The organism is Sphingomonas sp. R-74633, from assembly GCF_013416555.1.
Lineage (GTDB): Bacteria > Pseudomonadota > Alphaproteobacteria > Sphingomonadales > Sphingomonadaceae > Sphingomonas.
Genome location: NZ_JACCFG010000005.1, coordinates 338,620 through 390,801 on the forward strand (window position 1 = coordinate 338,620; position 52,182 = coordinate 390,801).

At 66.7% G+C, this 52,182-nt stretch carries 71 protein-coding genes (2 of these 71 cut by a window edge); 45 read left to right on the top strand and 26 right to left on the bottom strand.

The window, feature by feature from the left end; translation table 11 throughout:
• From HZY97_RS17680 to HZY97_RS17695, 4 genes are all read left to right on the top strand, one after another.
• Positions 1-660: the 3' portion of a dienelactone hydrolase family protein gene (locus HZY97_RS17680; RefSeq protein WP_180146900.1), read on the top strand. It extends 66 nt beyond the left edge of the window; only the last 660 of its 726 coding nucleotides appear in the window; its start codon lies off the left edge, out of view; the stop codon is at positions 658-660.
• A gap of 65 nt (positions 661-725) precedes the next feature.
• On the top strand, positions 726-1,148 hold the full coding sequence (locus HZY97_RS17685) for a contact-dependent growth inhibition system immunity protein (RefSeq protein ID WP_180146903.1): 423 nt from the start codon (positions 726-728) through the stop codon (positions 1,146-1,148).
• Positions 1,149-1,336: 188 nt separating this feature from the next.
• On the top strand, positions 1,337-2,335 hold the full coding sequence (locus HZY97_RS17690) for a sigma factor-like helix-turn-helix DNA-binding protein (protein ID WP_180146906.1): 999 nt from the start codon (positions 1,337-1,339) through the stop codon (positions 2,333-2,335).
• Between the two features lie 89 nt (positions 2,336-2,424).
• On the top strand, positions 2,425-3,273 hold the full coding sequence (locus HZY97_RS17695; protein WP_180146909.1) for a hypothetical protein: 849 nt from the start codon (positions 2,425-2,427) through the stop codon (positions 3,271-3,273).
• Between the two features lie 12 nt (positions 3,274-3,285).
• Here HZY97_RS17695 and HZY97_RS17700 read toward each other — a convergent pair whose 3' ends face one another.
• The 4 genes from HZY97_RS17700 to HZY97_RS17715 all read right to left on the bottom strand — a co-directional run bounded on the left by HZY97_RS17700 (position 3,286) and on the right by HZY97_RS17715 (position 6,303).
• Complete coding sequence (locus tag HZY97_RS17700) at positions 3,286-3,741, bottom strand: GNAT family N-acetyltransferase (protein ID WP_180146912.1); 456 nt, start codon at positions 3,739-3,741, stop codon at positions 3,286-3,288.
• Positions 3,742-3,820: 79 nt separating this feature from the next.
• On the bottom strand, positions 3,821-4,567 hold the full coding sequence (locus tag HZY97_RS17705; protein WP_180146915.1) for a hypothetical protein: 747 nt from the start codon (positions 4,565-4,567) through the stop codon (positions 3,821-3,823).
• Positions 4,568-4,588: 21 nt separating this feature from the next.
• A complete protein-coding gene (locus HZY97_RS17710; protein ID WP_180146918.1) occupies positions 4,589-5,707 on the bottom strand; it encodes a carboxypeptidase family protein in 1,119 nt (372 codons plus the stop codon).
• A complete protein-coding gene (locus HZY97_RS17715) occupies positions 5,704-6,303 on the bottom strand; it encodes a DUF4136 domain-containing protein (RefSeq protein ID WP_373684419.1) in 600 nt (199 codons plus the stop codon). The genes HZY97_RS17710 and HZY97_RS17715 overlap by 4 nt, the downstream gene beginning before the upstream one ends.
• A gap of 173 nt (positions 6,304-6,476) precedes the next feature.
• Between HZY97_RS17715 and ykgO the strand changes: the two genes are divergently transcribed.
• Positions 6,477-6,602: a type B 50S ribosomal protein L36 gene (gene ykgO / locus HZY97_RS17720; RefSeq protein WP_086130464.1), complete on the top strand. Its 126-nt coding sequence runs from the start codon at positions 6,477-6,479 to the stop codon at positions 6,600-6,602.
• 1 nt (position 6,603) lies between these two features.
• Positions 6,604-7,212: an HAD family phosphatase gene (locus HZY97_RS17725; RefSeq protein ID WP_180146922.1), complete on the top strand. Its 609-nt coding sequence runs from the start codon at positions 6,604-6,606 to the stop codon at positions 7,210-7,212.
• 158 nt (positions 7,213-7,370) lie between these two features.
• Here the strand turns inward: HZY97_RS17725 and pyk are convergent, their stop codons facing one another.
• Positions 7,371-8,849: a pyruvate kinase gene (gene pyk / locus HZY97_RS17730; protein ID WP_180146925.1), complete on the bottom strand. Its 1,479-nt coding sequence runs from the start codon at positions 8,847-8,849 to the stop codon at positions 7,371-7,373.
• 76 nt (positions 8,850-8,925) lie between these two features.
• Here pyk and HZY97_RS17735 point away from each other — a divergent pair, with 76 nt between their 5' ends.
• Positions 8,926-9,303 (top strand): DUF1244 domain-containing protein, encoded by a 378-nt coding sequence (locus HZY97_RS17735; RefSeq protein ID WP_180146927.1) that lies wholly within the window; start codon positions 8,926-8,928, stop codon positions 9,301-9,303.
• Here the strand turns inward: HZY97_RS17735 and HZY97_RS17740 are convergent.
• Complete coding sequence (locus tag HZY97_RS17740; RefSeq protein WP_180146931.1) at positions 9,266-10,081, bottom strand: SGNH/GDSL hydrolase family protein; 816 nt, start codon at positions 10,079-10,081, stop codon at positions 9,266-9,268. The two genes, HZY97_RS17735 and HZY97_RS17740, sit on opposite strands and share 38 nt — an antisense overlap.
• A gap of 101 nt (positions 10,082-10,182) precedes the next feature.
• On the opposite strand from HZY97_RS17740, the gene HZY97_RS17745 reads away from it, so the two are divergent.
• The 3 genes from HZY97_RS17745 (at position 10,183) to ruvC (ending at position 11,836) form a co-directional block, all read left to right on the top strand.
• A complete protein-coding gene (locus HZY97_RS17745; RefSeq protein WP_180146934.1) occupies positions 10,183-10,419 on the top strand; it encodes a DUF2312 domain-containing protein in 237 nt (78 codons plus the stop codon).
• Positions 10,420-10,494: 75 nt separating this feature from the next.
• Positions 10,495-11,238, top strand: a complete 744-nt coding sequence (locus HZY97_RS17750) for a YebC/PmpR family DNA-binding transcriptional regulator (protein ID WP_180146937.1) — start codon at positions 10,495-10,497, stop codon at positions 11,236-11,238.
• A 109-nt stretch (positions 11,239-11,347) separates the two neighbouring features.
• Complete coding sequence (ruvC, locus tag HZY97_RS17755) at positions 11,348-11,836, top strand: crossover junction endodeoxyribonuclease RuvC (protein WP_180146940.1); 489 nt, start codon at positions 11,348-11,350, stop codon at positions 11,834-11,836.
• Here ruvC and HZY97_RS17760 read toward each other — a convergent pair.
• Complete coding sequence (locus tag HZY97_RS17760) at positions 11,833-12,276, bottom strand: hypothetical protein (protein WP_180146943.1); 444 nt, start codon at positions 12,274-12,276, stop codon at positions 11,833-11,835. The two genes, ruvC and HZY97_RS17760, sit on opposite strands and share 4 nt — an antisense overlap.
• Positions 12,277-12,338: 62 nt before the next feature.
• Complete coding sequence (locus tag HZY97_RS17765; RefSeq protein WP_180146946.1) at positions 12,339-12,758, bottom strand: hypothetical protein; 420 nt, start codon at positions 12,756-12,758, stop codon at positions 12,339-12,341.
• 217 nt (positions 12,759-12,975) lie between these two features.
• Between HZY97_RS17765 and ruvA the strand changes: the two genes are divergently transcribed.
• The 3 genes from ruvA to HZY97_RS17780 are packed head-to-tail and all read left to right on the top strand — an operon-like array spanning position 12,976 to position 14,153.
• Positions 12,976-13,572 (top strand): Holliday junction branch migration protein RuvA, encoded by a 597-nt coding sequence (ruvA, locus tag HZY97_RS17770; RefSeq protein WP_180146949.1) that lies wholly within the window; start codon positions 12,976-12,978, stop codon positions 13,570-13,572.
• Positions 13,569-13,967 carry a GFA family protein gene (locus HZY97_RS17775; RefSeq protein WP_180146951.1) on the top strand — a complete coding sequence of 133 codons (399 nt, stop codon included), beginning with the start codon at positions 13,569-13,571 and terminating at the stop codon, positions 13,965-13,967. Before ruvA ends, HZY97_RS17775 begins: the two co-directional genes overlap by 4 nt.
• Positions 13,968-13,994: 27 nt before the next feature.
• Entirely contained in the window at positions 13,995-14,153 is a 159-nt protein-coding gene (locus tag HZY97_RS17780; RefSeq protein ID WP_180146953.1) for a hypothetical protein, read from the top strand.
• An 11-nt stretch (positions 14,154-14,164) separates the two neighbouring features.
• On the opposite strand, the gene HZY97_RS17785 is transcribed toward HZY97_RS17780, so the two are convergent.
• Positions 14,165-15,061 carry a 2-hydroxyacid dehydrogenase gene (locus HZY97_RS17785; protein ID WP_180146956.1) on the bottom strand — a complete coding sequence of 299 codons (897 nt, stop codon included), beginning with the start codon at positions 15,059-15,061 and terminating at the stop codon, positions 14,165-14,167.
• A 45-nt stretch (positions 15,062-15,106) separates the two neighbouring features.
• Here HZY97_RS17785 and HZY97_RS17790 point away from each other — a divergent pair, with 45 nt between their 5' ends.
• The 14 genes from HZY97_RS17790 to HZY97_RS17855 all read left to right on the top strand — a co-directional run bounded on the left by HZY97_RS17790 (position 15,107) and on the right by HZY97_RS17855 (position 23,546).
• The gene (locus tag HZY97_RS17790; protein ID WP_180146959.1) at positions 15,107-15,661 is read left to right on the top strand and encodes a DUF4337 domain-containing protein; all 555 of its coding nucleotides are present in this window, start codon (positions 15,107-15,109) and stop codon (positions 15,659-15,661) included.
• A complete protein-coding gene (locus tag HZY97_RS17795) occupies positions 15,658-16,062 on the top strand; it encodes a hypothetical protein (RefSeq protein ID WP_180146963.1) in 405 nt (134 codons plus the stop codon). The genes HZY97_RS17790 and HZY97_RS17795 overlap by 4 nt, the downstream gene beginning before the upstream one ends.
• The gene (gene ruvB / locus HZY97_RS17800) at positions 16,059-17,081 is read left to right on the top strand and encodes a Holliday junction branch migration DNA helicase RuvB (RefSeq protein WP_180146966.1); all 1,023 of its coding nucleotides are present in this window, start codon (positions 16,059-16,061) and stop codon (positions 17,079-17,081) included. Before HZY97_RS17795 ends, ruvB begins: the two co-directional genes overlap by 4 nt.
• Before the next feature lie 44 nt (positions 17,082-17,125).
• Complete coding sequence (locus HZY97_RS17805; RefSeq protein WP_180146970.1) at positions 17,126-17,572, top strand: YbgC/FadM family acyl-CoA thioesterase; 447 nt, start codon at positions 17,126-17,128, stop codon at positions 17,570-17,572.
• A gap of 7 nt (positions 17,573-17,579) precedes the next feature.
• The gene (gene tolQ, locus HZY97_RS17810) at positions 17,580-18,269 is read left to right on the top strand and encodes a protein TolQ (protein ID WP_180146974.1); all 690 of its coding nucleotides are present in this window, start codon (positions 17,580-17,582) and stop codon (positions 18,267-18,269) included.
• Between the two features lie 4 nt (positions 18,270-18,273).
• The gene (gene tolR, locus HZY97_RS17815) at positions 18,274-18,717 is read left to right on the top strand and encodes a protein TolR (protein WP_180146977.1); all 444 of its coding nucleotides are present in this window, start codon (positions 18,274-18,276) and stop codon (positions 18,715-18,717) included.
• Complete coding sequence (locus HZY97_RS17820) at positions 18,717-19,508, top strand: TonB C-terminal domain-containing protein (protein ID WP_180146980.1); 792 nt, start codon at positions 18,717-18,719, stop codon at positions 19,506-19,508. The genes tolR and HZY97_RS17820 overlap by 1 nt, the downstream gene beginning before the upstream one ends.
• A 2-nt stretch (positions 19,509-19,510) precedes the next feature.
• Complete coding sequence (gene tolB, locus HZY97_RS17825; protein WP_180146983.1) at positions 19,511-20,878, top strand: Tol-Pal system beta propeller repeat protein TolB; 1,368 nt, start codon at positions 19,511-19,513, stop codon at positions 20,876-20,878.
• Positions 20,879-20,944: 66 nt separating this feature from the next.
• Complete coding sequence (gene pal / locus HZY97_RS17830) at positions 20,945-21,457, top strand: peptidoglycan-associated lipoprotein Pal (RefSeq protein ID WP_180146986.1); 513 nt, start codon at positions 20,945-20,947, stop codon at positions 21,455-21,457.
• A gap of 117 nt (positions 21,458-21,574) precedes the next feature.
• Positions 21,575-22,480: an SPFH domain-containing protein gene (locus HZY97_RS17835; protein WP_180146989.1), complete on the top strand. Its 906-nt coding sequence runs from the start codon at positions 21,575-21,577 to the stop codon at positions 22,478-22,480.
• 9 nt (positions 22,481-22,489) lie between these two features.
• On the top strand, positions 22,490-22,705 hold the full coding sequence (locus tag HZY97_RS17840) for a toxin-antitoxin system HicB family antitoxin (protein ID WP_180146992.1): 216 nt from the start codon (positions 22,490-22,492) through the stop codon (positions 22,703-22,705).
• 4 nt (positions 22,706-22,709) lie between these two features.
• Complete coding sequence (locus HZY97_RS17845; RefSeq protein ID WP_180146996.1) at positions 22,710-22,949, top strand: hypothetical protein; 240 nt, start codon at positions 22,710-22,712, stop codon at positions 22,947-22,949.
• Between the two features lie 109 nt (positions 22,950-23,058).
• A complete protein-coding gene (locus HZY97_RS17850; RefSeq protein ID WP_373684421.1) occupies positions 23,059-23,331 on the top strand; it encodes a hypothetical protein in 273 nt (90 codons plus the stop codon).
• Positions 23,331-23,546: a PF20097 family protein gene (locus HZY97_RS17855; protein WP_180146999.1), complete on the top strand. Its 216-nt coding sequence runs from the start codon at positions 23,331-23,333 to the stop codon at positions 23,544-23,546. Before HZY97_RS17850 ends, HZY97_RS17855 begins: the two co-directional genes overlap by 1 nt.
• Positions 23,547-23,550: 4 nt before the next feature.
• Here the strand turns inward: HZY97_RS17855 and HZY97_RS17860 are convergent, their stop codons facing one another.
• Positions 23,551-24,387, bottom strand: a complete 837-nt coding sequence (locus HZY97_RS17860) for a S1/P1 nuclease (protein ID WP_306670079.1) — start codon at positions 24,385-24,387, stop codon at positions 23,551-23,553.
• Positions 24,387-25,598: an acyltransferase family protein gene (locus tag HZY97_RS17865; protein ID WP_180147002.1), complete on the bottom strand. Its 1,212-nt coding sequence runs from the start codon at positions 25,596-25,598 to the stop codon at positions 24,387-24,389. The genes HZY97_RS17860 and HZY97_RS17865 overlap by 1 nt, the downstream gene beginning before the upstream one ends.
• Positions 25,599-25,740: 142 nt before the next feature.
• On the opposite strand from HZY97_RS17865, the gene ispG reads away from it, so the two are divergent.
• From ispG to HZY97_RS17895, 6 genes are read left to right on the top strand one after another with little or no spacing between them, the layout of a single operon-like run.
• Positions 25,741-26,865, top strand: a complete 1,125-nt coding sequence (gene ispG / locus HZY97_RS17870; RefSeq protein ID WP_180147005.1) for a flavodoxin-dependent (E)-4-hydroxy-3-methylbut-2-enyl-diphosphate synthase — start codon at positions 25,741-25,743, stop codon at positions 26,863-26,865.
• A 3-nt stretch (positions 26,866-26,868) separates the two neighbouring features.
• Positions 26,869-27,129, top strand: coding sequence for a hypothetical protein (locus tag HZY97_RS17875; RefSeq protein ID WP_180147008.1), 261 nt, complete (start codon positions 26,869-26,871; stop codon positions 27,127-27,129).
• 31 nt (positions 27,130-27,160) lie between these two features.
• Complete coding sequence (locus tag HZY97_RS17880; RefSeq protein WP_180147011.1) at positions 27,161-28,057, top strand: DMT family transporter; 897 nt, start codon at positions 27,161-27,163, stop codon at positions 28,055-28,057.
• Positions 28,054-28,533, top strand: coding sequence for a GNAT family N-acetyltransferase (locus tag HZY97_RS17885; RefSeq protein ID WP_180147013.1), 480 nt, complete (start codon positions 28,054-28,056; stop codon positions 28,531-28,533). Before HZY97_RS17880 ends, HZY97_RS17885 begins: the two co-directional genes overlap by 4 nt.
• Entirely contained in the window at positions 28,533-28,850 is a 318-nt protein-coding gene (locus tag HZY97_RS17890) for a multidrug efflux SMR transporter (RefSeq protein WP_180147016.1), read from the top strand. Before HZY97_RS17885 ends, HZY97_RS17890 begins: the two co-directional genes overlap by 1 nt.
• Entirely contained in the window at positions 28,850-29,209 is a 360-nt protein-coding gene (locus HZY97_RS17895; protein WP_180147019.1) for a TfoX/Sxy family protein, read from the top strand. The genes HZY97_RS17890 and HZY97_RS17895 overlap by 1 nt, the downstream gene beginning before the upstream one ends.
• Here the strand turns inward: HZY97_RS17895 and HZY97_RS17900 are convergent.
• From HZY97_RS17900 to HZY97_RS17915, 4 genes are all read right to left on the bottom strand, one after another.
• Positions 29,206-29,859 (bottom strand): DUF1345 domain-containing protein, encoded by a 654-nt coding sequence (locus HZY97_RS17900; RefSeq protein WP_180147023.1) that lies wholly within the window; start codon positions 29,857-29,859, stop codon positions 29,206-29,208. The two genes, HZY97_RS17895 and HZY97_RS17900, sit on opposite strands and share 4 nt — an antisense overlap.
• On the bottom strand, positions 29,856-30,398 hold the full coding sequence (locus HZY97_RS17905) for a hypothetical protein (RefSeq protein WP_180147026.1): 543 nt from the start codon (positions 30,396-30,398) through the stop codon (positions 29,856-29,858). The genes HZY97_RS17900 and HZY97_RS17905 overlap by 4 nt, the downstream gene beginning before the upstream one ends.
• A 128-nt stretch (positions 30,399-30,526) precedes the next feature.
• On the bottom strand, positions 30,527-31,075 hold the full coding sequence (gene ppa / locus HZY97_RS17910; protein WP_180147029.1) for an inorganic diphosphatase: 549 nt from the start codon (positions 31,073-31,075) through the stop codon (positions 30,527-30,529).
• A gap of 42 nt (positions 31,076-31,117) precedes the next feature.
• Entirely contained in the window at positions 31,118-33,016 is a 1,899-nt protein-coding gene (locus HZY97_RS17915; RefSeq protein ID WP_180147032.1) for a M61 family metallopeptidase, read from the bottom strand.
• Positions 33,017-33,154: 138 nt separating this feature from the next.
• Here HZY97_RS17915 and HZY97_RS17920 point away from each other — a divergent pair, with 138 nt between their 5' ends.
• A complete protein-coding gene (locus tag HZY97_RS17920) occupies positions 33,155-34,456 on the top strand; it encodes an isoprenylcysteine carboxylmethyltransferase family protein (protein ID WP_180147035.1) in 1,302 nt (433 codons plus the stop codon).
• A gap of 1 nt (position 34,457) precedes the next feature.
• On the opposite strand, the gene HZY97_RS17925 is transcribed toward HZY97_RS17920, so the two are convergent.
• Both HZY97_RS17925 and HZY97_RS17930 read right to left on the bottom strand, forming a co-directional pair.
• Positions 34,458-35,198 (bottom strand): 16S rRNA (uracil(1498)-N(3))-methyltransferase, encoded by a 741-nt coding sequence (locus HZY97_RS17925; protein WP_180147038.1) that lies wholly within the window; start codon positions 35,196-35,198, stop codon positions 34,458-34,460.
• Between the two features lie 59 nt (positions 35,199-35,257).
• Positions 35,258-35,968 carry a hypothetical protein gene (locus tag HZY97_RS17930; RefSeq protein ID WP_180147040.1) on the bottom strand — a complete coding sequence of 237 codons (711 nt, stop codon included), beginning with the start codon at positions 35,966-35,968 and terminating at the stop codon, positions 35,258-35,260.
• A 114-nt stretch (positions 35,969-36,082) separates the two neighbouring features.
• Here HZY97_RS17930 and ubiA point away from each other — a divergent pair, with 114 nt between their 5' ends.
• From ubiA to HZY97_RS17950, 4 genes are all read left to right on the top strand, one after another.
• The gene (gene ubiA, locus HZY97_RS17935; protein ID WP_180147043.1) at positions 36,083-36,997 is read left to right on the top strand and encodes a 4-hydroxybenzoate octaprenyltransferase; all 915 of its coding nucleotides are present in this window, start codon (positions 36,083-36,085) and stop codon (positions 36,995-36,997) included.
• Between the two features lie 31 nt (positions 36,998-37,028).
• Positions 37,029-38,375, top strand: a complete 1,347-nt coding sequence (locus HZY97_RS17940) for a TldD/PmbA family protein (RefSeq protein WP_180147046.1) — start codon at positions 37,029-37,031, stop codon at positions 38,373-38,375.
• A complete protein-coding gene (locus HZY97_RS17945) occupies positions 38,368-39,153 on the top strand; it encodes a 3'(2'),5'-bisphosphate nucleotidase CysQ (protein WP_180147049.1) in 786 nt (261 codons plus the stop codon). The genes HZY97_RS17940 and HZY97_RS17945 overlap by 8 nt, the downstream gene beginning before the upstream one ends.
• A gap of 196 nt (positions 39,154-39,349) precedes the next feature.
• Entirely contained in the window at positions 39,350-39,931 is a 582-nt protein-coding gene (locus HZY97_RS17950; protein ID WP_180147052.1) for a hypothetical protein, read from the top strand.
• Between the two features lies 1 nt (position 39,932).
• Here HZY97_RS17950 and HZY97_RS17955 read toward each other — a convergent pair whose 3' ends face one another.
• Positions 39,933-40,721 carry a class I SAM-dependent methyltransferase gene (locus HZY97_RS17955; RefSeq protein ID WP_218943133.1) on the bottom strand — a complete coding sequence of 263 codons (789 nt, stop codon included), beginning with the start codon at positions 40,719-40,721 and terminating at the stop codon, positions 39,933-39,935.
• Positions 40,722-40,808: 87 nt separating this feature from the next.
• Here HZY97_RS17955 and HZY97_RS17960 point away from each other — a divergent pair, with 87 nt between their 5' ends.
• Positions 40,809-41,243, top strand: coding sequence for an Rrf2 family transcriptional regulator (locus HZY97_RS17960; protein WP_180147058.1), 435 nt, complete (start codon positions 40,809-40,811; stop codon positions 41,241-41,243).
• On the opposite strand, the gene HZY97_RS17965 is transcribed toward HZY97_RS17960, so the two are convergent.
• From HZY97_RS17965 to HZY97_RS17985, 5 genes are all read right to left on the bottom strand, one after another.
• On the bottom strand, positions 41,240-41,431 hold the full coding sequence (locus HZY97_RS17965; protein WP_180147062.1) for a hypothetical protein: 192 nt from the start codon (positions 41,429-41,431) through the stop codon (positions 41,240-41,242). The genes HZY97_RS17960 and HZY97_RS17965 overlap by 4 nt on opposite strands.
• A 27-nt stretch (positions 41,432-41,458) precedes the next feature.
• Entirely contained in the window at positions 41,459-42,169 is a 711-nt protein-coding gene (locus tag HZY97_RS17970; protein ID WP_180147064.1) for a hypothetical protein, read from the bottom strand.
• A gap of 3 nt (positions 42,170-42,172) precedes the next feature.
• Entirely contained in the window at positions 42,173-43,372 is a 1,200-nt protein-coding gene (locus HZY97_RS17975) for a toxic anion resistance protein (RefSeq protein ID WP_180147067.1), read from the bottom strand.
• A 107-nt stretch (positions 43,373-43,479) separates the two neighbouring features.
• Positions 43,480-43,836 (bottom strand): hypothetical protein, encoded by a 357-nt coding sequence (locus tag HZY97_RS17980; RefSeq protein ID WP_180147070.1) that lies wholly within the window; start codon positions 43,834-43,836, stop codon positions 43,480-43,482.
• 62 nt (positions 43,837-43,898) lie between these two features.
• A complete protein-coding gene (locus HZY97_RS17985; protein ID WP_180147072.1) occupies positions 43,899-44,471 on the bottom strand; it encodes an NADPH-dependent FMN reductase in 573 nt (190 codons plus the stop codon).
• Positions 44,472-44,778: 307 nt separating this feature from the next.
• Between HZY97_RS17985 and typA the strand changes: the two genes are divergently transcribed.
• The 3 genes from typA (at position 44,779) to HZY97_RS18000 (ending at position 48,135) form a co-directional block, all read left to right on the top strand.
• On the top strand, positions 44,779-46,602 hold the full coding sequence (gene typA / locus HZY97_RS17990) for a translational GTPase TypA (RefSeq protein WP_180147075.1): 1,824 nt from the start codon (positions 44,779-44,781) through the stop codon (positions 46,600-46,602).
• A 69-nt stretch (positions 46,603-46,671) separates the two neighbouring features.
• Positions 46,672-47,232 carry a hypothetical protein gene (locus HZY97_RS17995; RefSeq protein WP_180147079.1) on the top strand — a complete coding sequence of 187 codons (561 nt, stop codon included), beginning with the start codon at positions 46,672-46,674 and terminating at the stop codon, positions 47,230-47,232.
• Positions 47,233-47,289: 57 nt separating this feature from the next.
• Entirely contained in the window at positions 47,290-48,135 is an 846-nt protein-coding gene (locus HZY97_RS18000) for a rhamnogalacturonan acetylesterase (RefSeq protein ID WP_180147082.1), read from the top strand.
• Between the two features lie 226 nt (positions 48,136-48,361).
• Here HZY97_RS18000 and HZY97_RS18005 read toward each other — a convergent pair whose 3' ends face one another.
• A complete protein-coding gene (locus tag HZY97_RS18005; protein WP_180147085.1) occupies positions 48,362-48,760 on the bottom strand; it encodes an EVE domain-containing protein in 399 nt (132 codons plus the stop codon).
• 140 nt (positions 48,761-48,900) lie between these two features.
• Between HZY97_RS18005 and HZY97_RS18010 the strand changes: the two genes are divergently transcribed.
• The 3 genes from HZY97_RS18010 to HZY97_RS18020 are packed head-to-tail and all read left to right on the top strand — an operon-like array spanning position 48,901 to position 51,265.
• Positions 48,901-49,275, top strand: coding sequence for a hypothetical protein (locus HZY97_RS18010; RefSeq protein ID WP_180147088.1), 375 nt, complete (start codon positions 48,901-48,903; stop codon positions 49,273-49,275).
• Positions 49,276-49,325: 50 nt separating this feature from the next.
• Positions 49,326-50,975 carry an FAD-dependent oxidoreductase gene (locus HZY97_RS18015; RefSeq protein ID WP_180147091.1) on the top strand — a complete coding sequence of 550 codons (1,650 nt, stop codon included), beginning with the start codon at positions 49,326-49,328 and terminating at the stop codon, positions 50,973-50,975.
• 17 nt (positions 50,976-50,992) lie between these two features.
• Positions 50,993-51,265, top strand: a complete 273-nt coding sequence (locus HZY97_RS18020) for a DUF3297 family protein (RefSeq protein WP_180147094.1) — start codon at positions 50,993-50,995, stop codon at positions 51,263-51,265.
• Positions 51,266-51,405: 140 nt separating this feature from the next.
• On the opposite strand, the gene HZY97_RS18025 is transcribed toward HZY97_RS18020, so the two are convergent.
• Positions 51,406-51,804, bottom strand: coding sequence for an endonuclease domain-containing protein (locus HZY97_RS18025; protein ID WP_180147097.1), 399 nt, complete (start codon positions 51,802-51,804; stop codon positions 51,406-51,408).
• A 70-nt stretch (positions 51,805-51,874) separates the two neighbouring features.
• Positions 51,875-52,182 carry the end of an isocitrate lyase/phosphoenolpyruvate mutase family protein gene (locus HZY97_RS18030; protein ID WP_180147100.1) on the bottom strand. 457 nt of this gene lie beyond the right edge of the window, so the window shows 308 of its 765 coding nt (coding positions 458-765); the start codon falls outside the window, past its right edge; the stop codon is at positions 51,875-51,877.

Below are 52,182 nucleotides of genomic sequence, written 5' to 3' on the forward strand. Positions count from 1 at the left end.
TATGAGGACGAAGTGACCACCGCGCGCCCGGGCGTGCTCGTGCTTCCTAACATCCTCGGCCAGAAAGAGGCGGACAATGTCCATGCCGAGAACCTCGCCAAGCTCGGCTATGTCGCGCTGGCGGCGGACATCTACGGCCAGGGCAAGCGGGTGACGCACACATCGCCCAACCGCAGCGAATATATGGACGCGCTCAACGCCGATCGCGGACTGTTGCGCGACCGGCTCGCCGCGGCGCTCGATGCGCTCGCTGGCTTCGGCCCGGTCGATTCGGCGAAGCTCGCCGCGATCGGCTTCTGTTTCGGCGGCAAATGCGTGCTCGACATGGCGCGTGCCGGGCTGCCGATCCTCGGCGGGGTCTCGTTCCACGGCGTCTATGACCGGCCCGACTACGCCAATGTCGATCCGATCCAGGCCAAACTGCTCGTCTGCCACGGCTGGGAAGACCCCGTCGCCCCGCCTGAAAAGACCGTGGCGCTGGCGCAGGAGCTGACCGAGTCGGGCGCCGACTGGCAGATCCACGCCTATGGCCATGCCGGCCATGCCTTTACCGATCTCGACCGCAAGACTTCCACCATTCCGGGGGTAGTCTACGAGCCCAAGGCCGATCGCCGCAGCTGGCAGGCAATGACCAACTTCCTCGAAGAGGTGTTCGCCTGAGCAAGGAGCGGATCGACACGCGGAGGGGGGAGGCCCGGCTGCTCGATTTCCTCGACGACGTTGCCGTGCCCGAGACAAGCCTGCTCGCGCTCAGCGGCGATAGCCGCAAGGCCGATATCGGGCGCCGGCCCTCGGGCCTGATGGAGCGCGTCGCGCGGGCATGGGCGACGCCACTGCCCGATCTGAATTGTGCGCAATATCGCCTGCTGATCGGGCAGCGTTTTGGTCTCGAATGGCTGGCTGAGCCCGCGGCGCGGTTCGTCGCGCGCTATCCCCTGGCGGCGTGCGACCTCTATCCTGGCGACCTGACGGTGAACCTGCTGATTGCGTGGCGCGAAATCGCAGCCCATGCGCCGGAGGCGATGCGCAGTGTTGTCGCGCTCGATCTTGGCTGGATGGCGCGCGGCAGGGACTCACTACCCGAGGGCGATATCCTGCATGAGGCTATGGCGGGGCTAGCCGAGGCCCGGCGCGTAGTGGGTAGCTGATCGGACGGGTCCCGGGAGCCCGCGAGTCGCGATTTAAGGTTAACGAATCGTCGCCACACCAGCCCCGGATTCATCCGTAAGGTGCGACTACCATAAGGGTTCCCGCCGAATATTCGGCGTCCCCGGCCCGGTTCATATGACCCCCACGACAGCAGCCAAGCGGTTGCAGAAGCAGGGGATTGCAGACCATGTCGAAGACCACGATCGCACTCGAAGCCGCCGTTGCCACCGTTATCGAGAACACGCCCAAGGACGTGGCCCAGACCAACCGTCAGCGCGTCTATGTCGATCGTGCCTTTGCCCAGATCCTCAAGCTGATCGCCCCGCGCATCCGCCACTTCGTCCGCCAGTACGGCCTGGTCGCCCACTGGGAAGACGCCGAGCAGTGCTGCGCCATCGCCGTGCACCGCGCGATCGAGGCCTATGATCCCGCCAAGGCGCAGTTCACCACTTTCGTGAACTGGCAGATCCGCGGCGAGCTGCAGAGCCTGCGCTTCCGCCTGATGACCGATCAGCGTCCGTCGGCGAAGAAGGTCGAGGCCACCACCGTTTCGCTCTCCGCCCTCGCAACCTCGCCCGATGGCGACGAGATCTCGCCCGAGGCGATGATCGAGGACGAATTCGCCCTCGCCCGCACCGAAGCCGGCGCTTCGGACTATCTCGCCGAGGGTGCGGTTTCCGAACTCATCGACGCCTATGTCGACCAGCTCCGCAAGGTCGGTGTCGAGGCGCTGCGCCGCCGCCCCCGCGTCAAGAAGGCCGACGCGCCCGTCCGTCGCCAGGGCCCGTTCAAGTCGGTCGACCCGGTCGAGATGGAGAAGCTCGAGGCCAAGCTGCTGCGCGACCGCGAGATCGTCGAGCGCCGCATCTTCGAGACCGCCACGCTCGACGAGATCTCGAACGACACCGGCGTGACCAAGGAGCGCATCCGCCAGATCACCAAGACGGCGACCAAGATGCTGACCGAGATCGCCGCCGAGGCGCCGCGCTTCGAGATGATGGCCGACGACGCCCGCCGCGCGATGCCGCCCGCCCGCCCGCGCCGCACCGCCGCTGCGAAGCCGGTCTCGCTGCTTCCCGATCCCACTGCGCTCCACAACCGCCTGTCGCACATCGAAGCGATCGAGTCGGAGCGCATGTCCTACATTACGCCCGCCCTGCCGGTCGTGCAGCCGATGTTCCACTGATCGGCGCCTGACCCGGTGTCGCTATTTCGAGCGACACCTGCGCATAAGTGAATATGCTATGCTTCGCGCCGGTGACCTTGGGGGTGCCGGTGAAGCGATTTCCGATCCCGCCGACGAAGTATGATCCGATGCGCCCGGTGCAGGCGAAGATGGCTGCACCGACGGGTGGGCCGGGCGTGGGTATTCCGCCGACCAGATATGGCGCGGCGGGCCCGATCCAGGCCCGGACGGCAACCGGCGCTTTTCATGCGCCGACGCCAGCGCATTTCGGCCACGCAAACCATCCGATCCAGCGTGCGGCAGCGGCCAATCCGGTAGCCGCGAATGCGACGGATTGGGAACCGCACATGAAGCCCGATGCCGAGGACACACCGGCAATGGCCTATGTACGCAGCTTCTCGATGGCCAAGCTGAAATCCTATCAGGACTCGGACGTAGCGGCGATTGGCTCCGATACCGCGAAGCTGTCGGATATAGATAAATGGCTCAGAAATAATGAGAAATTTGATTGCCTGGCAATCTGCCTGGTAATCGCAGGAGAGAAGTATAGCGCACCGCGAAATGCCAAATGGATCGGCGAGTGCATAAAATCCAAGAAGAAATTCAGGATGCCCGGGACTACCCAGATTATTCTGGATGAGATCAATTCACCGAAAAAGCTGGGGCACAATTCGTCCAGAAAAGCCTATTTCGCCCAAGCCGCGGCAAAAGCCGGTGATGTGAAGAAAGAAGACCCCATCAAGACGGCAGATGAGGTCAGGCTGCTGCTCGCGGGCGGATATCGCTGGAACGGCAACAAGACCTTCTTTGAGCACAATGGGGGCGCGTCCGGCGCTGCTGCGCCTCAGTCTGCGCCTCAGGTCGCGCCGCCGAAAGGAGGCGCCGCGCCCGGCGCCATGGCGGGTGCGAGTGCCAGCGCGCAGAACAATCAGCCATAGCTCGATCCGGGGTTACACCACCCGCGACAGGAACCGGCTGAACGGGTCCTCGCGATAGTCGCCGAACGGCCCGGTCTCGGTGAAACCGAACTGGCGATATAGCGCATGCGCCGCCTCGAACGATTCGCCCGATCCGGTCTCCAGGCTCACCCGCTTATAGCCGCGCGAACGAGCGGCGGAGAGGATATGCCCGACCAGCTTGGCGCCGGTGCCGCGGCGCAGATGCTCCGAGGCGGTGCGCATCGACTTGATCTCGCCATGCTCCGAATCGAGCTGGCGCAGCGCGCCGCAGCCGAGCAGATCCTCGCCGTCCCACACGGTCCAGAAGGTCACGTCGGGCGCGGCGAGGCCCGAGAGGTCGAGGAAATGGGTGCTGTCCTTCGGCGAATTCGCCAGCATCCCGGCAAAATGCGTCTCGAGCAGCGACCGGACCCGACCATCGTCGAGCCCGCCCTCACGGATTTCCATGTTTCGACCCCCCGTTTTGTTTTCCCCGCTCAGATCTCGTCGATAAATCCTGCCAAAGTCTCAAGGCAGTGTCCCATGATTACCATGCCACGACCGTCAGGTTCATCCGATAGCCGTTGAACGCCGTGGGCGCGCCATCGTAGTCGCGCGCCGGCACGAACTTCTGCATCCGCAGATGTTCGCAGACCGCAGCATCGCCTTTGTCCGTGCCGCTCGATACCAGGATCGTGCAGCGCGTCGGCGCGCCCGTCGCCGAGACATCGATGCGCGCGCGCACGGCCGTATTCGGAAAGAATGCGGGCGTGTGATGCACCATCGTCGCGGCGGACGGGTCGACGAGCGAGGGCACGTTGGGGTTCGACACGGCGGGGACGAAGATGCGCTTCGGGGGGCCGAGGCGGAAGAAGACGCTGAATGTCGTCCGCGCGGTCGCCGCGGTGCCAGTGCGGCCAAGGCCGTGCAGGAACTTGCCCCGGGCTGTTACCGCCCGACATGCCGCTGCAACCAGCTCGGCGGGTGCTGGCGTGGCTGCCGCCTTGCCGCAGCCCGTTATGGCGTCCGCCGCCGATACGGTCACTTCGATATCGAAGGACGCCTGCACCCATTGATGTGCTGCCTGGACAGGATAGTCGTCGGGGGAAAGCCAGGTCTCGTATTCGCCGATTGGAGTCGGCGCGCGCATCATGCCGGGGTCGTCCGGCACCTCATTGGCGGAAAGACCAACCTCGCGGGAAGGCTCGTTCCCTGAGGCGTCCTGTGCCCTTGCGTACTGCGCGAGCAGCAGTGCGCACAGCACGGCCGCGAGGACGCTGATCCCCTTAGTCATCCTTCCCCCCAATATCCCGGCTCAGACTTCGTCGATAAATCCTGCCAAAGTCTCAAGGCACGAATGGGCGAGCGTCTTGCAGCGCGCGGGCGACCAGGCGAACTCGGCGTCCGCATTGGCCTCATGGTCCTTGAACGGCATTTCCAGCGTCATCGACACCGCGCCGAAGCGCTCGGCGAGCTGGTTCGTCGACATCGAAAGATTTGCCTGGCCCGGCGCGGACTTCTCGTAACCCAGGTCGAGCTGGAAATCGGGCGTCGCCTTGGCGAGACGACGGGCGAACTCGTAGAATTTCTCGCCATGTTCGTCGGTCCACGAGGCAATGCCTTCATAGCCCGCGAGGAAGTTGGCCGGGATCGCCTCGTCGCCGTGGATGTCCATCGCGAAGTCGCAGCCGGTCTCGTCCATCGCCGCGCGGACGAGGAACACTTCGGGGCTCTTCTCCATCGTCGGCGCATGCCATTCGCGGTTGAGGTTGATGCCCGCCGCGTTGGTGCGCAGATGCCCGCGGCGCGAGCCGTCGGGGTTCATGTTCGGCACGATGTGGAACACGGCCTTCTCGCGCAGCGCGAGCGCGGTCTTGTTGGTCGGATCGGTGAGGAACTCGAGCGCGCCTTCCATCCACCATTCGGCCATCGTCTCGCCGGGATGCTGGCGGGCATAGAGCCACACGGTCTTGGGGCCGGTGCCGAGCGTCAGCAGGTCCATCGGCTGGCCGTCGAGCGTCTTGCCGAGCTCGCGGTGCGCCACGCCCGGCATCAGCGCCATATTGCTCACCAGATCGTGGTGCCGCTCCATCGAATAGGGAGCGAAATAGGCGAACCAGGCGAGGTCGGTGTCGAAGGTCTTGGTGAAGGTCAGCACGCCGTCGGCATAGCTGGATTCGGCGGTGCGCCACGCCTCGCGGTCGGTCGACCAGCGCGCCTTGTAGCCCGGCCAGCCGAACGCATAGGCCGCGCCGCCCGCATTGGTCAGGCGGAAGGTCAGCGTGCGCCCCTTCGCCCCGGCCACGCGGAAGTGGAACCACTGATAGAAGTCGGACAGATGATCGGTGACGATCTCGAGGTCGACGCGGTCGCCCTCGATGCCGATTACGCGGATGTTGCCGGAGTCGAAGCCGGAATTGATCTGGATGCTCATTTCACCGTGATAGTGATGCCGGACTCGCCGGGGAAGTCCTTGAACAACGCCTTGGCCATCCGCGCGGCCGCTACGGCGGGCTGGGCGGGGTCGGTGCCGCTGACATTGTCGGTCGTCGCGCGGCCTTCCCACACGGTGGTGTTGTCGCTGCGCCGGCGCAGCTGCACCCAGAGTTCGGTCGAATAGAGTTCGCGCGTCTTGCCGCCGATGCCGAAGCCGACATCGCCGCCAACGCCCACGCCGCCGCGGCGCCCGCCGCTATAGCTGCCGCCGCCCAGGCCGATGGTGACGGGGGGCGGCTCCTTGAACGCGCCCTTGGAGACGCGGCGGAAGGCGACCGCGGCGATATAGCCCGATGGCGTGTTGCTCACCGACTGGACATAGCCCAGCCGCTCGAGCTCGGCGCGCACCGCGTCGGAATAGGTCTGGTATTCCGGCCCGAACGAATCGGTGTTGGCCATCGGCTCGATCGCCACCGTGGTGCGCTCCATCGGATTGCCCAGGTGATAGCGGGTCACGTCGATCGGCTGCGGACGATAAGTGGGAGCACAGGCCCCCAGCGCGACGAGCAATGCGATGCTGAGCGGCTTCTTCACGCGAGGAACTCCTGTTTCGCGAACGGAACGTCTCTGTCTGCCCTCCAACGGGGAGTGCGTCGAGTCGGTTCCGCAGCGAGGTCCCTTCGGCAGACTCTGGGTTGACTTGGGGCGGATCGATCTCTAGGCGAGCCCCTCTTTTCCGGCATTCAAATTTGAGAAGCGAATCGGTCATGAAGATCGTGAATTCATTGAAGTCGCTCAAGGATCGGCATCGCGACAACCGCGTGATCCGTCGTCGTGGGCGCATCTACGTCATCAACAAGACCCAGAAGCGCTTCAAGGCCCGCCAGGGCTAAGGTGAAGCCGCACGCCGTCATCTTCGATGTCGGCAATGTGCTGTTCCCTTGGAGGCCGCGGTCTTTGTACGAGCGCCTGATCGGTGACGATCGGGCGCTCGACGCATTTCTGGCCAATGTGCTCACCATGGCGTGGCACACCGAGCTCGATCGCGGGCGCCCCTTTGCCGAGGCTTCGGCAGAGCTCGCCGCCGCGCATCCCGAACATGCCGATCTGATCGCCGCCTGGGGCCCGCGCTTCAACGAGACGCTGGGCCCGCCGATCGCCGGCATGGCGGAGATTCTCGCCGAGCTCGATTCGCGCGGCGTGCCGCTGTTCGCGATCACCAATTTCTCGGGCGAGTTCTTCCGCGCCTTCACGCCGCTCCACCCCGATATTTTCGGCCGCTTCCGCGACATCGTCGTCTCGGGCGACGAGAAGCTGATCAAGCCCGATCCCGCCATCTATGCGCTGGCGCTCGCCCGATTCGGCCTGAAGGGCCCCGATTCGGTGTTCATCGACGACAGCGCGAAGAATATCGCGGCGGCGGACGATGCCGGCATCCATGGGTTGCTGTTCACCGACGCGGACAAGCTGCGCGGCGAGCTGGAAGCGCTGGGGCTGCTCTGACTCTTTCTCCCCTCCCTGCAAGGGAGGGGTAGGGGGGTGGGTTGCGAGCGCAGCGAGCTTCTTCTGTCCTGCCGACAAAAGAAAAGGCCGGGCATCGAGCCCGACCTTTCCAAACCCACCCCTGGCCCCTCCCTTGCAGGGAGGGGAATCAGTGGAAATCAGATCGCGTCCGGCCCTTCATTGCCCGGATGATTCTTCAGCTCGTCGCCGACCAAGGTCACCACGTGCAGCACGTTGGTCGAGCCCGGGGTGCGGAACGGCACGCCGGCGCACAGCACCACGCGGTCGCCCGCTGCGGCGATATGGTGGCGCAGCGCCATGCGCTTGGCCTTGGCGACCATCTCCTCGAAAGAATCGACGTCGCGGGTGTGCACTGCATGCACGCCCCACAGCAGGCCGAGCCGGCGCGCGGTCTCGATATGCGGGGTCAGCACCAGGATCGGCACCGCCGGACGCTCGCGGGCGATGCGCCGCGCGGTCGAGCCCGAGGTGGTGAAGCAGGCGATGCCCGAAGCCGAGACCGTCTTGGCGATGTTCTTCGCCGCTTCGGCCAGTGCGTCGGCGGTGGTCGGATCGGGGCGCGTCACGGTGAAGTGGACGCGGTCGCCATGCATGGGATCGCGCTCCACCGAATCGGCGATCGAGTGCATCATCGCCACCGATTCGACCGGCCATTTGCCCGCGGCGCTTTCGGCCGAGAGCATGATCGCGTCGGCGCCGTCATAGACCGCGGTTGCGACGTCGGAGACTTCGGCGCGCGTCGGCGACGGAGTCTCGATCATCGATTCGAGCATCTGCGTGGCGACGATCACCGGGCGGCCCATGCGGCGCGCGGTCTCGACGATGCGCTTCTGCAGCGGCGGCACGGTCTGCGGCGGCAGCTCGACGCCCAGGTCGCCGCGGGCGACCATCACGCCGTCGCACTGCTCGACGATCTCGTCGAGGCGGGCGATTGCCGAGGGCTTCTCGATCTTGGCGAGCAGCGCCGCCTTGCCGCCGATCAGGCGGCGGGCTTCCATCAGATCCTCGGGGCGCTGGACGAAGCTGAGCGCGATCCAGTCGGCGCCCTGCTCGACCGCGAAGGCGAGGTCGCTGCGGTCCTTCTCGGTCAGCGCGGCCATCGGCAGCACCATGTCGGGCACGTTCAGGCCCTTGTTGTTCGACAGCGCGCCGCCGACCTCGACGATCGTGGTCAGCCGGTCCGGCGCGACCGAGACGAGGCGGAGCACCAGCTTGCCGTCGTCGAGCAGCAGCCGTGCGCCTTCGTGCGCGGACTCGAAGATCTCGCGGTGCGGCAGCTCGACGCGGGTCGCGTCGCCCGGGGTCTTGTCGCGGTCGAGGATGAACTCATGGCCGGTGACCAGCTGGACCTTGCCGTCGGCGAACTTGCCGACGCGCAGCTTCGGTCCCTGAAGGTCGGCCAGGATCGTGGTCGGCCGGCCGTATTTCTTCTCCATGCCGCGGATCGCCGCGAACAGCGGCACCTTCGAGGCCTGGTCGCCATGGCTCATGTTGATGCGGAACGCGTCGGCGCCCGCCTCGAACAGCTTGGCGATCATCTCGGGCGTCGCGCTGGCAGGGCCGAGCGTGGCGAGGATGCGGACCTTGCGGCTGCGGGGGCTGATTGCCTTCGTCATCGTTGTCATATCCTCGGCTTGTGCCCGGGTGCCTCTAGTCTCATATCCCAGCGGATCAAGTTTGGAGGTGTGATTAATGGACGAACTCGACAAACTGGATGACGCTACCGCCGCCAAGGCGTTCCGCAGTCTCGTCCGTCATCTCCGCCATCGCACCGACGCACAGAACATCGATCTGATGGGCCTTGCCGGCTTTTGCCGCAACTGCCTGGCCGACTGGATCGTCGAGGGCGACGCCGCGATCGACCGCGAAGAGGCGCGCCGCATCATCTACGACATGCCCTTTTCGCAGTGGAAGGCGCAGTATCAGGCCGAAGCCACGCCCGAGCAGATCGCCCGGATGGAGGCCAGCCAGAAGAAGAACGAGTCCGCCGCCGACGAAGCGCTGGACGAGGCTCTCGACGAGAGCTTCCCGGCTAGTGACCCGCCGGCGATGACCGAACCGGGCCGCTGACCGGCAGGCGCGGCGGCACCGGCACGCGCGGCTTGGGCAGGGGTGCCAGCTTCCACTGCAGCGCCTTGCCCACGGCAGCGCGCCAGATGTCATAGCCCGGGCGGGTCATGTGCAGCCCGTCCTCGCGGAACAGCTCGGGCCGCGGCCGGCCGTCCAGCCCCAGCATCGGCGGCACGATGTCGACATAGCCGAGCCGCGGATCGGTCGCGACATAGTCGCGCACCAGCGCGTTGGTTTCGCGGATGCTGTCGTACAGCCGCCAGCGCGACAGGCTCGGCTTGATCGAGATGAACAGGATCCGCGTCTGGGGCAGGCGCAGATGGACCTTGGTCACCAAAGTCTGGAAGTCGGACGCCACCACCTCGGGCGAATGGCCGGCTTCCAGGTCGTTGTCGCCCGCGTAGAAGACGATCGTCCTGGGGGCGTAGGGAATGACGATCCGATCGACATAGCGCACGCTGTCCGGGATCGTGGAGCCGCCAAAGCCGCGGTTGATCACATTATGCCCGGCAAAGTCGCGGGTCAGGTCGCTCCACATCCGGATGCTCGAGCTGCCGAGGAACACCACGCCGCCGGGTGCCGGGCGGACCAGCGCGTCGCGCGCCTCGAACGCCGCGATCTCGGCGGCGAAGGGCTGGCGCTCCGCCGGCGCCGGACGCGGCGGCACGTGCATCGTCGGCGGCAGCTGGATCGGTGCCGCCGGCCGGTTCTGGGCCGGAGCGGTGGCGGGCAGCAGGGTGAGGGCAGCGGCGATAAGCGTCGGAATATGTCGAAACATGTCCTGCCCGATAAAGCGCCGAGCGATTCGCCGCAAATGAGTCTTGAGCGATAGGCCCGGCTTCTCTAATCGCCCCGCTTCACCCTTATCAGGAGCCTTTCATGTCCGACTCGATTTCCGCCGAACAGCTGCGCCTCCTCATCGAGCGCATCGAGCGGCTCGAGGAAGAGAAGAAGGGCATCGCCGACGACATCAAGGACGTCTACGGCGAAGCCAAGGCCACCGGCTTCGACGTCAAGACGATGCGCAACATCGTCCGCCTGCGGAAGATGGAGAAGCATCACCGCGACGAGGCGGAGATGCTGCTCGAGACCTACAAGCAGGCGCTCGGCATCTGATCTTCTCCCCGGGGGCATTGCGCCCCCGGCTCGGCCTGGCCTAAAGCCGCGCGACCAGTTTCATACGAGAGCGCAATGGCAGGCCATTCCAAATTCAAGAACATCATGCACCGCAAGGGCGCGCAGGATAAGAAGCGCTCGGGCATGTTCTCCAAGCTCAGCCGCGAAATCACCGTCGCCGCCAAGATGGGCTTGCCCGATCCCGACATGAACCCGCGCCTGCGCGCCGCGATCAACGCGGCCAAGGCGCAGTCGATGCCCAAGGACAATATCTCCCGGGCCATCGACAAGGCGAGCAAGGGCGAAGGCGAGAATTACGAAGAGATCCGCTACGAGGCGTTCGGCCCCGGCGGCGTGAGCCTCATCGTCGAGACGTTGACCGACAATCGCAACCGCACCGTCACCAATGTGCGCACCGCGATCGCCAAGAATGGCGGCAATCTCGGCGCGCCTGGCTCGGTCAGCCACGCCTTCGACCGCATGGGCCTGATCAACTATCCCGCCAAGGCCGGCGACGCCGACAAGGTGTTCGAAGCCGCGCTCGAAGCCGGCGCCGAGGACGTGACCAGTTCCGAGGACGGCCACGAGATCTGGACCGCGCAGGGCGATCTCCACGAAGTCGCCAAGGCGCTCGAGCCGGTGCTCGGCGAAGCCGAAGGCGCCAAGCTCGCCTGGCGCCCGCAGACGATGATCGATGTGGCCGAAGGCGATGCCGCGACTCTGTTCAAGCTGATCGACGCGCTCGACGACGATGACGACGTCCAGACCGTCTGGGGCAATTACGAAGTCTCGGACGACGTGATGGAGAAGCTGGGTTGAGCAAGTTCCCCTCCCGCTTGCGGGAGGGGTTAGGGGAGGGGATGTCCTTCCCCGACCTCGCATTTCGACAAGCCCTCCCCCCACCTCTCCCGCAAGCGGGAGGGGCGTTATGATCATCCTCGGCCTCGATCCCGGCCTCGGCACCACCGGCTGGGGCCTCATCCGTGCTGAGGGCAATCGCCTGTCGCACATCGCCAATGGCCGGTTGAAGACCGACACGCAGGCGCCGCTGCCCCGGCGCCTCGCCCATCTCGACGCGATGCTCGCCGCGCTGATCGCCGATCACGCGCCGGAAGCAGCCGCCGTCGAGGAAGTGTTCGTCAATTCCAATGCCCAGTCGACGCTCAAACTCGGCCAGGCGCGCGGGGTGGTGCTGTGCGCTGCGGCGCGGATCGGCATCGATGTCGGCGAGTACAAGCCGAGCACGGTCAAGAAATCGGTGGTCGGCGTCGGCAATGCCGACAAGGAGCAGGTCCATGCGATGGTCGGCCGGCTGCTGCCCGGCGTGAAGATCGACGGTGCCGATGCCGCCGACGCGCTCGCCGTGGCCATCTGCCACGCCCACCATCTGGCGAGCGCGCGCTTCGGGCTGCGCTAGGCCGCCAGCGTGAAGCTTCGACTGTCCTCGTCATCATTGGAGGCGCGTTCGACCGGCCGGCTGCGCTGTGCCCGCGCCGCGCGCCGCCGCATCGGCAGCCGCGCCCCGATCCACTGGCGCAGCGCGCCGAAGCGCAGCGTCGATGCCGCCATCGCCGCGACGGTCAGCGCCTCGACCAGCGCACTGATCTCGAACATCGAGATCCAGCCGGCGATCTCGGGCACCGCCATGGTGAACAGCCTCAGGCCGTCTTCCTCGAGGAACCAGAAGCACAACGCGCCTAGCACGCCCAGGATCGCCCAGGTGATCACCGCCCCGCGCTTGATCCGCGCCAGCCGCGCCGCCGGCCCTTCGACCAGCGCGCGGCGCAGCCACCGCCCGATCGGCGTGCCCTCCGCCAGCAACAACATGCACCAGAGTCCGAGCAGCGCGACGATCATGTGCCTTCCCCCAATTCCCTTGTGCGGCAGATGGGAAGCCATGCCTCGCCCCGCCAGAGGGGCTATTCGAAGATCGCCCCTGCATCCTCGCTATCGAAGCCGCCGCCCCGCCGCGCCGCCGCGCCGCGCAGCCCGTTGAACAGGCCGATCAGCAGCACAGTGTTGACGATGATGCCGACGACGCTGAGCGTCGTGATCTTCAGCAACAGTTCGAGCAGCAGGATCGCGAACCCGACGCCGCCCCAGATCAGCCCCCGTCCCGCGCGCAGACGGAAGCCGGCAATCGCGAAGATCGCAGCCTCCGGCAGGAAGAACAGCAGGAAGACGAGCGACCCGGCGGAGCGCATGCCGGTCAGCAGTCCGGCAGTCATGACCAGGCTCAGGAGCGTGAGCCCCGCCGCGATGAAGCAGGCGAAGCTGCCCAGTTGCGCGGCGCTTTCCGCGCCGTCCTGTGTCGTCAGGTCGACCGTCCACAAAGCCATTTGCATTTCCCCCCTTTTGCCCGGCGCAAGGCTAGCACGCGATCGCCCGCCGTCCAGACCGGCGTTTTCGCTTTCCTACACAGGCTTGTTCCGCTTATGTACCGGGGGTGACCCAGCGCGCCATCTCTCGCCCCTCGCCCGAGCCTCACGCGAAGATCGAGTCAACGGAGTCAATGTTTTTGCTCAACCAGCTGGTTGAATGTCGGAGAGCCGGGGCATGATTGCGCATCTCAAGGGCCGGCTCGAAGCCACCGGGATCGACCATGTCGTGATCGACGTGAACGGCGTCGGCTATCTCGCCGGCGCCTCGGCCAGGACGATCACTGCGCTCGGTGCCATCGGCGAGTTCGCCACGCTCCACACCGAGATGCTGGTCAGCGAGGATTCGATCCGGCTGATGGGTTTTGCCACCGCCGCCGAGCGCGACTGGTTCCGCCTGCTCACCAGCGTGCAGGGCGTCGGCGCCAAGGTGGCGCTGGCGATCCTCTCGATCCTGAGCCCTGAGGAAGTGCAGACCGCCGTGGCGCGCGCCGATTCGGCGATGATCGCCCGGGCCAATGGCGTCGGCCCCAAGCTCGCCCAGCGCATCGTCAATGAATTGAAGGACAAGGCCGGCGGTGTCGCGCTCGGCAGTGGCGGCGCGGGCGCGGCCCCGGTGGGCGGCGCGGCGCAGGATGCGGTCTCGGCGATGCTCAACCTCGGCTTCAAGCCGGCGGAGGCGAGCGCCGCGGTGGGTGCCGCCGCCGACGAGCTGGGCGCGGCCGCGACGCTCGACGCACTGGTCCGCCTCGCGCTGCGCAAGGCAGCCAAGTGACGACCCGCACCGCCACCTGCCGCTGCGGCCAGCTCAAGGCCGACGTTACCGGCGAGCCGGTGCGCATCTCGGTCTGCCATTGCCTCGATTGCAAGCGGCGCAGCGGCTCGGCCTTCTCGGCCCAGGCGCGCTACCCCCAGGATCAGGTCACGGTCACCGGCGCGGCGAAGAGCTGGGAGCATGTCAATGAGAGCGGCGCAGTCACCGAATTCCATTTCTGCACCGAGTGCGGCGGCACCGTCTGGTATCGCGGCGGCGGGCTGCCCGATCTGATGGCGATCCCGATCGGCTGCTTTGCCGACCCCGGTTTCCCGGCGCCCTTCTACTCGGTGTATGAAGCGCGCAAGCACGACTGGCTGGAGATCACTGCCGAGGGAGTGGAGCATTATGACTGATGCTCGCCTCCGGGGTCCTGTGGCGAAGTGAGGGAGGACTATCCCAATTTCCGCCGGGCACAGCGTGAGCGTGGCCCCTATTATAGCGGACCGGCGGTGGTGCACGCCTTTCGCCGCAAGACCAGGATCGCGCTCGCGCTGGGTGTCGTGATCCTGATTGGCCTCGTTATCGGTTGGAATCTCTGATGCGGCGCACTTCAGATCAGCGGCGTCACCAGCGGCTTGCCGGCGAAATGCGCGTCGAGATTGGCGAGCACCAGCGCGCGCATCTCGGCGCGGCCTTCCTCGGTGGCGCTGCCCTGATGCGGGGCGAGGACCAAGTTTTCCAGCGCCCGCAGCGCCTCGGGTATCTGCGGCTCCTCGGCGAACACGTCGAGCCCGGCCCCGGCGATGCGGCCCTCGGCCAGTGCCGCGACCAGCGCCGGCTCATCGACCAGGCTGCCCCGGGCGATGTTGACCAGCACGCCGCCCGGACCCAGCCGGTCGAGCACCGCGGCGTCGACGATCCTGTCGGTCCCGGCGCCGCCCGGCGCGGCGAGGATCAGCACGTCGCTCGCCTCGGCCAGCGCGGCGATGCCGGGCATGAAGCGCCACGGCACCGGCTTTTCGGAGCGCGCGCTGTAGAGCAATTCGCTGGCAAAGGGTGCCGCCCGCAGTGCGATGGCGTGGCCGATCTGGCCGAGCCCGAAAATGCCGATCCGGCGTCCGCTCGCTCGTCGGCCCAGCGGCGCCGCCCAGCCGCCGCTGCGCACCAGCGGGTCGTTCGCAGCAATCCGGCGCTGCACCGCGAGCATCAGCCCGATGGCAAGATCGGCGACATCCTCGGTCAGCACGCCGGGCGTCGTGGTCACCCGCACGCCGCGTGCCTTCAGCGCATCAAGGTCGAGCCGGTCATGCCCGACGCCGTGGATCGCCACGATCTCCAGCGCAGGCAGCTTGCCCAGCAGTTCGGCGTCCACTTTCGCCATGCCGCCGCCTACGATGGCGCGCGTCGTGGCGGGCGGATCGCCCTCGTGCAGCGTGAAGCGCTCGGCAAGCGCGGTGCGCAGCGCGGCGGAGATTTGCGAGGCGATCAGCAAGTCGGGGCGTGCCATGCGCTCGCCCTAGCCCCGTCGCTGCGGGCAGGATAGGTCGGTCGCATGGAAATCGAAGTCAGCGCCGAAGCCAAGGACAAGTCGCTCAACCGCAAGGTGGCGATCACCGTCGTTGTGCTCTCGGTGTTCATGGGGCTGTGCGGGATCAAGGACGGCAATATCGTCCAGGGGATGCAGGCGGCCCAGTCGGCCTCGGTCGACAAGTGGAACGAGTATCAGGCGACCAAGACCAAGCAGCATGTCGCCGAAGCAAGCCGCCTCCAGATCGCCGCGCTGGCGGACCCGAAACGCGCCGCCCCGGTGCTCGCCGGGCTCGATGCCGACATCGCCAAATACAAGCAGGAGGCACCCCGCCTCGCCGCCGATGCCAAGGCGCAGGCCGACCAATATGACGCGCTCAACGTCCATGACGACCAGTTCGACGCCAGCGACGCCGCGGTCTCGACGGCGATCTCGATCGCGGCGGTGGCTGCGCTGGCCGAGAGCGCCTGGCTGCTCTGGGCCGCCTGGGCATTCGGCGGCTTCGGGCTGTTCATGGGGCTGTGCGGGTTCCTCGGCTGGGGCTTCCATCCGGCGCTGCTGAGCGGGTTGTTGGGATGAGCGATACCAATCACCCTTATGTTCCCGGTTGGCAGGGTGAGCGTGGCTGGACTGCGCCGGGCGAACAGCCTTCTGGATTCTTGTCGTTCGAGGCGGGCGACCTCGGCGCTCCGTTCCGCATCGAGCATGGACGCGACATGATGTACGATCATGGCGAGCTCCAGCAGGACTACAATTTTATCGACTATTTATTCGGCGATCCCGCCAAACCCGTACATGCGCGCCACTATCTGGGTGATCCGCATGTGTCGGTAGATCTTCCTGGCCTGCGCGCTGGCGCGACGCTGGCACAAGCGCGAGCTGCCTTTCCCGATGACATTCTTCGCTATCTTCAGCGCCGCTTCGATACGGTCAAAGTGTTGACCGGCGAGGGATATCGCGAGCTTTGGGCGGCAGCATGACTGATTCCGATCGCCTCCTGTCCTCCGGTCGCCGCACCGAAGACGTCGATGCCGCGCTGCGCCCCAAGAGCCTCGAGGAGTTCGTCGGCCAGCGGGCGGCGCGTGAGAATCTGCGCGTGTTCATCCAGGCGGCGAAGGCGCGCGGCGAGGCGCTCGACCATGTCCTGTTCTTCGGCCCGCCGGGGCTCGGCAAGACCACGCTCGCCCAGATCATCGCCCGTGAAATGGGCGTCGGCTTCCGCTCGACCTCGGGCCCGGTGATCGCCAAGTCGGGCGACCTGGCGGCGCTGCTGACCAATCTCGAGGACGGCGATGTGCTGTTCATCGACGAGATCCACCGGCTGAATCCCGCGGTCGAGGAAGTCCTCTACCCGGCGATGGAAGACCGTGCGCTCGACCTGATGATCGGCGAGGGGCCGTCCGCCCGCAGCGTGCGCATCGACCTGCCGCGCTTCACGCTGGTCGGCGCCACCACCCGCCAGGGGCTGCTCACCCAGCCGCTCAGGGACCGGTTCGGCATCCCGGTGCGCCTCAATTTCTATACGGTCGACGAGCTCGAGAAAGTGGTCACCCGCGCCGCACGCCTGCTCGACCTCCACGTCGCCCCTGACGGCGCGCAGGAGATCGCCAAGCGCTCGCGCGGCACCCCGCGCATCGCCGGCCGCCTGCTCCGCCGGGTGCGCGACTTCGCCAATGTGCTGGGCGAGGAGACGGTCCATGCCCGGGTGGCGGACCAGTCGCTCACCCGGCTCGAAGTCGATGCGCTCGGCCTCGATTCGATGGACCGGCGCTACCTCACGATGATCGCCGACATCTACAAGGGCGGTCCGGTCGGGGTGGAGACGCTGGCGGCGGGGCTCTCGGAGCCGCGCGACACGATCGAGGAAGTGATCGAGCCGTATCTGATCCAGATCGGGATGATCGCCCGCACGGCCCGCGGACGCTGTCTCAATGTCGCCGGATGGAAGCATCTCGGCCTCACCCCTCCATCCACCGCGCAGGAAGGGCTGTTCGACTGAGGGCGGGGGTTCCCCCCGCGGAATCGCTGGGTTAGGGCCATTTCATGTCCGTGCCATTTGCCCCTGGCCGTTTCGAAGGCCTCGAGCATCATTTCGTCCTGCGTGTCTACTTCGAGGACACCGACCTCAGCGGCGTGGTCTACCACGCCAACTATCTGCGGTTCATGGAGCGTGCCCGCTCGGATATGCTCATGCTCGCCGGTGTCGATCAGCGCGCCGTGCACGAAGCCGGTGTCGGCGCCTATGCGCTGCGGGAGGCCAATGTGCGTTTCCGGGCGCCGGCGCGGCTGGGGGACGAACTGGTGGTGGTCAGCCGGGTAGTCCGGCTGCGCCCCGCCGCGGTGGATATTCATCAACGAGTCATGCGCGAGCTTACCATAGTGGCCGAAGCGGAGGTTGAGGCGGTGTTCGTCGCCCCCTCCGGCCGTCCACGACGCCAGCCGGCGGAATGGATGGAGCGGTTCGCGCCGCTGGTCTCAAAGGGGAACTGAACCGATCATGGAATTCATCAGCACCGACGCCGCAACCATGTCGCCGATCGGCCTGTTCCTGCAGGCGGACTGGGTGGTGCGCGCCGTGATGATCGGCCTGCTGCTCGCCTCGCTCTGGACCTGGGCGATCATCCTGAGCTTCGGCTTCCGCGCCAGCTCGGTGAAGAAGGCGATCGACAAGTTCGAGAGCGAGTATCGCGAGGCCGACGATATCGACGAATTCCACCGCCGCGCCGCCGGCCGGGACCAGCCGATCGCCCGCGTCTTTGCCGCCGGTGTCACCGAATGGCGCCGCTCGACTTCGGGCAAGGCGATCGACCGCGAGGGCACCCGCGAGCGCCTTGCCACTGCGATGGGCGCCACGGTTGCACAGGAGATCGACCGTCTGGCCGACCGCCTGAACTTCCTCGCCACCGTCGGCGCGGTCGCGCCGTTCGTCGGCCTGTTCGGCACCGTCTGGGGCATCATGCGCAGCTTCACCAGCATCGCCAAAGAGCAGAGCGCCTCGCTCGCCGTGGTCGCGCCGGGCATGGCCGAGGCGCTGTTCGCCACCGCTATCGGCCTGTTCGCCGCCATCCCGGCGGTGATCGCCTACAACCGCTATTCGCACCAGGTGAACCGCATCGAGGCGCGCCTCAACCGCTTCGCCGACGGCTTCCACGCGACGCTCAGCCGTCGCCTGGAGATGGAGGCCTAAGCGCATGGCGATGCACCTCCCCTCCGGAAAGGGCCGCGGCCGCCGCGCACCGATGGCCGAGATCAACGTCACGCCGCTGGTCGACGTGATGCTGGTGCTGCTGATCATTTTCATGGTCACCGCGCCGCTGCTCACCGCGGGCGTGCCGGTCAACCTGCCCGAGAGCCGCGCCAAGCCGGTCGACCAGGACCAGAAGCCCGTCCAGATCTCGATCGACGACAAGGGCCAGGTCTTCGTCGATGACGAGCTGACTTCGGATGCGACCCTCTCGTCCAAGCTCGAGGAAATCGCCGGCCGCGCGCCGGGTCCGGACGGCAAGCCGGCCGCAGTGTTCCTGCGCGCCGACCAGGGCCTTGGCTATGGCAAGGTGATGAAGGTGATGGGCGAGCTCAACCATGCCGGCCTCAACCGCGTGTCGCTGATCACCGACGCGAGCAGCAAGCCGTGATGGACAGGGGCGAAGGAGCAGGACTGACGATTGCGCTGGCGGGGCATATTGTCCTGTTCGGCATCTTGTCGGTCGGCTTCCTCGCCACGCCGAACCCGCTGAAATTGAAGCCCACGCCGATCGAAGTCGCCTTGGTCGATCAGGTCGCGCTGGAAAGCACCTCGCCGAACCCGACCAGCGAGATGCCGGCCGCCAAGCTCTCGCCGGTCGAGGCGCCCGTCGAGCCCGACAGCGCCCCCCCGGAGCCTGCGCCCAACCCACAGCCCATCGCCAAGCCGCAACCGGCCCAGCCCAAGCCGGCGCCCGTACCCGATGCGAAGCCCGCACCAAAGACGCCGCCCAAGGCCGCGCCGGCGCAGGCGCCCGCGCGCCCGTCCAACCGCCCGATCGCACCGACCGGCCGGCTGGACGGCCTGCTCGCCGGGATCGGGGACAAGCCAAGCCCGAGCAAGTCGGTCACGCCGCCCGCCGCGACGGTCGGGCCGGAGCAGAAGGCCGCACTCAGCGCCGCGATCATCCGCCAGATCCGCCCGCATTGGGCCCCGCCGAGCGGAGCCGATTCGGACAAGCTGCGCACGACCGTGACGGTGCGCCTCAACGAGGATGGCTCGCTTGCCGGCGAGCCGCGTGTCACGGCGCAGACCGGTGTTACCGACAGCAACCGCGCCCAGGCCGATCTCGCCCGCGATCGCGCAATCCGCGCGGTCAAGCTCGCCGCTCCCTTCAAACTGCCACCGCAATTCTACAGCGCGTGGAAAGTCATAGCCCCGGTTTTGTACGAGGACCTGTGAAGATGAAATTTGCCCATCTGACGATCGCGGCCCTGCTGGCGAGCACCGCGGCCACCACGGCGCAGGCGCAGGACGTGCCCGCCCCGCAGCCGCAGCCGGCGCAGGACCAGGATCAGCCGCTCAGCGTCGACGTGAGCAACACCGCGGCCAAAGACCTGATCATCGCGATTCCCGCGATGCCCACCTCTCAGGCGGTCAACACCGCGGCGGGCCCGACCGATCAGCTCGGAGCCAAGCTCGCCCAGGTGGTCGAGGACGATCTGCGCAACACGGGCCTGTTCAAGACCCGCGGGCCGAGCGCGAGCCGCGCGATCGTGTACAGCGAAGTCACCGCGCCCAATTACGGCAGCTGGAACGGCAACCAGGCGATCATCCAGGGCTATGTCCGCGCCAATGGCAACGGGTCGCTGACCGTCGGCTGCTATCTCTACGACGTGCTGCTGCAGAGCGAACTGGTTCGCCAGGGCTTCGTCGTCTCGCCCGGCGACTGGCGCCGCGCCGCGCACAAATGCGCCGATGCAGTCTATTCGAAGCTTAGCGGCGAAGGCCCGTATTTCGACAGCCAGGTCGTCTATGTCGCCGAGACCGGCCCCAAGAACAAGCGCCGCAAGCAGCTGGCGATCATGGACCAGGACGGCGCCAACCATCGCTTCCTGACCAACGGCCAGTCGATCGTGCTCACGCCGCGCATGAGCCCGAAGCAGAACGCGATCGTCTATATGAGCTACACCCAGCGCAAGCCGTCCATCTATGTCTACGACATGGCGACGCGCGAGAACCGGCTGCTCGTGTCGAATGTGAGCCTCAGCTTCGCGCCGCGCTTCTCGCCGGACGGGCGCAACGTGCTCTTCTCGATGGCGCAGGCCGGCAACACCGACGTCTACCGGATCGCCGCGGCCGGTGGTGCGCCGGTGCGGCTCACCAACGCGCCGGGCATCGATACCGGCGGCAGCTATTCGCCCGACGGATCGAAGATCGTGTTCGAGAGCGATCGCAGCGGCACCCAGCAGATCTACGTGATGAACGCCGATGGCTCTGGCCAGCACCGGATCAGCTTCGGCGGCGGGCGCTATGCCACGCCGGTGTGGAGCCCGCGCGGCGATCTGATCGCCTTCACCCGCACCGGCGGCGGCGCGTTCCGCATCGGGGTGATGAATCCGGCGGGCAGCGGCGAGAAGCTGCTGACCAACAGCTGGGGCGACGAAGCGCCGAGCTGGTCGCCCAACGGGCGCGTGCTGATGTTCTTCCGTGCGGCCCAGGGTTCGGGCCGTCCGGACCTGTGGTCGGTGGATCTCACCGGCACCAATGCGCGGCGCATTCCCACGCCGCTCGACGGATCGGATCCCAGCTGGGGACCGATTCGCCCCTGAAACGTTTTCGCATCTGTGCTAAGGCCCGACCCACGGGTTTGATGCGGTGAGAGAAGGAGAAAGACCATGTCCAAGATCACGACTGGCCTGGTGCTCGGCATCGCGCTGATCGCCACTGCGGGTTGCACCAAGAAGCGCACCGTGGCCGACATTCCGCCCGCTCCGTCGGAGACCGGCCCGGCCACGTCGGGCGAGGGTGACAGCGACACGGTTGCGGCGCCGCTCAACGAGCAGTTCCGCCGCGAAGTGGCAAGCGACACGATCCATTTCTCGTTCGACCAATATGACATCGATCCCGAGGCGCGCGCGATCCTCGACAGCCAGGCCCAGTGGCTGTCGTCGCACCCGAACACGCGCGTGACGATCGAGGGGCATTGCGACGAGCGCGGCACGCGCGAGTACAACCTCGCGCTCGGCGACCGCCGCGCCAATGCGACCAAGAACTATCTGGCTTCGCGCGGCATCTCGCCGGCGCGGATCACCACGATCAGCTATGGCAAGGAGCGCCCGATCGCGCTCGGCTCGGACGACGCCAGCTGGTCGCAGAACCGCCGCGCGGTGACCATCGTTATCAGCTGAGGCGTTTCGCCTGAGAAGAAACGGGCCGCCGGGGGAAACTCCGGCGGCCTTTTCGATTCCGATTGCAACGGCCTCCGACTCGATATAAATACGATATCATAATTTCGGGAGGCAATGATGATTGACGTCCGTACCGCAGCTCCGGCGCTCAGCCAGAGCCGCGAAAAGTCCGCCAGCACGGCGAGCGGCTATGGCATGCTGCTGGTGCTGGTCGCAGCACTGGCCGCGACCGTGGGCGCGATCACCCAGATCGATCGCATGGCCGACTGGATCGTGGTGTCGTGGCTCGTCGCCTCGGTGTTGATCGAGCTGTTCGTGCTCTGCGGTTTCTACCTGCTCCAGCCGAACCAGGCGGTAGTGGTCACGCTGTTCGGCGATTATCGCGGCACCGATCGCACCACCGGCCTGCGCTGGACCTGGCCGTGGATGAGCAAGAAGAAGGTCTCTGTCCGCGCCAACAACATCATCTCGGATCGCATCAAGGTGAACGATCTGCGCGGCAATCCGATCGAGATGGCGGCGCAGGTGGTATGGCGCGTGACCGACACCGCGCAGGCGCTGTTCGACGTCGATGATTACAAGGCGTTCGTGATGGTCCAGATCGAGGCCGCGGTGCGGACGATCGGCTCGCGCTATCCCTATGACGATTTCGAGCATCAGGAAGTCACGCTGCGCGGCAATCACGATCAGGTCGGTGCCGAGCTGCGCGACGAGCTGATCGCCCGCCTGCACGTCGCCGGCATCACTGTCGACGAATGCGGCTTCACTCACCTGGCCTATGCGCAGGAGATCGCCGGCGCGATGCTTCGCCGCCAGCAGGCCCAGGCGGTGGTCGCCGCGCGCCAGACGCTGGTCGAGGGTGCGGTCGGCATGGTCGAGATGGCGCTCGCCCAGCTTTCGGCCAAGAATGTCGTTGAGCTCGACGACGAGCGCCGCGCCGCGATGGTCTCCAACCTGATGGTCGTGCTGTGCGGCGAGCGGGATACGCAGCCCGTGGTCAACGCAGGCTCGCTGTACCAGTAAGGCGCGATCGTGTCCCAGCCGCCGCAGAAGAAAGCCTTTCCGCTCCGCCTCGATCCCGCACTCTATGCGGCGATCGAGCGGGCGGCTGCGAGCGACCTGAGGAGCGTCAACGCCCAGGTCGAGTGCCTGCTGCGCGAGGCGCTGGGGCGGCGCGGCGTGAAGCTCGCCGAGCCGGTGCGGCCCAAGCGCGGCCGTCCGCCCAAGGCGAAGGAAGGCGAGGAATAGCGCGATGACCGAAGCGGATGCCTGGTTTGTACGCCGCCAGCGGGGCGCCAACTACCAGATCGTGCCGCGCAAGCCCCAGGGCTGGCTGGTGCTCGCGGTCTACATCCTCTCCACGCTGGCGTTCACGCCGGTGCTGCGCCCGCCCACCACGGTCCATCTCATAATCTGGCTGATACTGATCTTCGCCGCGACGGCGGTGTTCTCGCTCGTCGTCTGGCGCACCTCGGTTCCGGCCCAGGACTAAGGAGCAAACAGATGTTCATGGCATTTCACGTCAGCCGCGAGCGGCTTCCGCTCGTCCTCGCCATCGCCGGCGTTGCACTGCTCGCTGGCATCGCAGCGGCGCTGTTCCTGTGATGGGCGCGCGCTTCCGCGACGCGGGCAGCGTCCGCCCCGGCTACTGGTTCCGTCCGAAGCGTTTCGGCTTCGGCGCGGTGCCGGTTACCTGGCAGGGCTGGGCGGCGACGATGGCATTCGTCGCGCTTGCCGGCCTGCTCGCCAATCTCGTGACGCACCGCGACCGGATCTGGCTGGTGCTCTTCGTGCCGCTGGTCGCCGCCTATCTGTGGCTGGTCGCGGTCAAGACCGATGGCGGCTGGGGCTTCCGCTGGGGGGAGGACGCATAATGGCCAGGTCGATCATCTGCCCGAAATGCCAGAGCGCGATGGAAGAGGGCTTCACCCTGGCCTATCGCGACAGCACCCGGCGCACCACGGGATGGGTGGCTGGCCCGCCGACGAAGAGCCTGTTCCTCGGCCTGAAGCTGCCGCACCCGCCGATCAGCATCCAGACCTGGCGCTGCCCGCGGTGCGGCTTCCTCGAGAATTACGCCAGGGCTTGAGCGATCAGGCCAGCGCCTCGTCGAGCAGCCGGGCGAGGCGCAGCCCGCCCTTGATCACCTGGTCGCGGGCTTCGGGCACCCACTTCTCGATCATCTCCTCGGTGATCGCCACGCGGCCGGTGATCGGCTTGCACGCCTCGCCGCCGTTCAGATCGGCATAGACGGTCTTGGAAAGTTCCCAGCTGTCCTTGCCCCAGTCGGTGACGGTGCCGCCGCCGAACTTCGCGCGGTCGGCGCGGCTGTAGCTGCGCACGATATTGGGCCCCGAAGTGATCGCGCGCTCGGCGAGCAGCCCGTCCCACACCGAATGGAGGTTCAGCCGGTCGGTCGAATAGATGCCGTAGCTCACCAGCACCTTGTTGCCGCCGGCGTCGTGGTCATGCTCGGCGCCGTGCAGTGGCTGGCCGATGTCGCCGACGAAATGGACGAGGAAGAGCAGCGCCTTCACCCGCTCGATCTTGGGTGCCTTGCGGTCCTTGAGCGTCTTCACATCGCGCTCGATCTGGGCGGAGACGCAATTGCCGTCCTTGCATTCGGCGGTCACGTCGAACGGCTTGCAGATATCGGCGTCCTGATAATGCCACACCGAGGCATAGCGCCAGTCGGCGCCCAGCTTCTTGATGCAGTCGGCCCATACCGCGGCATCCTCGATCGTCGTGGCGGGGCAGCCTTCGGTCTTGAGCAGGTCGGTCTGGCGGAGCAGCTGGGTGACCTTCAGCCGGGTTGCCGGCGTGATGTTGCGCCAGGCGATCGCGGCGACGGTCTGATGGCCATATTCCCAATAGGCATTGGCGGGCGCGGCGAACCCGATCAGGGCGGCGAGGATCACGAGAAAGCGCATCAGACTACTCCAGAGGCAGGCGCCGTCTCCCTAGCAGAGTCGCGGCGCTTCGCCAGCGGGTTGAGTCCGATCAGGGGCCGCAGCCAGCCGATCCGCCGGCCGACCAGATAGGTCGCGGCGCACACCGCGCCGGTGCCGCCGAGCAGCAGCGCGAAATCGGCGGGCGCGCTCAAATGCAGCGGCAGCGAATACCAGGCGATCAGCACGATCGCGGGGTGGTGGACGATGTAGAAGGGGAACACCGCCTCGGCGAGCGGCTTGCGCCATGGGTGGTCGCGATTCCAGTAACGCTCGGCGACATGGAACAGCGCTAGGATCATGCCCCAGGCCATGGCGGTGCGCGCCACCCGGTCGAGCGCCATCACGTCGTGCGGCGGCACCTGGGTGCCGGGATAAGCCAGCTCGACCGCGACGATCACCGCGCCGGCCAGTGCCGCCATCGCCGCGCCGCCCTTCCAGCAACGCGCCACTGCGGGCCAGAGCTGCGGTGCGCCCGCGAGCGCGAAGCCGAACAGGAAGATCGGCACATATTGCGCATGCCCGCCCCAGTCGCGCAGCAATCCCTGGCGCTCGGGCGCGACGAACAGCAGCGCTAGCCGCGCCGCCGCCAGCACCAGCACAGGCGCCCAGAGCAGCCCGTGCCCCTTGCCCAGCCAGTCCGCCGCCGCGTCGATCGCACGCAGAAGCGCCTCACGGCGGAGCGCCAACGCGCCGGCCAGCAGCAGCGTGTAAGCCGCGAGATAGGCGACGAACCACAGATGCTCCCAGCTCGGGAATTCGCGGCCCCAAAAGTCGCCCGCGCGCCAATAGTCGAGCGCCCAGAAATGGAGGTATCCGTGCGGATAGCCATTCTCCATCACCCGCACCCACATCTCGAGCGGTACGAACACCGCCATGCCAAAGGCGAGCGGCACCAGCAGGCGCAGCGCGCGGCTACGGGCGAAATCGCCTGGGTTCCGGTCGTAGAGCTTGCGCGAGGCATAGCCGGAGACGGCGAACAGCAAGGGCAGCCGCCACGGCGTCAGCAGCGCCATTGGCGGGATCAGCCACTGGAAGGCATAGCCCGTCTTGATCACCCAGTCCCAGGGCGAGAAGGCCATTGCGATATGGTAGAGGATCAGCAGCGCGAATGCGGCGATGCGAAGCCAGTCCATGCCGTAATGGCGCTGGCTGGGGAGCGGCGCGGCAGCGTGGATCGGGTCTTGCTGCAACGCAGGCCTCGGGTTCGGGAACAGCCTGCCGGGTTAACCCCGGTTGCTTAGCATCGCGTAAAGCCGGCCCCCCGCATTTCTGCATGGAAACTCCATTTTCTCGCGGCTGGCCCCCCGCGGACAAAGTGCCTATATGGCGGCCATGTCCGTACGTCCCTGGCGCGATATCGTCCGGCGGCCCAGCCGTCAGATCATGGTGGGTAACGTCCCCGTTGGCGGCGATGCGCCGGTGACGGTGCAGACGATGACCAACACCCCGACCTCCGATCCCCGCGCGACGATCGACCAGATCCGCCGCTGCGAGGATGCGGGCGTCGACATCATCCGCGTCTCCTGTCCGGACGTCGAATCGACTGCGGCGCTCAAGCAGATCGTCCGCGCTGCCCGCGTGCCGATCGTCGCCGACATCCATTTCCACTATAAACGTGCTTTGGAAGCGGCCGACGCCGGCGCTGCGTGCCTGCGCATCAATCCGGGCAATATCGGCTCGGCCGAGCGCGTGAATGAAGTGGTCAACGCCGCAAAGGCGAATGGCTGCGCGATCCGCATCGGCGTCAATGCCGGCAGCCTCGAAAAGGATCTGCTCGAGAAATATGGCGAGCCGTGCCCCGAGGCGCTGGTCGAGTCCGCGCTCGACCATATCAAGCTGCTCCAGGACCGCGACTTCCACGAGTTCAAGGTCGCAGTGAAGGCCAGCGACCTGTTCCTCGCGGTCGCCGCCTATCAGCAGCTCGCCGATCAGGTCGATTGCCCGCTGCACCTCGGCATCACCGAAGCCGGTGGGTTTGTCGGCGGCACGGTGAAGAGCGCGATCGGGATCGGCTCCTTGCTCTGGTACGGCATCGGCGACACGATCCGCGTCTCGCTCTCGGCCGAGCCCGAGGAAGAGGTCCGCGTCGGCTTCGAGATCCTCAAGGCGCTCGGCATCCGCAACAGGGGTGTCCGCGTCGTCAGCTGCCCCAGCTGCGCCCGCCAGGGCTTCGACGTGATCCGCACCGTCCAGGCGCTTGAGGATCGGCTCCAGCACATCCGCACGCCGCTCTCGCTCTCGGTGCTCGGCTGCGTCGTCAACGGCCCCGGCGAAGCGCGCGAGACCGATATCGGCCTCACCGGCGGCGGCAACGGCAAGCACATGGTCTATCTGTCGGGCGTCACCGATCACACGGTCAACGATGCCGACATGCTCGATCACATCGTCAAGCTGGTCGAGGCCAAGGCGGCGGAGCTCAAAGCGGCGAGCGAGGCCGCCGCGCAGGCGGCCGAATAAGGCATGACCAAGCCGCCGGTCGAGAAGCGCAAGGCGGTAGCGACCGGCGCATCGGCGGCGGGCGCCTCGGCAGTGGGTGCGCTCGCACTTAGTGCCGCGATGATCGGCGGATTTGCGCTGGGTGCGGTCGCGGTGGGTGCAGTCGCGATCGGACGGCTGCGCATCGGCCGGGCGCGGATCGGCAAGCTCAGGATCGATGAACTCGAGGTCGGCCGGCTGGTCCAGCTCGACGATATTCCAAAGACAGACCCTCGCGAATCGTGACGTCGCGCCGGCGCGCGGCTATGCGCCGCTGATGCGCAACTCGGTTCTCGCTGCCCTGCTCGCCGCCTGTGCCGGCATCGCGCTCTATTCGGTGATGGACGCGGTGATGAAGCATATCAGCCTCGTCACCGGCGCCTATGTCGCGCTGTTCTGGCGGCTGGCGGCAGGCGCGACGATCATGACGCCGCTCTTTGCGTTCACCGGCCCGCGCCTGCCCGACGCCCGCGTGCTGAAGATCCACGCGATCCGCAGCGTCGTGATCGCAGTGATGGCGATCGCCTTTTTCTGGGGCATCGTCCGCGTGCCCCTGGCCGAGGCGATCGCGCTCACCTTCATCGCCCCGCTGATCGCGCTCGCGCTCGCCGCGATCTTCCTGAAGGAGAAGATCGGCGCCCGCTCGATCCTCGGCTCGCTGCTTGGACTGGTCGGCGTGGGGATCATCCTCGCCGGACAGCTCGGCGCGCCGCACCGCCCCGATGCGGCGCTCGGCATGGTCGCGGTGCTGGTCTCGGCGGTATTCTACGCAGTCAACCTCGTCATCGCGCGCCACCAGGCACAGCACGCCAAGCCGATCGAGATCGCCTTCTTCCAGAACTGGTTCATCCTCGGGCTGTTCGCGCTGCCCGCACCCTGGCTGCTCGAGGTGCCGGCGCCGGGCCAATGGGGGCTGGTCGTGCTTGCCGCGAGCCTCGCCATCGTCTCGCTGCTGCTGCTCTCCTGGGCCTATGCCCGGGCCGAAGCGCAGGTGCTGCTCACCGTCGAATATACCGCCTTTATCTGGGCAGCGATCATGGGCTGGCTATTCTTCCGCGAGCCGCTGACCGCGGTGACCGTCGCCGGCACCTTGCTGATCGTCGCCGGATGCTGGATGGCGGCGCGGGGCCAGCCGGGTCAGGCTGCCCCCGAAGTGGAGCCTGCATTGTCATGATCGCCATCCGTCCCGCCACGCCCAACGACGTCGCGCTGATCCTCGACCTCGTCCGCGAGCTCGCCATTTACGAGCGCGAGCCCGATGCAGTCACCGCGACGGAGCCGATGCTGACCAAAGCGCTGTTCGGCGACCGTCCGTTCGCCGAGGCAGTGATCGCCGAGGCCGATGGCGCCCCGGTCGGCTTCGCGCTGTTCTTCTTCAACTTCTCGACCTGGACCGGCAAGCCGAGCCTCTATCTCGAGGATCTGTTCGTCCGCGAGACCGCGCGCGGCAAGGGCGCCGGCAAGGCGCTGCTCCAGCACCTCGCCGGCGTCGCGCTCGACCGTGACTGCGGCCGCTTCGAATGGTCGGTGCTCGACTGGAACACCCCGGCGATCGATTTCTACCGGGCGATGGGCGCGCAGCCGATGGACGAGTGGACGATCCAGCGCGTCAGCGGCGACGCGCTTGTCGCGCTGGCCGGGCGCGGCTGATGGCCTGGGTCCTGCTCGTGCTGGGTGGCCTGTTCGAGGTCGGGTTCACCACCTGCCTGCGTTATGCCGACGGCTTCCGCAACATTCCCTGGACGCTCGGCTTCCTTGCCTCGGTCACGCTATCGATGGTGCTGCTCGAAATCGCGTCGCGCTCGATTCCGATGGGCACCGCCTATGCCGTCTGGACCGGCATCGGCGCGCTTGGCACCGTGATCATCGGGATGATCTGGTTTGGCGAGCCGTTCACGATCCTTCGCTCGCTGATGATCCTCGGCGTCGTCGCCTGCATCGCCGGCCTGAAGCTGACCGCGCACTGATGGCGGTAGACGAGGGCCTGGTCGCTTGGGTCACCGAGGCGATGGAGCCGCTCGGCACCGTGACGATGCGCCGCATGATGGGCGGCGCGGTGCTCTATCTCGACGGCAGCGTCTTCGCGCTCGTCCATGACGGCGAGCTGTGGATCAAGGCCGATGCCGAGAGCAATACGATCTGGGACGATGCCGGCCACCGCGACCGGTTCACCGTGTCGTTCAAGGACGGCACCGTCGATCAGATGAACTATCGCCGCGCGCCCAGCGACGCCTATGACGATGCCGATGCGCTGCGCGAATGGGCTGGCCTTGGCGTCGCCGCCGGGCTGCGGGCACCCAAGAAGAAGCCGAAGAAGAAGGCCTAGCCCCCCAGCACGTTGATCGTGAACGCCAATATGCCCAGGTTGAACACGAACGCCGCCAGGCAATGCCCCGTCACGACGCGGCGCATCCGGCGCTCGTTGATCGTCACGTCGCTGGTCTGGAAGGTCATGCCCAGGCAGATCGCGAAATAGAGGAAGTCCCAGTAATCGGGCTCGCGCGTGTCGGGGAATTGCAGCCCACCGGTATCGCCGCCGCCACGCTTCTCGATGTAATAGAGATGCGCATAGTGCAGCGCGTAGATCACATTGCTGAATACCCAGCTCAGCATCAGCGTGCCCACGATCACCGGCGGCGCCCAGGGATGGTTCTTGGCGTTGCTCATCAGCTCGCTCGCGATCGAGGCGAACACCGCAACGCCCACCATCACCGTGATCAGCAGCAGCATCGCGCGGTTGCCGTCGTTGCGGCAGGCGCTCTCGCGCATGTTGCGGGCGCGGTGATGGAGCAGGGGGCTCAGCACGAGCAGGAAGATAATCGCGCCGGTATCGAACGCGGCCATGATGCCGATGCGCAGCCCGAGCAGCGGTATCGCATACCAGGCGGTGGCGGCGGTGACGGCAAGGAACAGCAGGAAGCGTGGCGGCGCGATGATGTTGCCGACGCTGCGGATGCGCTGATGCTTGTGGTTCATGTGCGGCGGATCCAACGAGGATTGATCGATCCGATGGCGGCGAGCGCGAGCAGTGCCATCCAGGCAAAGCGATGGCCCAGCATCATCGCCGGATCATGCGGGTTGGCGAACAGGAACCAGAGCGAGGCCAGCCCGCCGGCCGCCAGCGGCACCGCGGCGATCTTGCTCAACACGGCGCCACGCCAGGCAAGTGCCGCGAGCAGCAGCGAGCCGAGGCCGAGCAGTGCGAACTTGATGCGCACCGCCAGGAACAGCGCGCCGAACAGGTCAGGCGGACTCTGCCAGTGCGGTACCAGCTGGAAAAGGATCAGCCCCTCGGCCTGGTCGAGCAAAGCCGCGACCAGCAGCACTGCGATCGCCGCCAGCGAGAGCCGGCGCGCATCGTGGCGCAGCCCATGCGCGCCGAGTGCGAGGAAGGCGGCATAGGCGGGGATGAACGCCAGTGCGTCCCACCAGCTTGCGCGGATCTGCGCAGCCTGGAAGGCGCCGGAGCAGGAGGGCGGGCCGAACAGTTCGGCAAGCGCGGCGGGGCTGCGCACCAGCTCGAGTGCGATGATCGGCCCCGCGCCGTGGGTCGGGCCGCACGGCGCGACGGGCGGAAAGCCCGTCGACGCGGCCAGCGTCGCCAGCCCGGCACCTGCACACAGACGCCAGGCCAGCGCGCGGTTCAGGCGGCCTCGGCCTCCTTGGCCTTCTTTGCGGCGTCGATCGCTTCGAGCACGATCTTCTTCGCTTCCTCGGCATCGCCCCACTGGCCGATGCGCACCCACTTCTCGGACTCGAGGTCCTTATAGTGCTTGAAGAAGTGCTCGATCTGCTGGAGCACGATCGAGGGCAGGTCCTGCCGCTCGCCGATGTCCGAATAGTACGGGAAGGTGCTGTCCACGGGCACGCAGATCAGTTTCTCGTCGCCGCCGGCCTCGTCTTCGAGCTTGAGCACGCCGATCGGGCGGGCACGCACGACGCAGCCGGGCACGAAGGGCGAGCGCGCGATGACAAGCGCATCGAGCGGATCGCCGTCCGGCGAAAGCGTGTGCGGCACGAAGCCGTAATTCGCCGGGTAGCGCATCGGCGTGTGCAGAATGCGATCGACGAACAGCGCGCCGCTCGCCTTGTCGAACTCATACTTCACCGGCTCGCCGCCGACGGGAACCTCGATGATCACATTGAGGCTGTTCGGCGGATCATCACCCACCGGAATCAAATCGATACGCACGCTATGTTTTCCTTAGCTGGGCGGTTTGGCGCCCCTCCGCCGTCATTTCGGCTGGAGGAGTTTATCCAGGCCAGCCTCTCCTTCGCTTATTTTTTCGAGGTGCGGATAGCGCAGGCCATCATGATAGTCGATGGCCACGTCGCGATAGCGCGAACCACGCTTCACGGTGAGCTTGATCGGCTCCTTGGCGCCCTTTGCGGCCTTCACCGCGTCGCGCAGCTTGTCGGCCGTGAACACCTGGCCATTCACCGCGACGATCTCGTCGGCGAGCGTCAGCCCCGCATCGAATGCCGGGCTGCCCCACATCACACCGGAAATGCCCTTGGTGCCGATCGAAAGCCCCAGCGAATAGGACAGGTCGATCCCGCCACCGCCGCGCATCGTGCTCTTGTTGGGCACGTCGGTATAGACCAGCTTGTAGCCGCCGCGCTCGAAGCCCTTGAGCGGGGCGCGGTCCGAAACCTGGTTCACTCGCTCGTCGAGGAACTTGTGCCAGTCGTACGGCACGACCTGGTTGAGCGTCGCGACCACATCGTCGAACGTGTAGGTCACTTCGCCATAATCGCCGTCGCGGCCGCCGAAGAAGATGCGGGCGAAATCGTCGATCGACTTGGTGCCGCCGGACTTTTCGCGGATCACCGAATCGGCGTCCATCCAGATCAGCAGGCCTTCGTTGTAGTAATCTTCCGAGCGCTCCCAGCTCACCCAGCCCTTGGGCGCGCGCGGGCTGATCACCGGATCATTGGTCGTGTCGCCCATCGGGCGCCAGGTGCGGCCCTGGCGATTGTCGAGGCTCGCGGCGATGCCGGCATAGGCTTCCAGCGTGTCGGCCTTGCTCACCAGGCCCGATCGCGCCTGGAGGACATAGCCCCAGAACTGGGTCTGGCCCTCATAGACCCACAGCAGCGAGCCGCGCATCGGCTGGCGAAAATCGGCGGTCCACAGGTCCGCGCCGCGGCGGAACTTGCCGTCCCAGCTATGCGTGTATTCGTGCGGCAGAAGGTTGCGGCTGGTGACCTTCTCGTCCCACTTGGTGAAGAAGCCCAGGCCCGTGCCGTCCTCGGAGCTGCGATGATGCTCCACGCCGATCCCGCCCAGCTCGTCGCTGATCGAGAACAGGAAGCGGTAATGGTCGTAATGCTCGACGCCGAAGGTCTTCACCGCCTGGTCGACCAGGTTCTTGAGCTTCTGGACCTGGTCCGGCGTCGCGGCCAGTTCCTCGGGCGTGTCTGCATAGGTCTCGACCGAGACGCGGTCGGTCAGCTTGATCTGGCGGTAATGGCGGCCGGCAAGCACCGGCGAGTCCATCAGCACGTCATAGTTGGTCTTGTCATAGGTGTAGACGTTGCCGCTCACCTTGGCGTCCACCGCCGAGGATGCCGTCCAGCCGTCGGGATAGGTCACCTTGGCCTGGATCGGGATGCGGCGGGTATAATAGCCGGCCGGATAGAGGCTGAGCGAGAAGAACTGCACGCTCGCCAGGTTCGGCGTCATCACAATGCGCCCCTGGTCGCCCACGGTCGCCGAGACGAAGTTGAAGCTCACATCGAGCTTCTTCGCGCCCGCCGGCACATCGATATGGAAGGCGAACACGTCGACCGGGTCGCGCTTCCACGGGATCACCTTGCCGTTCGCCTTGATGACGAGGCCGCCCAGCTTCTCGATCTCGCCACGCGGGCCGTGCTTGCCGGGGATCCACTTCGGATAGAGCAGCACCATGTGCCCGCTCTTCGCGACGGGGATCGTCTCCTTCACGTTGAAGATGCCGCGCCCGGTGTCGGTCGCATCGATGTCGAGCGTCAGCGTGCCCGGATAGGGGATGTCGCGCGCGTCGGGGATCGTGTTGGTATAGGGCGCGGTCTGCGCCGGCGCGGAGTTTTGGGCCAGCGCGGGGGCGGAAACGGAAGCGAGCAGGGCAGCTGCGGCAAGCGCACGGATCATGTTGGGGAGCGACCTCTCTTCTTGGAGTCGTTGGGTCATAGGACCCTCCGGGCAGGGGCGTAAAGGCCTGCACATGTGGCGGGTCCCTGGGGCAATCCTTCACGGGACGCTAACCATTGCGCGCTAGTCGTTTCCGCCATGTATCACGATCCCCAGCTGGCCGCCGAAGCCAAGGCCGATCCGCGCCCCCGCTCGGCGGTGAGCACCGGCGTCGGCATGGCGGGGCTTGCCGGCATGGCCGCCTGGACGGCCTTCGCCAGCGTCTACCGGCTCGACGGCCCCTATTCGGCGATGGTCAACGTGCTGGCCTGCGCTATCCCGATGGTGCTCTGGTCGCTGCTCGTCGACAAGGTCCATCGGAACCCGACCACCGGGATCGACTGGTCCTCGACGCGCACGCTCAAGGACACGCTCGACATTTCGGTGACCAAGCTCACCGGGCTGTGGCTGACCTGGGGCGGCATCGCGGTGATCTATGCCGTCTTCCGCTTCTGGTGGACCGGCCGCTATGCCAATTTCGCCTGGTCGATCTGGTGCATCGAGATGGCCGCGCCGGCGCTGTTCCTGCTTTCCATCCCCTATGTCCTCTGGCTCGACCGCAAGCTCGTCCAGCCCAAGGACGGCGCCTGGAATCTCGGCGCCTGGCTGATGGGCCTGAAGGAGCCGATCGACCACAAGGCGATCCAGAACCATCTGCGCAGCTGGGCGGTGAAGGGCTTCTTCCTCGCCTTCATGCTTTCGATTGTCCCGCCCAATTTCGGCGATTTCGTCGGCTGGGACTTCAGCCGCATGTTCGAGAACCCGGCGGTGGTCGCCAATTACTGCATCAGCTTCATGTTCGTGATCGACGTGGCTTTCGCCACTGCCGGCTACATCCTGACGATGCGCCCGCTCGACTCGCACATCCGCACCGCCACGCCCTATGCGGCGGGCTGGACCGCGGCGCTGATCTGCTATCCGCCCTTCGTGCTGATGAACGAGGGCGGCGTGCTCGACTATCACCCCGGCAGCGCCGACTGGACCTATTGGTTCGCCGGCCATCCCTGGGTGCTGGGCGGGCTCGGCGCAGTGCTGGTGGCGCTGACCGGCATCTATGCCTGGGCGACGATCGCCTTCGGCATCCGCTTCTCGAACCTCACCCATCGCGGCATCCTCACCCACGGTCCCTATGCCTGGAGCCGCCACCCCGCCTATCTGGCGAAGAACAGCTTCTGGTGGCTGTCGGGCCTGCCTTTCCTGGCGACGACCACCTGGCTCGAAGGCATTCGCAACGCCGCGATCATGGCCGTGGTCAGCGGCATCTATTACTGGCGCGCGCGCACCGAGGAGCTGCATCTGGGCTCCGATCCGGCCTATCAGGAATATAGCGCCTGGATGGCCCGCAACGCGCCGGTGCCGCGCTTCTTCGGCTGGCTGGGAAGCAAGCTCCGTCCGGCCTGACTTACCAGTCCCCCGCAGCACCCATCCACAACGCGACCGCCGCCGCCGCCGCGGTCTCTGCCCGCAAAATTCGCGGTCCGAGAGAAATCCCCACCGCCTTGGGATGCGCCCGGATCGCTTCGCGCTCGGCCTCGTCGAACCCGCCTTCGGGCCCGATCAGGATCGCCGCCGGTCCCGGATGTGCGCGCATTGCTTCCATCGCCGGCACGCCGCCGGTCTCGTCGGCAAAGAACAGCACGCGCGCCTCGGGCCAGTCGCGCAGCAGCGCCGGCAGCTTCACCATCTCGTCGAGCACCGGCAGCGCGGTGCGCCCGCATTGCTCGGCCGCCTCGATCATGTGCGTGCGCAGCCGCTCGAGATTGAGCTTGTCGACCACCGCGCGCCGCGTCAGCACCGGCACCAGCCGGTCGACCCCGAGCTCGCACGCCTTCTCCGCGATCCAGTCGATCCGTCCCTTCTTGATCGGCGCCGCGCACAGCCACAGATCGGGCACCGCCTCGCGTTCGCGCAACTTGTCGGTGACTTCGAGAACCAGGTCGCGCTTGCCGATATGGCGCGCCACGCCGGCCCATTCGCCGGTCTTGTCGTCGAACAGCTTGACCGCTTCGCCCAGCTTTATCCGCATCACCGAGACGAGATAATGCGCCTGCGGGCCGTCGATCCGGATCTCGCCGGGTGACAGCTCGGTCTCGACGAACAGGCGTGGGGCGGATTGGGGCGGCCAGGCGGGAGTAGCGGGCATGACGCCTGCTCTAGCCGCCGAGCCGGCCTCCCGTCACTCCCCCTGCTCCTGGTCCAAGCTTATTCGCCCATGCCACCCATGCCGCCGCCGGGGCCCATGCCGCCCATGCCGCCACCGCCCTGGCCCATTCCGCCGCCGCCGCGCCGGCCGCCGCCGCCACGCCCGCCCATGCCGCGGCCGCCACCGCCGCCCCGCTTGCCGGGCTTGAAGCTCGGCGTCTCCAGCTTGGGCAGTTCGGACTTTTCGATCTTGCCGTCGCCATTCTTGTCGAGCAGCGCGAAGCGCTTGTCGGCGGCGATGCGGAACTCGCGCGCATCCACGCCGCGATTGAAGTTGGTGTCGGCCACCGCCACCGGCTCGGGATAGTCGAAATAGCCGAAGCGCGCCGCGCCCTGCGCGACATAGGTCGCCTTGGGCCGGGGCGAATCGCTGTCGCCGCTGCCTTCGGTCGATTCCGCTTCGGTGCCCATATAGCCGCCCACCCGGATCATCGGCGCGACCTCCGTCTCGTAATATTCCAGGTCGTCGGGATCGATCTCGCCGTCATGCCCGCGATCGAGCACTGCGAAGAAGCGCGCCGCATCGGCTTCCATCTCGTCCTGAGTCAGCACCCCGTCATGGTTCGCGTCGGCCTTGTCGAACCAGATGTTCGGCGCGTCGGGACCGCGGAACGGCTCGCCCATCGGGCTGATGAAGAAATTGGGCGGCGTGTCGGCCAGCGCAGGGGTGGCGGCAGCAACGAGCGTCAGGCTGGCGAGGAGAAGGCGCATCGAATGTTTCCAAGGTGAAATGGTGCCAACCTGCCGGTGCGCCCGCATTGTCGCAGAATTATGCCAGATTGTTGCGGGCTTGATCTTTGCGGCCTGCGCGCGGAGACGAGGGCGATGGCCGAAGCGCAGCAGATCGTACCCGATACCGAGCATCGCGGGCTGGTGGGCCTGCTTCCCGCCGCCGCACGTCCCTATGCGCTGCTCGCCCGCTTCGACCGTCCGATCGGCTGGTGGCTGTTGTTCTGGCCCGGCGCCTGGGCGGTCGCGCTCAGCAAGGGCGCGGTCGCGCGCTGGGACCTGATCCTCTGGCTGCTGCTCGGCGCGATCGCGATGCGCGGCGCCGGCTGCGTCTATAACGACGTGGTCGATCGCGACCTCGATCGTCAGGTCGCGCGTACCCGCAGCCGCCCGGTGGCGAGCGGCGCGGTCTCGGTGAAGTCCGCCGCGCTCTGGCTCGCCGCGCTCCTCCTTGTAGGTATGGTCGTCTGGTTCCAGCTCCACTGGCCCGCGCGCCTCGTCGCGCTCGCCAGCATCGCGCCGGTCGCTGCCTATCCCTTCATGAAGCGGATCACCTGGTGGCCCCAGGCCTGGCTCGGCCTGGTCTTCTCCTGGGCCGCTTTGGTCGGCTGGATCGAGATCGGCACGCAACCCCTGCTCCCGCTCGCCTTGCTCTATGCCGGCTGCATCGCATGGGTGATCGGCTATGACACGATCTACGCAGTGCAGGATATCGAGGACGATGCGCTGGTCGGCGTCCGCTCCTCCGCCCGCGCGATGGGCAGCCATGTCCGCGGCGGCGTCTCGCTCTTCTATGTCGTCGCGCTCGGCTGCTGGGGAGCGGCGATCTGGCAGCTCCGCCCCGATCTGCTCGCGCTGGCGACGCTGCTGCCGATGGCACTCCATCTCCTCTGGCAGGTCGCGACGCTTGACCCGAAGGACGGCGCCAACGCGCTCGCCCGCTTCCGTGCCAATCGCAATGCGGGCTTCCTGATGTTCGCTGCCTGCTTCGTCGTCGGCCAGACGCTTTGACCTTCGGCCCTCACATACCTAGATCGCACCGATGCTGACCATAACCGAAGCCTGTGAACGTGCCGCCGATGTCGTCGCGCGGGCGCGCGCCGCAGGCGCCGACGCCGCCGATGCCGTATTCGCCGCCGACAGTTCGCAATCGGTCTCGGTGCGCATGGGCGAGCTCGAGGATGTCGAGCGCTCGGAGAGCGAGGAGCTCGGCCTGCGCGTCTTCGTCGGCAGCCGCTCGGCCAGCGTCTCCACCTCCGACCTGAGCGGCGACGCGCTCGCCACGCTCGTCGAGCGTGCCGTCGCGATGGCGCGTGAGGCGCCCGAGGACAAATGGGCCGGTCTCGCCCCCGAGGCGCGGCTGCTCCACGGCCAGCCGCCGATGCTCGATCTCGACGACGGCGCCCAGGTCGATCCCCCCTCGCTAAAGGCGCGCGCACTCATCGCCGAGGAAGCAGCGCGCGGGGTCGAGGGCGTCACCAACAGCGAAGGCGCCAGCGCCGGCGCCTCGCGCTCGGTAATGACGCTCGCGACCAGCCACGGCTTCACCGGCGGCTATGCCCAGACCAGCCACGGCACTTCGGCCAGCGTCCTCGCCGGCGCGGGCGGCGCGATGCAGCGCGACTATGCGCATCATTCAGCCCGCCACGCCGCCGGCCTCGAAGCGCCCGAGCTGATCGGCCGCCTTGCCGGCGAGCGTGCCGTCGCCCGGCTCGATCCCGCCAGGATCCCCAGCGGCGCGATGCCCGTCGTCTTCGATCGCCGCGTCTCCGCCGGGCTGATCGGCCATTTCCTCGGCGCGATCGCCGGCGCCGCGATCACCCGCAAGACCAGCTTCCTGCTCGACAGGCTCGGCCAGCAGGTTTTCGCCACGGGCGTGACGATCTGCGACGATCCGCATCGCCCGCGCGGCCTGCGCTCGCGCCCCTTCGATGGCGAGGGCCTGCCCGTCCAGCCGGTCAAGCTCGTCGATGCCGGCCTGCTCGAGACCTGGCTGCTCGACAGCGCCTCCGCACGCCAATTGGGCCTCGAGCCGACCGGCCATGCCTCGCGCGGCATCGGCGGCGCGCCCGGCGTGGCGCCGTCCAACCTCTTCATGGAGCCCGGCCATATCCCGCCGGAGACTCTGGTCGGCGAGATCGACTATGGCATCCTCGTCACCGAGCTGATCGGGCAGGGCGTCAATGGCGTCACCGGCGACTATAGCCGCGGTGCCGCCGGCTTCCTGATCGAGAAGGGCGAGATCACGCGCGCGGTCTCCGAAATCACGATCGCGTCGAACCTCAAGGACATGTTCCTCAACCTCACGCCCGCCAGCGACCTCGAGTTCCGCTACGGGATCAACGCGCCGACGATCCGCATCGACGGGATGACGATCGCCGGTGCCTGAGGCCGGTCTTGCCTCCCAGGTCGCGGCGATCGCCGCGGAAGCGGGGCGCCTCGCGATGGCGCGCTGGGATACCGACTTCAAGCGCTGGGAAAAGGTGCCGGGCAGCCCGGTCTGCGACGTCGATCTCGAAGTCGATTCGCTGCTCCGCGTCCGCCTGGCCGCATTGCTTCCCGAAGCCGGCTGGCTCTCCGAAGAGACCGCCGATAACAGCGATCGCCTGTCGCGGCGGCTGCTCTGGGTGGTCGATCCGATCGACGGCACGCGGGATTATCTGCGCGGCCGGCCCGGCTGGGCAGTGTCGATCGCGCTGGTAGAGGATGGCCAGCCAGTGATCGGCGTGCTCGATGCGCCCGCGCGGAGCGAAGTCTGGATCGCCGAGGCGGGGAAGGGTGCCTTCCGCAACGGCGCGCGTCTTGCCGTCACGCCGCGCGACCAACTCGCCGGCGCCCGCGTGCCCGCGGACCAGCTTCCCACGGTCGACAGCGATCTCGTCATGGTCGCGAAGCCCAATTCGATCGCGCTGCGGATCGCGATGGTCGCGGCGGGCGAAGCGGACCTGCTCGCCACGATCCGCTGGGGCAATGAATGGGACATCGCCGCCGCCGTGCTGATCGCGAGCGAAGCGGGCGCGGCAATCTCCGACGCGTTCGGCCGCCCGCTTGGCTTCAACACCCCCGGCGCCCAGGCCTTTGGTGTCCTCGTTACCGCGCCTGGGATCCATGAAGCTGCAGTAGAACGGCTGCACGAGCGCGCGGTTACAGTCTCCGCCGGCGCGTAATATTTCGGGAATATTGCGTTTCCGTGCCCGCTTGAACTACGCTGTCCAAGAAGAGCATGCTTCACAAGAAGTGGCTAAGGGGGCGGGATAGTTGCGAAGCGGTGAAGGTTCTATCGTTGCGCAATGCATCACCAGTCTCGGACTCGGGATATTGGAAGCCGATTCACGTTTCTCCGAGCTTGTTCAGCGCGATATCTTGGACCTGCGAAAATTCGGTATTCTCGAGCTGACGCACAAAGAAGACCTCGCGCCGAACACCGCGCACATCAATAATCTGCGCGACCATGGCGAGCCCTTCGTCATCGTCAAACGCTATGTCCGCGCGGATGATTCGATCTGTTGGGTGCGCAATCATGTGTCGCGCATCTCGAACGGCGTCGGCGGCATGGTGTATCTTGCCACGGTCGAGGCAGTAGATGCCCCGCTTGACGGCGACCGCGCGCTGCTCGACCTCGCCACACGCGTGCTGAAGTGGCGCGACGTGCGCTGCGGCAGGTTCGGCGCCGAAATATTCAGCGAGCCCGCGTCGGACATGCTCGTCGACCTGTTCGTCAGCGAGCAGAAGGGCCGCGAAGTCTGCGTGTCGAGCGCATGCCTTGCCAGCCACGTGCCGCCCACCACCGCGCTGCGCCATCTCTCGCTGCTCGAGGAAAAGGGGCTGATCGCCCGCGTTCCCGATCCCTTCGACCGGCGGCGCACCGTGGTCGAGCTGACCGGGCAGGGCCGCGCGACGGTGACGGCGATGCTCCAGACCTTTCAGCGCTCCGAGGGGCGATAGGCTAGCGCCGCGCGACCGCGATCAGCGCGGTCGATGCGATCGGCAGCACCGCGCGATCCCCCGCCATCCGCCGCACCTCGGCGACCACCGCCGCCTGCTGGCCCGCGTCGAGCGCCAGCCAGTCCGGGCTCATCCCGAACAGTTCGTCCGGCGTGTCGAGCTGGCGCATGTCCAGCGCGAAGTCGTGCGTCACCCGGTCGATCCGCGGCGCCGCGAACCCGGCATCGACCATCGCCGCCGACAGCCATTCGGGATCGCCGAGCGCGACCGCGCCCTCGGGCAGCCTCGTCTTGCCATCGAGCTTCGGGAACAGCCGCCGGCGGATCTGCGAGAGCAGCAGGAAGGTCGCGGCGCCTTCGCTCTGCCAGGTGGCGAGTACGCCCGGTCCGCCGGGCCGCGTGACCCGCGCCATCTCGGCCAGCCCCTTGCGCCAGTCGGGGAACATGATGACGCCGAATACCGAGAATACCGCGTCGAAGCTGGCATCGGGCAAATCTAGCGCCTGCCCGTCCATCACCTTCGCCTCGACATTGGCCAGCCCCGCCGCCGCGATCCGCGCGACCATGCCGGACGAGAAGTCGGTCGCCACGATCTGCGCGCCGCTCCGTGCCGCCGCCAGCGCCAGCGCGCCGGTGCCCGCCGCCACGTCGAGCACGCGCATCTCCGGCGTCAGCGTCACCCGCGCCAGCGCCTCTTCGGCGAACTGCGCAGTGAACGGGTGGGCGGTGCGCTCGTAATTGGCCGCCGCATCATCCCAATGCGCGGCATTCTCGTGCTTCTTGTCGGTCATTGGCGTGCCCTTGCGAATCATGTAACATCATAAGTGCCATGAAATCCTGCGCTTGCCAATTGCCGTCGCGCCGCTGAGGAAAGACCGATGCGAAAGGACAGCCGCCTATCCCGGATGCTCCATGTGCTGCTCCACATGGCGCGGCACGACGGGCCGATGACCTCGGAGCACATCGCCAGGATGCTGCAGACCAACCCGGTGGTCGTCCGCCGCACGATGGCCGGGCTGCGCGACGCCGGTTACGTCCGCTCGGAGAAAGGCCATGGCGGCGGCTGGGTGATCGCCGCCGATCTGGAAAAGGTCTCGCTGCTCGACATCCACCGCGCCGTCGGCGGCCCGACGCTATTCGCGATCGGCAGCGAGCAGGACAACCCGGCCTGCGCGGTCGAAGCGGCGGTCAACGAAGCGCTCGACGAAGCGATGCGCGAAGCCGAGGCTTTATTGGTGGCCCGGCTCGGCGCGGTCAGCCTGGCCCAGCTCGCCCGCAGCTTCGATGCGCGCTGCTCGGCGCCGCCGGATTAATGATAATATAGCGACAGCAAGACCGCTGTGAGCGCCAGGGCCAGGCACGACAGCGGCCCGGCGAGCGACACTGCACCCCATATCCCGGCGGATATATTCGCGGCCCTGAAATCAGCGACCATGTTCCGGGCGCAATAGACGGCGCTGACAGCCAGCAGCAGCAGCGAGGCGATCAGCCATTCAGTCATGCGCGTGGGTGCCTGCCGCGTGTGCGGTCATCCCTCGTCGCCCTGGTACTTGATCTGCAGATAGCGCCCGCGCGTCGCCAGATTGTCGAGGTCGCCCTGCGCCAGCTGCGCGGTCATCTCGGCGATCTCGTCGTCGATCAGCTGCAGGCCCTGCGCCAGCTGCTGGTCCGGCGTCAGCCCGTTGCGCTCCACCCGGCGCAGCGGCTCGGGGACGCGGCCATAGCCCTTGACCAGTTCGGGCAGCTGCTCGCCGATCAGCTTGCGCACTTCCACTGCCGCCGGGCTGTTCTCGTCGAGCGTCGCAAGCTGCGGCGCCATCGTCTCGAGCTTCACGCCGATCGAATCGACCAGCCCGCGCACCGGCGAGGGCAAGGCAGGGCGCTGCGTCTCGAGCCAGCGCTCGGTCGAGCGCGGCAGCGCCTTGAGCGGGATCTCGGCCAGCTTCTCGACACTTACCGGCGCGCTCGCCGGCATCACCGCGAAGAGCATCGTGGCAGCGATCAGCAGCACCGCGACGAGCAGCGCGCCCATCATGCCCAGCGGCGCCACCGCCAGCGCGAAGACGATCGCGCCGACGATGATCACGCCGTCCGCCGCCGCGATCCGCCCGATCCGGCGGACCACTTCGGCCTCGCGGTGCTGGCGGTTGCGGCCGGAGACCGCGACATCGGTGCGGCTGCGCACCCGATTGAGCGTGTCCCCGATCCGGTTCAGCTCACGATCGACATCGGTGGGCACGGTTTACATCGCCTCCAGCTTGAACGTCTCCGCCCCGCCCGAGACCTGGTTCTGCGCGGCACCCTCGGCCCGCGCGATATAGCCTTTCGACTTCTCGACTTCGTTCGACAGCGTGTTGACCGTGGTCTTCATGCTGTCGAGCGCCTTCAGCTTGAACGTGTCGATCGCATCCATCGTGTCATAGATGTTCTGGAACGCGCGCTGGAGCGTCTCGACGGGGATCGTCGAGTTCGCCGCCTGCTCGTGGATCGCCGCCGACTGGCTCTTTAAGAGCGCACCGGTCGAATCGATCAGCCCCGCCGTGGTCGAATTCAAAGCGGTGATCTGGTCGAGCACCAGCTTCTGGTTGGTCAGCGCCTGCGCCACCGTCACTGCGGTGCGCAGCGCCGAGACCGTGGTGGTCGAGGCGCGGTCGACGCCCTTCACCAGCTCGACATTGTTCTTCTTGACCAGGTCGAGCGCCAGATAGCCCTGCACCGTCACTGCCATCTGCGTGAGCAGGTCCTGAGTGCGCTGGCGGACATAGAAGAGCGCGGTCTCGCGCAGTGCCTTGGCCTTGGCCGGATCGCTGTGATCCAGCTCGTTCGCCTTGTCCTCGATCTTCGCGTCCATCGCCTTGGACAGATAGATCATCTGCTCGAGCCGCCCCATCGCCGACCACAGGTTCGTCCGCTCGGTATCGATCGCGGCATTGTCCATCAGCAGCTCGTCCTTGCCGTTGGACAGGCTCTTGAGGATGCCGTTGATGTGCGTCTGCGAGCTTTGATATTTGCGGAAATATTGCTGCATCCCGCCGCCGAACAGCTTGGAGAGGAAGCCCTGGCTCCCGCCGATCAGCTTGCCGTTCTGGCTGGGGTCGAGCTCTTCCACTTTCTTGCGCAGCGCGAGCAGGTCGGCGCCGACGCCGTCATTGCCCATCGCCTTGACCGGCCGGTCGAGGAACCGGTTCGACTGGCCCGCCGCGTCGCGGATTTCCTTCTGCCCCATCGCCGCGATCGCATCGACGCGCTTGCCGAACTCGGGCGAGTTGACGTCCTGCGCGACGAGATCGTCGATGAAGCTGTCGACGCGTGCTTCCAGCTCGGTCTTCTTGGTGTCCTCGACAGGCACCAGCCCCGCTGCCTTTTCGGGCGCGACGACCTTCACCGGCTCGGGCGGAGTCAGCACCAGATCCTGTTCGGCCACCAAAGGTTCGCTCGCCATTCTCACGTCTCCAAAACCGTTCGGCCCCAGCATAGGGTCATCCGGGCGGCAGTCCAACTGTGTCGTTTATGTAATACACCACGTCCGCCCCGCCAAGGGCCAGGGCCTCAGTGGCTTTCGCTCTTCACTTCGCTCGCCCGGTAGATCTGCTCGCCGTCGCGCAGCACGGTGAGGCGGCAGCCATTCTCCGGCTCGCTCGCGCCCGCGCAGAAGCGCGCACCTTCGCCCGCGCCGTTCGCGCTCTCGGCCATGGCGCCCTTGGCGGCGGAAAGTCGCACCGGCGGGCTGCCGTTCGCTCCCGCCACCAGCACATGGCAGCTGCCGCTGCTCGATTCGCGGCAGGTGAGCATCAGCTTGCCGCTGGCGAAATCGGCCTCGAGCACCAGGCTGACATTCTGCTTCTCGGTCTTGGCGGCCGAGCAGCCGGCGAGCAGCGCCAGCGGCACCAGCATCATCTTGTTCATGCGGATACTCCTTCGCGACGCATCTTAGCGCGGTTTGGGCTGCGATGTAGTCATATAATACACTAGCCTGCGTCGCGCGCCGCCTTCAGCGCATTCCCCCACCACCGCAGTTCCTCGAACAAATGCCCGAGCCGGCTTTCCTCGCGCTCGTCGGCGTTGAAGCGGTGGCCTTCGCGCCGTGCCCAGATGCCCTGGAGATGCAGCGCGCCTTCCAGCGGCGCCATCTGCAGCTCGCGCGAGACCATGGTCAGCTGCTCCACCGATCGCGCGCCGCCCATGCCGCCATAGGCGACAAAGGCCACCGGCTTGCGGTTCCACTCGGCATAGACGGTGTCGAGCGCGTTCTTGAGCACCGCCGGGATGCCGTGATTATACTCGGGCGCGATCAGGATGAAGCCGTCGGCGCCGGCCACTTTCTCGCCCCAGGCGATCTGCTTCGGATCGCTATAGCCGCCGGCCGCCGGCGGCTTGGCATAGGGGTAGAAGGGCAGGTCCCAGTCCTTCAGGTCGATCAGCTCGCAGTCCAGCGCGTCGCGGCCCTCAGCGCCCTTGATCACCCAATTGCCCACCGGCTCGGCCATCCGCCCCTCGCGGACCGAACCCAGGATGACGAGGATCTTCAGCGGCTCGGCCATGTTCTTCCCTTCATGTGACGAAGCGCTGTCCTACAGCGCCGATTTGTGGTTCAGAATGGCCGATGACGCATATTGCTCCAATCGCCCTTTTGGGGGCTCTTGCCGGCAGCGCTCCGCACGCCCATCTCCCGGGTCGAGAGCGTCGCGCGCGTGAGTGTCGTGACTTTCGTGACTTTCCGCGCCGAACCCACGCACGGGGCGAGTCAACGGAATCAACATTTTCGCCGCCGGGCCTCCGTGAACACCGGGCTTCCCGCATCGCACAAATTGCTGTACGGGCGCGCCAACTTACTTCCAGGATAGCATCATGAACCTTCGCAACGTGGCGATCATCGCACACGTCGACCACGGCAAGACCACGCTCGTCGACCAGCTCTTCCGTCAGTCCGGCACCTTCCGCGACAACCAGCGCGTCGAAGAGCGCGCGATGGATTCGAACGACCTCGAAAAGGAGCGCGGCATCACCATCCTGGCGAAGCCGACCTCGATCGAGTGGGAAGGCACGCGCATCAACATCGTCGACACGCCCGGCCACGCCGATTTCGGCGGCGAAGTCGAGCGCATCCTGTCGATGGTCGACGGCGTCGTCCTGCTGGTCGATTCGTCGGAAGGCGCGATGCCGCAGACCAAGTTCGTCACCGGCAAGGCGCTGGCGCTGGGCCTGCGTCCGATCGTCGTGGTCAACAAGGTCGACCGTCCGGACGAGCGCATCCAGGAAGTGCTCGACGAAGTGTTCGATCTGTTCGTGACGCTCGACGCCACCGACGAGCAGCTCGATTTCCCGGTGCTCTACGCTTCGGGCCGCAACGGCTATGCCAGCGACGATCCCACGCGCCGCGAGGGCACGCTGAAGCCCTTGTTCGAGAAGATCGTCGATCATGTGCCGCCGCCCTCGCTCGATCAGGATGCGCCGTTCAGCTTCCTCGTGACGCTGCTCGACCGCGATAACTTCCTCGGCCGCGTGCTCACCGGCCGCGTCCAGTCGGGCGTGGTCAAGGTCAACCAGCCGATCCACGCGCTGAACGACGATGGCAAGATCATCGAGACGGGCCGTGCGTCCAAGCTCATGTCGTTCCGTGGTCTCGAGCGCGTTCCGGTCGAGGAAGCACGGGCAGGCGACATCATCAGCCTTGCCGGCCTGGCGGTGGCAACCGTGGCCGACACGATCGCCGATCCGAGCGTCACTCAGGCCATTCACGCCCAGAAAATCGATCCGCCGACGCTGTCGATGCGCTTCGCCGTCAACGATTCGCCGATGGCGGGCCGTGAGGGCTCGAAGGTCACCAGCCGCATGATCCGCGACCGTCTCGAGCGCGAAGCCGAGTCGAACGTGGCGATCAAGGTCACCGAGAGCGACGACCGCGACAGCTTCGAAGTCGCCGGGCGCGGCGAGCTCCAGCTCGGCGTGCTGATCGAGACGATGCGCCGCGAGGGCTTCGAGCTCGGCATCAGCCGTCCGCGCGTGCTGTTCCGTGAGGACGAGGACGGCAAGAAGACCGAGCCGTACGAGACTGTCGTGATCGATGTGGACGAGGAATTCTCGGGCACGGTCGTCGACAAGATGAACCAGCGCAAGGGCGAGATGACGGACATGCGTCCGTCGGGTGGTGGCAAGACCCGCATCACCTTCTCGGCCCCGTCGCGCGGCCTGATCGGCTATCATGGCGAGTTCCTGTCGGACACCCGCGGCACCGGCATCATGAACCGGCTGTTCGAGAAGTACGGCCCCCACAAGGGCAATATCGAAGGCCGCAAGAACGGCGTGCTGATCTCGAACGGCAATGGCGAGGCGCAGTCCTATGCGCTTGGCCCGCTCGAAGAGCGCGGCATCCTGTTCGTCGGCCACGGCGAGGCGCTCTACGAGGGCATGATCGTCGGCGAGAACGCCAAGACGGATGACCTCGAGGTCAATCCGATGAAGGCCAAGCAGCTCACCAACTTCCGCGCCTCGGGTGGCAAGGACGACGCCGTCCGCCTCACCCCGCCGAAGAAGATGACGCTCGAGCAGGCGATTGCGTATATCGACGACGACGAGATGGTCGAAGTCACGCCGTCGAAGATCCGCCTGCGCAAGCGCCACCTCGATCCGCATGAGCGCAAGAAGGCGTCGCGGGCCAAGCAGGCCGCTTAAGGGCTTTCCTACAGGCGGTTATCCATGTTTAGCTCCGTCTAGTCCCCGGTGGACTAGGCGGAGTTTTTCATGCTGCTGATCGCGTTGCTCATTGCCGTACAGGACGTGCCCGGCACGGTGACGCAGCCGAAGCAGGATGCGGACGGCAAGCAGAGCTGGTCGATCCTCAACGATCCCTGTCCCTCGCCGCTGGGGCGCAAGCCGGAGGAGATCCTGGTCTGCGCCAAGGGTGCGCAGCCCGATCCGCGTCTGCCTTTGCCTGATGAGCGCGGCCCGCCCGACCGGCCGATGCCGAGCAATCCGGACGTCACCGGCATCGGCGCGCTCAACGCCACGGTCGCGCCCTGCGCGACGCGTTCGGAAGGCTGCACGACGGGCATCAACATCCTGGGCGGCGGCACCTTCCTGATCCGCGGCATCGGCAAGCTGCTCAACCCGGACAGCTGCTGCGAGGAGCCGGGTGAGGCGACCAATCCGGTCAAGCTGGTGACCGACACCGTTGGCGGGATCGGGCGCAGCTTCAGGAAGAAGCCCGACAAGTCCAATCGCGTCGCCATAGCGCTCGACGATCTGCCCCCGCCGGAGCCGCGCGTTCTGCGCGATCTCGAAGTCTGGGTCCCGCTGCCCTGATTGTCACTGGCACCGGTGTCATCTAGCATCGGCGCAAACAGAGTCGGGAGAGATTGGATGCGGAAACTGCTGCTCGCCGGGGTCGCCCTGGTGCTTTCGCTCGGGGCGGCGCAAGCCCAGGATCGGCCGCCGGCGGTGCCGATCAAGGCCTCGAAGATCATCCTCGTCGGCGATTCGACCACCCAGGTGCTGTCGGGCTGGGGCGGCAGCTTCTGCGCCACCCACGTCACCAGCTTCGCCGCCTGCGTGAATCTCGCCCGCGGCGGGCGCAGCACCTATAGCTACCGCGCCGAGGGCAGCTGGGATCTGGCGCTCGCCGAGATGAAGACGCCGGGCTTCGTGAAGACCTGGGTCCTCATCCAGTTCGGCCATAACGACCAGCCGGGCAAGCCGGGCCGCTCGACCGACCTCGCCACCGAATTCCCGGCCAATCTGCGCCTCTATGTGAAGGAAGCCCGCGCCGCTGGTGCCGAGCCGATCCTGCTGACTCCGCTCACCCGCCGCCAGTTCAAGGCGGGCAAGCTCGACCGTGATCTCGATCCCTGGTGCGACGCCATCCGCAAGGTCGCGGCGGAGATGCACGTGCCGCTGGTCGACCTCAACAAGCGCAGCGCCGATGCGGTCGAGGCGCTGGGCCCGTCGATGGCCAACCGCTTCGCCCAGGTCGCTCCGGCCCGCGAAGTCTCGGCAGCAGCGCTCACCGGCACGACGATCGCCAACCCGGCCGCGACTCCCACCGCTGCTCCAGTGCAGAATAACGCCGCGGTCGAACCGCTGGGCGATGCCAAGCTGGCGTTCGACTACACGCATCTCGGCCCGGTCGGCGCCGATTTCTTCTCGAAGATGGTCGCCGACGAGCTCGCTATCGCGGTCCCGAAGATGCGCCCGCTGCTGGTGCCCTGACCGGGCCTTGCAATGTAGGATTTTGCCTGCTTGGCTTGTGCGGTCGGGCCCTGTGTCCGGCCGCTCTTTGACTCTGTTGGAACGATAGGATCGGCGCCGCGCAAGAATGTTGCGAGACGCAGCGCGTTGCTCCGAACTGTGTCAACGCAGGGCGGACGAAACCCGCTCTTGGTGCGTACTTCCTGTACTTTGGCGAGTCGTTCGGTGTCGCGCTGTTGGATCCCGCTTAAGCGCCCAGCTCGAGGATCACCGCCCATTCGTCGTCGCGGACGGGCGTGACCGAGAGGCGCGATTGGCGGAGCACTTCGAGCTTGGCGAGCCGCGGTTCGGTCTTGAGCGTCTCGAGCGTCACCGGCTTGGCGAGCTTGCGCACCGGCTTCACCGCCACGCTCGCCCATTTGCCGTCATCACCGTCCGGCTGCCAGGCGCGGGTGATCTCCATGATTCCCACGGCGGCCTTTTCGGTGTTCGAATGGTAGAACAGTGCCTGGTCGCCCGGCTCCATTTCCTTGAGGAAATTGCGCGCCGTGTAGTTGCGCACGCCGTTCCACTCGGTGGCGCCCTCCTTGATGAGGTCGTCCCAGCCATAGACATCGGGTTCGGAGCGGAGGAGCCAGTATCGCATGCGCCCGCATTAACCGCCTAAACCGCTGCTTAACAACCGATTCCGAACCAGTTCAGCCGCCGCGCGTTATCTCTCCAACCTCAGCGCCGCGACTCGTCCCGCTCGACGGCCGCCGACGCCAGCAAGTGAGGAGGAAAGTGATGATTGATTTCGTGAAGAAGGCAGCCCTTGGCGCCGTGATGGGCGCCACCGTTCTCACCGCTGCGGCGCCGGCTGCAGAGGCGCAGCGCTATCGCGGCGGCTATGACCGCGGCCATTATGACCATTATCGCGGCCGGGATAACACCGGCACTGCGATCGTCGCGGGCATCGCCGGCATCGCCATCGGCGCCGCGATCGCCGGCAATGACCGCCGCTACGATTATGACCGCGGCTATTACCGTCAGCACGGCTATTATCCGACCGACGGCTATTATTACCGCAATCACTACCGCTCGTACCGCGGCTACTGCGAGACCCGCCGGGTCTATGATCCCTATTATCGCCGCCCGGTCGCAGTGCGTTACTGCCGCTGACACCCTTAAGGGGGGCTAGCCTCGCGCTGGCCCCCCGCTAGGCTGCGGGCATGGGACATGATTCGCCGCTCCAGCCGTTCGACCCTTCGGATCCCTATCGCCGGGAAGCCCAGACCTTTCCCGAGCTCTCGGACGACATGTCGGCGCGCATCGCCGGCTTCGGCACGGTCGAGGCGCTGCCCGAGGGCGGCACGCTGTTCCAGCATGGCGACCGCAGCGTCGATTTCTTCCTGATCCTCGACGGCGCAGTCGAAGTGCTCGACGCCGATGCCAAGGGGCAGGAATGCCTCGTCCACCTCCACGGGCCGCGCCAGTTCACCGGCGAGCTCGACCTGTTCAACGACCGCAAGATCCTCGTCACCGCCCGTGCCCGGCCGGGCACCACGGTCGTCCGCGTCGGCCGCGCCGCGTTCCGCCGGCTGATCGCCGCCGAGCCCGATATCGGCGAGGTGGTGATGCGCGCGTTCATCCTCCGCCGGGTGGGCATGATGCTGCACGGCCAGGCCGGCGTGGCGCTGATCGGCCCGGCCCATGCCGCCGACACCGCCCGGATCGAGACGTTCCTGCGCCGCAACGGCTTGCCGCACCGCCGGATCGACACCGAGACCGAAGTCGATGCCGGCGGCTTCCTGGAGTGTTTCCACCTGACGCCGGCGGACCTGCCGGTGGTGCTGGTCCGCGGCCAGGCGCTGCGGCGGCCGAGTAACGCGCAGGTGGCGGATGCGCTGGGCCTCACCACCGATCTCGACCAGAGCCATGTCCATGACGTCGCTGTGGTCGGTGCCGGGCCCGCTGGCCTGGCCTCCGCCGTCTATGCCGCCTCGGAAGGGCTCGACACGATCGTCATCGAGTCGATCGCGCCCGGCGGGCAGGCGGGGACCAGCTCGAAGATCGAGAATTACCTCGGCTTTCCCACCGGTATCTCGGGTCAGGCACTCGCAGGCCGGGCGCAGGTGCAGGCGCAGAAATTCGGGGCGCGGCTGCTCGTCTCGCGCGGCGCCGCGGGGCTCGACTGCTCGGGGGCGCCCTTTGTGGTCAAGCTCGACGACGACACCGAGGTGCTGGCCCGCTCGGTGGTGGTCGCCACGGGAGCTCGCTACCGCAAGCTCGATTTGCCGCGTTATGCCGAGCTGGAAGGCAATGGGATCTACTATGCCGCCACCGCGATGGAAGCCGGGCTTTGCGCCAACCAGGAAGTGGTGGTGGTCGGCGGCGGCAATTCCGCCGGGCAGGCGGCGATGTTCCTCGCCCGCACTGCCGGGCATGTCCACATCCTGGTGCGGGGCCCGGGGCTGGCCGAGACGATGTCGCGCTATCTGATCGAGCGGATCGAGGCGTCGGAGCGGATCACGCTCCATCCCTTCACCGAAGTCACCGCACTGGAGGGCGACCGCCATCTCACCGCCTGCAGCTGGACGCATCGCCACAGCGGCGACGAGACGCAGCGCGACATCGGCGCGCTGTTCGTCATGATCGGCGCAGTGCCCTCGACCGACTGGCTCGACGATTGCCTCGAGCTCGATCCCGCCGGCTTCGTGAAGACGGGCAGCGGCGAGACCTTCTTCTGCTCGTCCAAGCCCGGCATCTTCGCGGTGGGCGACGTCCGCTCGGGCTCGGTCAAGCGGGTGGCATCTGGGGTGGGCGAGGGATCGGTCGTCGTCTCCTCGATTCACCGCTATCTTGAAAGCCAGCGCCAATAGCGGCAAAGGGCTGGCCCATGAGTGACACGCCCCCCGACCGTCTGTCGGTCAACCAGAGCAGCCCCTATTTCCAGCGTGAACTGCTGGAGCGCGGCATCGGCATCCGCTTCAAGGGCGTCGAGCGCCGCGACGTCGAGGAATATTGCATTTCCGAAGGCTGGATCCGCGCCGCTTTGGGCAACAAGGTCGACCGCAAGGGCAACCCGCTGACCATCAAGCTGTCCGGCCCGGTCGAGGCCTGGTTCGAGCGGCCCGCCGAAGGCGCTGCGGAAGAGCCCGCCGAGGGCTGATCTTCAACCGATGGGTTGAGCGATTCGTTGATTTCGTTGACTCGCTTTCATGTGAGTCACGGATTCGCTGACTCGAGCCCGCACCGGCGGTCCTAGTCTCGACGCTGAGAAAGAGCCTGTCGAGCGTGACAGGCAAAATCCTACATTTCCAGCGGTTTATTGCTCCCCTCCCTGAAAGGGAGGGGCTGGGGGTGGGTCGACGCCCGCGAGACGGTGGCGAGTATCGTTTCGACCACGCCGTCCATGTTCCCGAGCACGTCGTGATTCCAAAAACGCAGGACTGTCCAGCCCTGCGCTTCCAGATAGGCGGTGCGTGCAACATCCGCCTCGACGCGCGACGCGTGCTGGCCGCCGTCCAGTTCAATTGCCAGTTTCAGCGTGCGACAGGCGAAATCGAGGATGTAGTGGCTTACCACCAGTTGGCGCGTGAATCGCGGGCGGAGCCGGCGCAGATATTGCCAGAGCGCGCGTTCGGCGTCGGTGGAGTGGGTGCGCAATGCTCTGGCGTTGGACCTGAGTTCTGGCGGCGTGCGCTGCATACCCCTCCTGCGGTTTAGCGGGCGTCGACCCACCCCCCAACCCCCTCCCTTTCAGGGAGGGGGCTTTTAGTTACCCCCCAAACGCCGCCCGTGCCGCGTCCTCAAAGGCCTTGAGCGCGGCCATATGGGGGAAGGGGCCGTGGCTGATCCGCGCCACGCCGGTTTCCGCCACCGCCTTGGCGTCCGGTGCGCCGGGGAAGGCCATGAAGTTGACCGGCAGCGGCACGGCCTTTGCCACCCGCTCGAGCAAAGCGAGGTCGGCGAGGCCGGGGACGAAGAAGCCGCTGGCACCGGCGTCGGCATAGGCCTTGCCGCGTGCGATCGCCTCGTCGGCCATCGCTTCGTCATGCGTGTCGCCCTTGGCGATCAGGAAGATGT

Excerpts from the sequence above, each read along its gene's own strand:
- HZY97_RS17700 (WP_180146912.1), bottom strand. The coding sequence starts at position 3,741 with ATGGAAATCCGTGAGGGCGGGCTCGACGATGGTCGGGTCCGGTCGCTG.
- ruvB (WP_180146966.1), top strand. The coding sequence starts at position 16,059 with ATGACTGATTCCGATCGCCTCCTGTCCTCCGGTCGCCGCACCGAAGAC.
- pyk (WP_180146925.1), bottom strand. The coding sequence starts at position 8,849 with ATGACGAAGGCAATCAGCCCCCGCAGCCGCAAGGTCCGCATCCTCGCC.
- typA (WP_180147075.1), top strand. The coding sequence starts at position 44,779 with ATGAACCTTCGCAACGTGGCGATCATCGCACACGTCGACCACGGCAAG.
- HZY97_RS17740 (WP_180146931.1), bottom strand. The coding sequence starts at position 10,081 with ATGTTTCGACATATTCCGACGCTTATCGCCGCTGCCCTCACCCTGCTG.
- HZY97_RS18025 (WP_180147097.1), bottom strand. The coding sequence starts at position 51,804 with ATGCAGCGCACGCCGCCAGAACTCAGGTCCAACGCCAGAGCATTGCGC.
- ubiA (WP_180147043.1), top strand. The coding sequence starts at position 36,083 with ATGGCCGAAGCGCAGCAGATCGTACCCGATACCGAGCATCGCGGGCTG.
- HZY97_RS17885 (WP_180147013.1), top strand. The coding sequence starts at position 28,054 with ATGATCGCCATCCGTCCCGCCACGCCCAACGACGTCGCGCTGATCCTC.
- HZY97_RS17960 (WP_180147058.1), top strand. The coding sequence starts at position 40,809 with ATGCGAAAGGACAGCCGCCTATCCCGGATGCTCCATGTGCTGCTCCAC.
- tolB (WP_180146983.1), top strand. The coding sequence starts at position 19,511 with ATGAAATTTGCCCATCTGACGATCGCGGCCCTGCTGGCGAGCACCGCG.
- HZY97_RS17745 (WP_180146934.1), top strand. The coding sequence starts at position 10,183 with ATGTCCGACTCGATTTCCGCCGAACAGCTGCGCCTCCTCATCGAGCGC.
- HZY97_RS18000 (WP_180147082.1), top strand. The coding sequence starts at position 47,290 with ATGCGGAAACTGCTGCTCGCCGGGGTCGCCCTGGTGCTTTCGCTCGGG.
- HZY97_RS17920 (WP_180147035.1), top strand. The coding sequence starts at position 33,155 with ATGTATCACGATCCCCAGCTGGCCGCCGAAGCCAAGGCCGATCCGCGC.
- HZY97_RS18020 (WP_180147094.1), top strand. The coding sequence starts at position 50,993 with ATGAGTGACACGCCCCCCGACCGTCTGTCGGTCAACCAGAGCAGCCCC.
- HZY97_RS17765 (WP_180146946.1), bottom strand. The coding sequence starts at position 12,758 with ATGGCTTTGTGGACGGTCGACCTGACGACACAGGACGGCGCGGAAAGC.
- HZY97_RS17860 (WP_306670079.1), bottom strand. The coding sequence starts at position 24,387 with ATGCGCTTTCTCGTGATCCTCGCCGCCCTGATCGGGTTCGCCGCGCCC.
- HZY97_RS17785 (WP_180146956.1), bottom strand. The coding sequence starts at position 15,061 with ATGGCACGCCCCGACTTGCTGATCGCCTCGCAAATCTCCGCCGCGCTG.
- HZY97_RS17795 (WP_180146963.1), top strand. The coding sequence starts at position 15,658 with ATGAGCGATACCAATCACCCTTATGTTCCCGGTTGGCAGGGTGAGCGT.
- HZY97_RS17955 (WP_218943133.1), bottom strand. The coding sequence starts at position 40,721 with ATGACCGACAAGAAGCACGAGAATGCCGCGCATTGGGATGATGCGGCG.
- ispG (WP_180147005.1), top strand. The coding sequence starts at position 25,741 with ATGTCCGTACGTCCCTGGCGCGATATCGTCCGGCGGCCCAGCCGTCAG.
- HZY97_RS17760 (WP_180146943.1), bottom strand. The coding sequence starts at position 12,276 with ATGATCGTCGCGCTGCTCGGACTCTGGTGCATGTTGTTGCTGGCGGAG.
- tolR (WP_180146977.1), top strand. The coding sequence starts at position 18,274 with ATGGCGATGCACCTCCCCTCCGGAAAGGGCCGCGGCCGCCGCGCACCG.
- HZY97_RS18015 (WP_180147091.1), top strand. The coding sequence starts at position 49,326 with ATGGGACATGATTCGCCGCTCCAGCCGTTCGACCCTTCGGATCCCTAT.
- ruvC (WP_180146940.1), top strand. The coding sequence starts at position 11,348 with ATGATCATCCTCGGCCTCGATCCCGGCCTCGGCACCACCGGCTGGGGC.
- HZY97_RS17805 (WP_180146970.1), top strand. The coding sequence starts at position 17,126 with ATGTCCGTGCCATTTGCCCCTGGCCGTTTCGAAGGCCTCGAGCATCAT.
- HZY97_RS17975 (WP_180147067.1), bottom strand. The coding sequence starts at position 43,372 with ATGGCGAGCGAACCTTTGGTGGCCGAACAGGATCTGGTGCTGACTCCG.
- HZY97_RS17875 (WP_180147008.1), top strand. The coding sequence starts at position 26,869 with ATGACCAAGCCGCCGGTCGAGAAGCGCAAGGCGGTAGCGACCGGCGCA.
- HZY97_RS17900 (WP_180147023.1), bottom strand. The coding sequence starts at position 29,859 with ATGAACCACAAGCATCAGCGCATCCGCAGCGTCGGCAACATCATCGCG.
- HZY97_RS17705 (WP_180146915.1), bottom strand. The coding sequence starts at position 4,567 with ATGACTAAGGGGATCAGCGTCCTCGCGGCCGTGCTGTGCGCACTGCTG.
- HZY97_RS17890 (WP_180147016.1), top strand. The coding sequence starts at position 28,533 with ATGGCCTGGGTCCTGCTCGTGCTGGGTGGCCTGTTCGAGGTCGGGTTC.
- HZY97_RS17985 (WP_180147072.1), bottom strand. The coding sequence starts at position 44,471 with ATGGCCGAGCCGCTGAAGATCCTCGTCATCCTGGGTTCGGTCCGCGAG.
- HZY97_RS17820 (WP_180146980.1), top strand. The coding sequence starts at position 18,717 with ATGGACAGGGGCGAAGGAGCAGGACTGACGATTGCGCTGGCGGGGCAT.
- HZY97_RS17845 (WP_180146996.1), top strand. The coding sequence starts at position 22,710 with ATGACCGAAGCGGATGCCTGGTTTGTACGCCGCCAGCGGGGCGCCAAC.
- HZY97_RS17855 (WP_180146999.1), top strand. The coding sequence starts at position 23,331 with ATGGCCAGGTCGATCATCTGCCCGAAATGCCAGAGCGCGATGGAAGAG.
- pal (WP_180146986.1), top strand. The coding sequence starts at position 20,945 with ATGTCCAAGATCACGACTGGCCTGGTGCTCGGCATCGCGCTGATCGCC.
- HZY97_RS17915 (WP_180147032.1), bottom strand. The coding sequence starts at position 33,016 with ATGATCCGTGCGCTTGCCGCAGCTGCCCTGCTCGCTTCCGTTTCCGCC.
- HZY97_RS18010 (WP_180147088.1), top strand. The coding sequence starts at position 48,901 with ATGATTGATTTCGTGAAGAAGGCAGCCCTTGGCGCCGTGATGGGCGCC.
- HZY97_RS17965 (WP_180147062.1), bottom strand. The coding sequence starts at position 41,431 with ATGACTGAATGGCTGATCGCCTCGCTGCTGCTGCTGGCTGTCAGCGCC.
- HZY97_RS18005 (WP_180147085.1), bottom strand. The coding sequence starts at position 48,760 with ATGCGATACTGGCTCCTCCGCTCCGAACCCGATGTCTATGGCTGGGAC.
- HZY97_RS17690 (WP_180146906.1), top strand. The coding sequence starts at position 1,337 with ATGTCGAAGACCACGATCGCACTCGAAGCCGCCGTTGCCACCGTTATC.
- HZY97_RS17710 (WP_180146918.1), bottom strand. The coding sequence starts at position 5,707 with ATGAGCATCCAGATCAATTCCGGCTTCGACTCCGGCAACATCCGCGTA.
- HZY97_RS17995 (WP_180147079.1), top strand. The coding sequence starts at position 46,672 with ATGCTGCTGATCGCGTTGCTCATTGCCGTACAGGACGTGCCCGGCACG.
- HZY97_RS17895 (WP_180147019.1), top strand. The coding sequence starts at position 28,850 with ATGGCGGTAGACGAGGGCCTGGTCGCTTGGGTCACCGAGGCGATGGAG.
- HZY97_RS17735 (WP_180146927.1), top strand. The coding sequence starts at position 8,926 with ATGGACGAACTCGACAAACTGGATGACGCTACCGCCGCCAAGGCGTTC.
- tolQ (WP_180146974.1), top strand. The coding sequence starts at position 17,580 with ATGGAATTCATCAGCACCGACGCCGCAACCATGTCGCCGATCGGCCTG.
- HZY97_RS17925 (WP_180147038.1), bottom strand. The coding sequence starts at position 35,198 with ATGCCCGCTACTCCCGCCTGGCCGCCCCAATCCGCCCCACGCCTGTTC.
- HZY97_RS17880 (WP_180147011.1), top strand. The coding sequence starts at position 27,161 with ATGCGCAACTCGGTTCTCGCTGCCCTGCTCGCCGCCTGTGCCGGCATC.
- HZY97_RS17940 (WP_180147046.1), top strand. The coding sequence starts at position 37,029 with ATGCTGACCATAACCGAAGCCTGTGAACGTGCCGCCGATGTCGTCGCG.
- HZY97_RS17750 (WP_180146937.1), top strand. The coding sequence starts at position 10,495 with ATGGCAGGCCATTCCAAATTCAAGAACATCATGCACCGCAAGGGCGCG.
- HZY97_RS17790 (WP_180146959.1), top strand. The coding sequence starts at position 15,107 with ATGGAAATCGAAGTCAGCGCCGAAGCCAAGGACAAGTCGCTCAACCGC.
- HZY97_RS17835 (WP_180146989.1), top strand. The coding sequence starts at position 21,575 with ATGATTGACGTCCGTACCGCAGCTCCGGCGCTCAGCCAGAGCCGCGAA.
- HZY97_RS17930 (WP_180147040.1), bottom strand. The coding sequence starts at position 35,968 with ATGCGCCTTCTCCTCGCCAGCCTGACGCTCGTTGCTGCCGCCACCCCT.
- HZY97_RS17980 (WP_180147070.1), bottom strand. The coding sequence starts at position 43,836 with ATGAACAAGATGATGCTGGTGCCGCTGGCGCTGCTCGCCGGCTGCTCG.
- ykgO (WP_086130464.1), top strand. The coding sequence starts at position 6,477 with ATGAAGATCGTGAATTCATTGAAGTCGCTCAAGGATCGGCATCGCGAC.
- ruvA (WP_180146949.1), top strand. The coding sequence starts at position 12,976 with ATGATTGCGCATCTCAAGGGCCGGCTCGAAGCCACCGGGATCGACCAT.